The sequence below is a fragment of the Trabulsiella odontotermitis genome, from assembly GCF_030053895.1.
GTDB lineage: Bacteria > Pseudomonadota > Gammaproteobacteria > Enterobacterales > Enterobacteriaceae > Trabulsiella > Trabulsiella odontotermitis_C.
Genome location: NZ_CP125781.1, coordinates 1,544,390 through 1,601,898 on the forward strand (window position 1 = coordinate 1,544,390; position 57,509 = coordinate 1,601,898).

The following is a 57,509-nucleotide window of genomic DNA, read 5'->3' on the forward strand; positions in this document are numbered from 1 at the left end:
ATGCCGCCGGTGCCGGCGTTTTATCATCGGCCTGAGACGCTGGATGACGTGATTAACCAGACAGTTAACCGGGTGCTTGACCAGTTTGATATTGATTTGCCAGAGGATTTATTTATCCGCTGGCAGGGTGCATAACGACGCACCAAAGTAGTGCATATTCTTTCGCTTCGCCCTGTCCTGGGGCGATTTTGCAACCACGATCAAATCCTCAACATTTAATTTGTTTTTTTGCGCTGCGCCGCTGCGGTTTATCTGTCATTGCTGTTATCTTTCCATCTGACGACAACATCGCAACCTTTTATTAACATATTTAACGTCGATTTCGTAGTACCCGGCGAATATGGCATAAAAGATGCAAGAATTGTCTGCAACAACAACACACAACACGCAAACGACATAACAAGACACTTACTACATCACGACATTTTAAGGGTAATGTATGAAGAAGACGGTTCTGGCTCTCACGTTGTTATCAGGTATCTGCAGCGCATCCAGCGTATTTGCTGCGTTGCCGCAGACGGTTCGTATTGGCACAGACGCAACTTATGCGCCTTTCTCATCGAAAGACGCGAAAGGGGATTTCGTCGGGTTTGATATCGATTTGGGCAATGAGATGTGCAAACGCATGCAGGTGAAATGTACCTGGGTGGGCAGCGACTTTGACTCTCTGATCCCTTCGCTGAAAGCGAAAAAGATCGATGCCATCATTTCTTCGCTCTCCATTACAGAGAAACGTCAGCAGGAAATCGCTTTCTCAGACAAACTCTATGCCGCGGACTCCCGCTTAATTGCCGCGAAAGGGTCGTCGGTGAAACCGGATCTGGATGTGCTGAAAGGCAAACACGTTGGTGTGCTTCAGGGGTCGACTCAGGAAGCCTATGCCAATGAAAAATGGCGCACAAAAGGCGTTGATGTTGTTGCCTATCAGAATCAGGATTTGATTTACTCCGATCTCGCCGCAGGTCGTCTGGATGCCGCCTTCCAGGACGAAGTGGCCGCCAGTGAAGGTTTCCTCAAACAGCCTGCCGGTAAAGCGTTCGACTTTGCTGGTCCTTCCGTGAAAGACAAAAAATACTTCGGTGACGGCACCGGCGTGGGTCTGCGTAAAGACGACGCTGAGCTGAAAGCCGCCTTCGACAAAGCGCTGGGCGATCTGCGAAAAGATGGCACTTACGACAAGATGGCGAAGAAGTATTTTAACTTTAACGTTTACGGCGAATAAGTTGCATACCGCAGACCATCCAGACTAACGGAGTGTAATGCATCAAAATGATGACTCGTTTTGGTGCATTACCCTAATGAATGCTTGAGATGCGCGCCTGATATGCTGATTTGAGGCTTATCAGTGCATATTTAAGCATTTGCGATGCAAAAAAGCGTGTCGACTTACCTCAAAAAATGGCACGATAACCTGTACCGTACTTTTGCTTAACCCCGTTAGAATGACAGTCTGTTGAGGATAGATATGAAAAAACTGGCGTTGTCTCTCTCATTAATGCTGGCGCTTTCCAGCATATCCACCGTTTATGCAGCCATCCCGCAAAAAATTCGTATCGGCACCGATCCCACTTATGCCCCGTTCGAATCGAAAAATGCCCAGGGTGAACTGGTGGGTTTTGACATCGATCTGGCGAAAGAACTCTGCCAGCGCTTAAAAACACAATGTACCTTCATTGAAAGCCCGCTGGATGCGCTGATCCCCTCTCTGAAAGCGAAGAAAATCGATGCGATCATGTCGTCGCTGTCGATCACCGAAAAACGTCAACAGGAAATTGCCTTCACCGACAAACTCTATGCGGCGGATTCTCGTCTGGTGGTGAAGAAGGGCAGCAATATCACGCCTGATCTCGCGACACTGAAAGGCAAACGCGTTGGCGTGCTACAGGGCACCACCCAGGAAACCTACGGCAACGAGCACTGGGCGGCGAAAGGGGTCGAAATTGTCTCTTATCAGGGGCAGGACAACATCTACGCTGACCTGACGGCAGGGCGCATCGATGCCGCATTCCAGGACGAAGTCGCTGCCAGCGAAGGTTTCCTCAAGCAACCGGTGGGAAGTGATTATGAGTTCGGTGGTCCGTCAATCAAGGACCTCAAGCTGTTCGGCGTCGGCACTGGTATGGGCCTGCGAAAAGAAGATAACGAACTGCGTGAAGCGCTGAACAAAGCGTTTGCTGAAATGCGTGCCGATGGTACCTACGAAAAATTAGCGAAAAAGTACTTCGATTTTAATGTGTATGGTGACTAACCAGCACGTATGAGCCTTCGCGCCTTCTGGCGCGAAGGTGTTACACAGACGGGACAGGCGCAATGCTGTACGGGTTTTCACAAGTTATTTTTCATGGCGCCATCGTGACGCTGGAACTGGCTATCAGTTCCGTGCTGTTAGCCGTGGTGATCGGGCTTGCCGGGGCAGGCGCGAAATTGTCGAACAATCGCCCGCTGGCGTTGTTGTTCGAAGCCTATACCACGCTTATTCGCGGGGTACCGGATCTGGTGCTGATGCTGCTGATTTTTTATGGTTTGCAGATAGCGCTCAATACCATTACAGACACCTTAGGCTTGTCGCAGTTTGATATCGATCCGATGGTCGCGGGGATCATTACGCTGGGCTACATCTATGGCGCCTATTTTACCGAAACCTTTCGCGGCGCCTATCTGGCAGTGCCGAAAGGGCATCTGGAAGCGGCAACGGCGTTTGGCTTTACCCGCCGCCAGACCTTCCGCCGCATTATGTTTCCGGCGATGATGCGCTTCGCCCTGCCGGGCATCGGCAACAACTGGCAGGTCATTCTGAAAGCCACCGCGCTGGTGTCGCTGCTCGGACTGGAGGACGTGGTTAAAGCCACGCAACTCGCCGGGAAAAGCACCTGGGAGCCGTTCTACTTTGCTGTCGTATGCGGGGTGATTTATCTGGTGTTTACCACGGTCTCCAACGGTGTGCTGCTGTTGCTGGAGCGTCGCTATACCGTGGGTGTGAAGAGGGCTGACCTGTGATCGAAATTATTCAGGAATACTGGAAGGCTCTGCTGTGGACCGACGGCTATCGCTTTACCGGGGTGGCTATTACGCTCTGGCTGCTGATTTTATCTGTGGTGATGGGCGGCATGATGGCGGTGCTGCTGGCGATTGGACGCGTTTCCAGCAATAAATTTATCAGCATGCCCATCTGGCTTTTCACCTATATTTTTCGTGGTACGCCGCTTTACGTTCAACTGCTGGTGTTTTACTCGGGGATGTATACGCTGGAAGTGGTGAAGGGCACGGAACTGCTGAACGCGTTTTTCCGCAGCGGCCTGAACTGTACTGTGCTGGCGCTGACCCTGAATACCTGTGCGTACACCACGGAGATTTTCGCCGGGGCCATCCGCTCAGTGCCGCACGGTGAAATTGAAGCGGCGCGCGCGTACGGCTTCTCCAGCGGCAAAATGTACCGCTGTATCATTTTGCCGTCGGCGTTACGCATCGCTTTACCGGCCTACAGTAACGAAGTGATCCTGATGCTGCATTCGACCGCGCTGGCCTTTACCGCGACGGTGCCGGATCTGCTGAAAGTCGCCCGTGATATCAACTCGGCGACCTATCAGCCCTTTACCGCATTCGGGATTGCCGCCGTACTGTATCTGATCATTTCGTATGTGTTGATCAGCCTGTTCCGCCGTGCGGAAAAGCGCTGGATGCAGCATTTATCACCTTCTTCAACGCATTGAGAACATCATGGCTGAGAACAAACTAAACGTCATCGATTTGCATAAGCGCTACGGCGAGCATGAAGTATTGAAAGGTGTCACGCTGAAGGCGAATGCCGGGGATGTTATCTCGATCATCGGTTCATCAGGCTCCGGGAAAAGTACTTTCCTGCGCTGCATTAACTTCCTCGAAAAGCCGAGTGAAGGCTCGATTGTAGTGAACGGCCAGAATATCGGTCTGGTGCGTGACAAAGACGGTCAACTGAAGGTCGCGGACAAAAACCAGCTCCGTCTGCTGCGTACACGCCTGACGATGGTGTTTCAGCACTTCAACCTGTGGAATCACATGACTGTGCTGGAAAACGTAATGGAAGCGCCAGTTCAGGTTCTCGGGCTGAGCAAACAGGAAGCCCGCGAGCGGGCGGAAAAATACCTGGCGAAAGTCGGTATCGACGAGCGTCAGCAGACGAAATACCCGGTACATCTCTCCGGCGGTCAGCAACAACGCGTGTCCATTGCCCGGGCGCTGGCGATGGAGCCGGAGGTGCTGCTATTTGACGAACCGACGTCTGCGCTTGATCCTGAGCTGGTGGGCGAAGTGTTGCGCATCATGCAGAAACTGGCCGAAGAAGGGAAAACGATGGTCGTGGTAACGCACGAAATGGGATTTGCCCGCCACGTCTCCTCCCACGTGATTTTCCTGCATCAGGGGAAAATCGAAGAGGAAGGGCACCCGGACGATCTGTTTGGCAACCCGCAAAGCCCGCGCCTGCAGCAGTTCCTGAAAGGCTCACTGAAATAACACACGATAGCCCGCAGGTCGGGCTATTCTTTCTGAGTGCGGGAGCGGTTTCGTTCGAGTTGCTTAACGTAATGCAGGATGCTTTGCGCTTCCATTGACGAGCGTAGCTGTAACGCCAGATTAAGGCTGTCGAGTACGCGAGCATTCGCTACCAGCGGTGAGTCTTCCGCGATACGGTTTTCGCTTACCAGCCATTCCACCACTTTACGCCAGCTCCAGAGCGGCGAATTGCCCTTCACGCGCTGTACCGGAGCGGGAAACTGACCGCGACCTCGTGCGCCGTCTTTCAGTAATGCGACAGCCTGACGGGAAAGCCCGGTTCGTTCAGCGATGTCGCTGAGCCCGACCAGGGTTGAATCCACCGACTCCACACGAGCAGCAATACCCGCCGTTTCAATGTTATGGACAGCAGACAGGATGGCGCTGCTTAATGTTTCACTTTCGCGATCAAACTCCAGATACACTGAAGTGCCGTAAAAGCACACCAGGGCATCGTCGCAGCCATTCGCGAACAGCGTATCTTCCAGCCCTGGCGTGCTGGCGGTCACGCCGGAAAGTGTCAGGGTGAAGTTAAACAATGGCATAACGGGTTACTCCTTTAAAATGGATAAGCCTGATGACCGGTGTACGCCGGAGAGCAACGATCCACCATGCGGATGATTTGCCTGGCATGGTTGACGCAATTTCCCGGTGTAGACCAGACGCTCATCATATGTTCCTTGTGCTGCGGTATGCCGCAGCGTAGACGTCCAAAACAGTGGGCGCTTTTTCCGCCGGGGTGGAAAACCCAGCCGCGAAAAATCGCATAATCAATTGCCGCCCGAATATGTTTATCTGGATGTTCCTTCATCATTTTGTTTCCTGCGCAGTGTGAAGTGAGTGTTGACGAATGTCAACGGTATTAATGCAATTAATCACGCGAGGAACATTTATCGCTAAAGATTTTTAGCGTTCCGGAAACGACTTCACATTTGATCAGAAACGGCGGGAGTAATTTTGCGTTTTGCGAGCCGCATTCCACGCGTTATCTCAGGAATACGGCGACAGTCATGAAGGGATTAAAATGCAGATTTTTCCAGACGATAGGCCCAGTCGTCATAGTGTACGCCGTCAATCTCGTATGCTTTTTCCAGCATTTGTGTCCGCACGAAGCCGCACTTCTCCAGTACGCGCACCGAACCGGTATTGTCGGCCAGCACCCAGGCATTCAGCGCTTTGACACCCGCCTGCGTAAAGGCATATTCGCAGAGCGCGCGCACCGCTTCGCTGGCAATGCCTTTCCCCTGAGCCTGTGGGATAAACATATAGCCAATATCCGCCTCTTCACGATACTGCGGGCTGATTTTCAGGCCTATATCGCCCAGCGCGGTCGGGTCGTCATGGGTACGTACCACAAAGGTATGCGGGGCATTCAGGCGGGTGGCGAACAGCAGACGGTTATCTTTTTCAGGGGCGATGCTGGCGATATAGCGCATCACTGACGGGTCTTCACGCAGAACGCGAAAAAAGTTCCAGTCAGTAGTCTGGAAGGGAGAAAGGATAAGCCGGGTGGTGGTGATTGTCGCCATAACGTCGCCATTCAGATGAGTTGGCCTTTCACTGTATCATGAGCCTGTTGCGCGCAATCAACCTACCACATCTGACAGGGCTTCTTCTAAGTCATACCAGCGGAATGCGAAACCGGCCTCTTCCAGCCGTTTTGGCAGTGCGCGTTGACCGCCGAGCACCAGCACCGAGGATTCCCCCATCATCAGGCGTATCGCGGTGGCAGGTGCGCGCAGCACGGCCGCGCGGTGCAGCACATGGCCGAGCGTGTGGGCGAACTGCTCGTTACGCACCGGGTAGGGCGAGACCATGTTAAACGGGCCGCGCAGGTCGTTGTCGAGCAGCCAGAGAATGCCGTTCACCATGTCATCGATGTGGATCCACGCCAGATATTGTCTGCCGTTGCCCATCGGCCCGCCAAGGCCGAGCCGGAAAAGTGGCAGCATTTTAGCGAGGATCCCGCCTTTCGGGGCCAGCACCACGCCGGTACGCAGCAGACAAACACGGGTATGATCGCTCTGCGCGCCACTGGCGATTTGCTCCCAGCGGGCACAGAGTTTGTGGGTAAATTCGTTATGTGGCGGTTCTTCTTCCGTCACCACCACTTCGCCGAGATCGCCATAATAACCCGCAGCTGAACCACTGATCAGCACCGCCGGTGGCGTTTCGCTGGCATGAAACAGGTCGACCAGCTTTTGGGTGATGTTCCAGCGGCTGTTGCAGAGCCGCTGCTTCTGTTCGTCAGTCCAGCGCTTATCAGCAATGGGTTCACCGGCGAGATTGATCACCGCATCGATACCGTCCAGATCCTGGCGATCACCGAGCCCTTTCCACAGTGAAACGCGATCACCCAATAGCTTGTGCGCCTTTTCGGGGTTTCGGGTGACCACCGCGACATCATGCCCCAGCGCGAACAGCCGGGGGATCAGATGACGTCCAATGAGCCCTGTACCGCCGGTTATCAGAATTTTCATGCAACCTCCCGGTTGCGCTTAACGTCGCCAGCTCATCGTCATGGATACCGAGTCGGCGTACCGCAGCGCATGAAGTTTGTCGATCTCTACTTCAGCATAAGTGACCCAGTGATGTTCGCGTGCGATGTCGAGCACATCCTGAGTTAATTTTTCCAGCAATGAGAAACGGTTATCTTCAATGTGCCGGATGATGCTTTTGGTGATCGTGCGATAATTCAGCGCATCGTTAATGTCTTCGCTGTTACGTGCCTTATCGGCAGGGTAGTGGATCACGACGTTCACTATCACATCCTGACGATTGGCGATCTCCTCTTCCTTGATGCCGATAAAAGTACGCAGGCGCAGGTTTTTAATTCGAATCATGGCGTCTGGCTGAGACATTGCTGGCTTCCTCTGTATCGTGGTTGCCGCCATGATACATCATCTTATCCGGCTTGCGCTTTTTGCAACGCCCGGACGGTTGCTGGTCGGGTCCGGATGCGCTCAAACCAGTTTTTTACTGCCGGAAAGTTTTCCAGATCAACACGCTGGCGCTCATGGGCATTCACCCACGGCCAGCAGGCGATATCGGCAATGCTGTAGTCTTCACCCCCCATCCACGGCGAGGTTTCGAGCCGTTTGTTAAGCACGTTGTACAGGCGCTGCGTCTCGACCTGAAAACGTTCAATGGCATAAGGCACCGGTTGCGGCGCGAAGTGGTTAAAGTGGTGATTCTGCCCCAGCATAGGCCCCAGACCACCCACCTGCCAGAATAGCCACTGCAGGGTCGTAAACCGTGCGCGTGGCTCCTGGCTGAGCAATTTGCCCGTTTTTTCCGCCAGATAGACCAGAATCGCGCCCGACTCGAACAGACTCAGCGGCGCGCTGCCATCGACTGGCTCGTGATCGACAATCGCCGGGATCTTATTATTGGGCGACACCTCAAGAAACGCCGGACGAAACTGCTCGCCTTTGCTGATATCCACCCGAATCAGGCGGTAAGCCAGTTCGGCTTCTTCGAGGAACAGGGCAATTTTGTGTCCGTTGGGGGTTGGCGCGTAATACAAGTCAATCATCATCACTCCCGTGAATAAGCCGACGTGTTGAAACAAGGAGTATAGAAGCTCATTGAGGAGTGTGAGTTTTGATCAAGTGACAGCGTGCGAAAGAGGCGATATGGTGAAAGAAAACCCGATAGCCCGTTGAGGATACTATGAGCAAACCCGTCATTACGCTGTGGTCTGATGCCAGTTTTTTCTCGCCGTATGTCATGTCCGTCTACGTTGCCTTACAGGAGAAGGGCTTACCGTTTACTCTGAAAACAGTTGATCTGTCCCGCGGTGAGCATTTACAGGCGCAATGGAAAGGTTTTTCCGTCACCCGTCGCGTTCCGTTGCTGGAAGTGGATGCCTTTGAGCTGAGCGAATCGTCGGCCATTGCCGAATATCTTGATGAGCGCTTTGCGCCACCACAGTGGGAACGCCTCTATCCTCATGATCTTGAAAAGCGCGCCCGCGCGCGGCAGATTCAGGCGTGGCTGCGCAGCGATCTGATGCCCATTCGCGAAGAGCGCTCAACCGAGGTCATTTTCGGCGGTGTGAAGAAGCCGGCACTGAGCGCGGCAGGGCAGAAAAGTGCAGAGAAATTATTCCGTACTGCCGGTGAGTTGTTGGCTCATGGTAATCCCAATCTGTTCGGCGAGTGGTGTATCGCCGATGCCGATCTGGCGTTGATGCTCAACCGTCTGGTGCTTAACGGCGACGAGGTGCCAGAACGTCTGGCGGATTACGCCACCTTTCAGTGGCAACGCGCTTCGATACAACGCTGGGTGGCGCTTTCCGCCAAACGCGCGGGCTGATCGGCTACAAAAAATCCGTTAAAATAGCGCGGTTTTTGTGGAGGAAAGGCGTATGAAACTGATGTTTGCCTCGGACATTCACGGTTCGTTGCCCGCAACGGAACGCATGCTCGAACGCTTTGCGCAAAGTGGCGCGCAGTGGCTGATAGTGCTCGGTGATCTGCTGTATCACGGGCCGCGCAATGCCCTGCCGGAAGGCTACGCGCCAGCAGCGGTCGCTGAAGCACTGAACGCGCAGGCATCACGCATCATTGCTGTCCGCGGCAATTGCGACAGCGAAGTGGATCAGATGCTGCTGAAATTCCCTATTACCGCCCCCTGGCAACAGGTGCTGACCGGGTATCAGCGCCTGTTTCTGACTCACGGTCATCTCTTTGGCCCGGATAACCTGCCCGCACTTGCCGCTGGCGATGTGCTGGTTTCCGGTCATACTCATATTCCGGTCGCGGAAAAACGCGGCGAGGTCATCTATTTTAATCCTGGCTCGGTCAGCATTCCGAAAGGCGATTTTGTCGCCAGCTACGGGATGCTGGAGGATGATTATTTGCGGGTTTTAGCACTCAATGACCAACAGGTTATTGCACAGGTAGCGATTAACCCGTAACTTACCCGCAACCGTAAAACGCGCCGTGAGAGCGCTTTGACAGAAGGTTTCCCGATGGTGGATCAGAGTTCTTTGGCAAGCACAGAATGGGTGGATATCGTGAGTGAAGACAATGAGGTGATCGCGCAGGCCAGCCGCGCACAGATGCGCGCGCAGTGCTTACGCCATCGCGCCACCTACATTGTGGTTCATGACGGCATGGGGAAAATTCTGGTGCAGCGCCGCACCGAAATTAAAGATTTTATGCCTGGCATGCTCGATGCCACCGCTGGCGGCGTGGTGCAGGCCGATGAACAACTGCTGGAATCCGCGCGTCGTGAAGCGGAAGAAGAGCTCGGCATTGCCGGGGTGCCATTCGCAGACCATGGTCAGTTCTATTTTGAAGACAAGAACTGCCGCGTGTGGGGCAGCCTCTTTAGTTGCGTGTCGCATGGGCCTTTTGCCCTGCAGGAGGAAGAAGTCAGTGAAGTCTGCTGGATGACGCCGGAAGAGATCACCGCCCGCTGTGATGAGTTTACCCCTGATTCACTGAAAGCGCTGGCGCTCTGGATGAGCCGCAACGCCAGCAATGAAACGGCGAAGGCCGAAGAAGCGGAGTAACCGTCAGCAGCTATCGCGCAGACACAGTTTTGACGCGATAGGTGCACGTTGCGTCCAGTTCCCGTCATTCAGGCGCGCCAGCAGGGCGCGTCCGGCTTCGACGCCAATTTTGCGGTGCGGCACCGCCATGGTGGTCAGCGGCGGCTGGCACACCCGGCTGACATCGCTGTCGCCAAATCCCACAATCGCTAAGTCGTCCGGCACTTTGATACGCCGACGCTGGCATTCGTAAAGCGCCCCGCACGCCAGTTCGTCCGACACGCAGACCAGCGCATCCAGCTCCGGCCAGGCCAGAATAAATTCCGGTAACTGCGCCGCGCCCGTGGAGAAGGTCGGCGGCGCGGCGGCGTTGATCACCCGGTTCGGCGACATATGGTGGCGCATCATGGCTTTGTACCAGCCCTGAAGATGTTGCTGAAAAATCCACTGTTCCTGATTGGCGCACAGCAGACCGATGTTCTGATAGCCGCGCTGAATAACGGTTTGCGTCAGTTCAAACATAGCGGCGACGTTGTCGATGCCGATGTTCATATCGATAGGATCGGTGCGGGTCGCACCCATTTCAATCACCGGGATCGAGGCGTTTTTCAGCCACTGGCGCACTGTATCGCTGTGTTCAACGCTCAGCAGCACCGCGGCGGCAATGTTGGACGCCAGAAGTGTCTCCAGCAGTTTTTCTTCCTGTTCGACACGATGACGCGACTCTGCCAGCATGATCTGATACCCGGCGGGCTGTAGCACTTCCTGCAACCCGGCGAACATTTCCGAACAGCCTGATTCGCCCAGGTTCGGCACCACCATCGCAATCGTCCATGACGAGGCGGAGGCGAGGGCGCTGGCGGCGAGATTGGGCATATAGCCCAGCGTCTCGACCGCCGCTTCAATTTTTTCTCGTAGCTTGTCGGAGACCTGTTCAGGCGTGCGCAGCGCTCGGGACACCGTCATCGTTCCCACACCGGCAAGTTGCGCGACATCCGCAAGAGTGACTTTGCCAGTACTACGACGTTTTCGGGTAAGTGACATGCTTCATCCTGACTGAAATCACAACATAAAGTGCAAGCAGTATACGCCGGAAATCCCTCTTTTTGCTGCGTAATTGCGCAATGATTGTATTTTGATAGCGCTATCACAAATTTACTGTGTGGTTTTTTGGTAGCGCTATCTTTGTGATTATCATCACGGTTAGTCGCCTCACCCTTGCATAAAGTTTGTTCACCTTGTTAGCGAAAGGAGAACGGAATGCTAAGTCAGTGGATCCATGACGGAACGATTTTACTTGAGGAGACGGTCGCTGACTGGAAGCAGGCGGTCGAACTCTGTGCCCGTCCGTTGTTGGATAGCGGAACGATCACACCCGACTACGTGACCGCGATCATCACGCAGCATCAGAAACTCGGGCCGTATTACGTGCTGGCGCCGGGGCTGGCGATGCCGCATGCGCGTCCCGAAGAAGGCGCTAAAGGTATGGGGTTGTCCCTGCTGAAGCTGAAACAGGGAGTGTCGTTCGGGGCGGGTGAATTTGATCCCGTCGACGTCATTGTGATGCTGGCGGCGCCCGACAGCCACAGCCATATCGAAATGATCTCAGCGCTCGCCGCGTTATTCTCAAGCGAGGAAGATTTACTGCAATTACATCAGGCAAAAAGCCAGGAGGAAATAAAAACAATTATTTCACGCTTCTGATTCAGACCCGTACCCGACAATGATTTCATGACGCGTTACCGCGTCGTGCGCTCGTACTCTACCCAAAAAAGGTGACAATAATGAAAATCATGGCGATATGCGGCTCCGGCCTGGGCAGCAGTTTCATGGTCGAAATGAATATTAAAAAAGTCCTCAAGAAAATAAATATTGAGGCTGAGGTAGAACACTCTGATCTCTCCTCTGCCACCCCCGGTGCGGCCGACTTGTTTGTGATGGCAAAGGATATTGCCGCCAGCGCCAGCGTCCCGGACCATCAACTGGTGGTGCTCAATAACATTATCGATATCAACGAGCTCGAAGCAAAACTGAGCGATTATTTTAACAAACAATAACGTTAATAAGCGAGGCGGATATGTTTATCCTTGAAACGCTGAATTTTGTTGTTGATATTTTAAAGGTGCCCTCGGTACTGGTAGGGTTAATTGCGTTAATTGGTCTCGTTGCGCAAAAGAAATCATTTTCTGACGTCATTAAAGGCACCATTAAAACCATTCTTGGGTTTATTGTACTGGGGGGCGGCGCCTCCGTATTAGTCGGTTCGTTAAATCCGTTAGGCGGCATGTTTGAACACGCGTTTAATATTCAGGGCATCATCCCGAATAATGAAGCGATCGTGTCTATTGCGCTGGAAAAATACGGGGCGTCGACGGCGCTTATTATGGCCTTCGGGATGGTGGCAAACATCATCGTCGCCCGTTTTACGCGGTTGAAATACATCTTCCTCACCGGACATCACACTTTTTATATGGCGTGCATGATTGGTGTGATCCTGACGGTAGCCGGCTTTGAAGGGGTGGGGCTGGTGTTTACCGGTTCGCTGATCCTCGGTCTGGTGATGGCGTTTTTCCCGGCGCTGGCGCAGCGTTATATGAAGCGCATTACCGGCAATGATGACATTGCGTTCGGGCACTTCGGTACCCTCGGCTACGTGCTTTCCGGCTGGATTGGCAGCCTGTGCGGCAAGGGTTCCCGCTCCACCGAAGAGATGAACCTGCCGAAAAACCTCAGCTTCCTGCGCGACAGTTCCATCTCCATTTCACTCACCATGATGATTATCTATTTGATCATGGCGGTGAGTGCCGGACGTGAGTACGTTGAAGGCCAGCTCAGCGCCGGTCAGAACTACCTGGTTTACGCCATCATCATGGCGATCACCTTTGCTGCTGGTGTGTTCATTATCCTGCAGGGCGTGCGGTTGATTCTCGCGGAAATCGTCCCGGCGTTTACCGGTTTTTCCGAAAAACTGGTGCCCAACGCCCGTCCGGCGCTGGATTGCCCGGTGGTTTATCCGTATGCGCCTAACGCGGTGTTGATCGGCTTTCTGTTCAGCTTCCTTGGCGGGTTGGTGGGGCTTTTCCTGCTGGGGCAGATGAAACTGGTGCTGATCCTGCCGGGTGTGGTGCCGCACTTCTTTACAGGTGCGACTGCGGGCGTGTTTGGCAACGCCACCGGCGGTCGTCGTGGCGCGATGCTGGGTGCGTTTGCCAACGGTCTGCTGATCACCTTCCTGCCGGTTCTGCTGTTGCCGGTGCTTGGCGCGCTGGGCTTCGCCAATACCACCTTCTCTGACGCAGATTTCGGTGCTGTCGGGATCCTGCTGGGTAATCTGGCGCGCTATCTCTCGCCGCTGGCGATTACCGGGCTTGTCGTCGCGCTGTTCGTCATTCTGGTGATTTACAACGTGGTGAAAGGTAAATCTGCGGGCAACGGCGCCCGACAAGACACAGGAGCGAAATCATAATGTCTGCTGAACTTACTCGACTGGCCCGGGACATCCGCGTGGCGACGCTGAAATCGCTGACGCAGCTCGGTTTTGGCCACTACGGTGGCAGCATGTCGGTTATCGAAACGCTGGCGGTGCTTTACGGCGACGTGATGCGCATCGACCCCGCCGATCCTGACTGGCCGGAGCGCGACTATTTTGTCCTGTCGAAAGGGCATGCCGGCCCGGCGCTTTACAGTACGCTGGCGATCAAAGGTTATTTCCCGGTGGAAGAGCTGAGCACGCTCAACCAGAACGGCACGCGATTACCGAGCCACCCGGACAGGCTGAAAACCCGTGGCGTTGATGCCACCACCGGCTCGCTTGGTCAGGGTATCTCCATTGCCGCCGGAATGGCGTTGTCGCACAAGCTCGCCAGGCGGCCTAACCGCGTTTTCTGTATCGTGGGCGATGGTGAGCTGAATGAAGGGCAGTGCTGGGAAGCATTTCAGTTTATCGCCCATCACAAGCTCAACAACCTGCTGGTGTTTGTCGACTGGAACAAACAGCAACTGGACGGCGAGCTGGATGCGATCATCAACCCGTTCGATCTGGAAGGGAAATTTCACGCCTTTGGCTTTGATGTACACACCGTAAAAGGCGATGACATTCCGGCATTGCAGGCGATTGCTAAACCGGTGCTGGCGGCGGATGCGCGGCCGCGACTGGTGATCCTCGACAGCATCAAAGGGCAGGGCGTGCCGTATCTGGAGCAGCTAAGCAATTCTCACCATCTGCGTCTTACCGAGGAATCGCGAAAGGCGCTTAACGAGACCATTGAGCAACTGGAGGCCACGCATGATTAAGGTCGCCCCGGTCGGGGGGAAAGATGTCACCGAAATGCGCAAAGTGTACGCCGGGTTTGTCACTGAGCAGATCAAAGCAGAGAGCGGCATTATCGCACTGGAAGCGGATCTAATGAGCTCGATGGCGATGGATGGCGTGCAGCGCCAGTTCCCGGATCACGTGATTAACTGCGGGATCATGGAAGCGAACGTGATAGGTACTGCGGCAGGGCTTTCGTTAACCGGACGGAGACCGTTTGTGCATACTTTCACCGCCTTTGCCAGCCGCCGCTGTTTTGATCAGCTGTTTATGGCGCTGGATTATCAGCGTAATAACGTTAAAGTCATCGCCTCGGATGCGGGGGTGACCGCCTGCCATAACGGCGGTACGCATATGTCGTTCGAGGACATGGGTATCGTGCGCGGTCTGGCGCATTCGGTGGTGATCGAGGTGACGGATGCGGTGATGTTTAAAGACATCCTCAATCAACTGATTACCCTCGAAGGCTTTTACTGGGTACGCACCATCCGCAAACAGGCGCCAACCGTTTATGAGGAAGGCTCCAGTTTTACCATCGGCAAGGGCAATGTCCTGCGCGAAGGCGACGATATCACGCTCATCGCCAACGGCATTATGGTGGCCGAGGCGCAGGAAGCGGCACGGCGACTGGAGCGCGACGGTATCAGCGCGGCGGTCATCGATATGTTCACCCTCAAACCCATTGACCGTATGCTGGTGAAAAATTACGCCGAGAAAACCGGGCGTATTGTCACCTGCGAAAACCACAGCATTCACAACGGGCTGGGGTCGGCGGTGGCGGAAGTGCTGGTGGAAACCTGTCCGGTGCCGATGCGGCGCGTGGGCGTGAAGGAACGCTACGGACAGGTCGGCACGCAGGAGTTTCTCCAGCATGAGTATGGCCTGACGGCGGATGACATTGTGAAGGCGGCGAGGGAGCTGCTGTAAATAAAAAAGGCTAGCAGAGAGTTCCGGCTGATCACTATAAAGTTGGTCAGCCGTTTTTATATATCAATTTCCATTGTTGGTTATGGATAAACAAGTCGCTGGTATCGCCCACCAAAGAGGTGGGCAAGTAATGGTATAAATCTAATTATTTTATATAATATACCCCGGATCAATGATAGCATCAGTTACAATTGCTGTATGAGTAATTGAGAGGCCAGAACTCTGACATGTGAGACTTACTGCTTTTCCCTGTGCAGAGTCATATGCTGATTGACCAATTTCAGTTATTGCAAACGCAAATCTTCCTATGTCGTCTATGTTTTTTAATTTGTAATTATATAGTTCTAATGGAACTACAAACCATATAGTATTCAGCGGGTAAATATATGGGGTCCATCTTCCTCGTAACCCAATCGTGCCTGAGTAATATATTGTCTCGTAGTATCCTTGAAAAAGAACTGGCTATGACACATAATTTTATACTCACAATGCAAACACATTAATCCAGAGAATCATACCTATAGCTTTTTAACTTCCATCTCTTGTTTTCCATTTCAAATGTGAATATTTCCTGAACAAATCTCTTTGAGTACTTAGAATAATACACAAAAGATACCTCATTGTTCGAAAACAAACTGCGGGTGATTTTTTCTTGTCTAAGATTAGATTTAATAAATGAGCCAAGATCATTTTCTTTGGCACTTACCATAAAACCAATAAAATCCTTTTCTAATGTGGTTTTTTGAAGGTTGGACGAAGTTAGATCATATACTTTAGAGTAATCCCCTCTCTGATATAATTCATGGAAGGTATTTACGCTTTGTCTTGCTGGTTCTATATTTATAGGTGAACAGCCACATAGTAATAAAGACAGAACCAAAATAACATATCTCATCCTGCATTCCCTGTTAATTTATCAGGCATTCCTGCCATGTTTTACAAGCAAGAGCCATAGCCGAAGCATCAACACCAATACCAGCCCCCACAGATTCTGTTGAAGATTCAGGGTGGTCTATATCAACAGCGTAAGTATACGCAAGATGTCCAATTATCCCACCCCCAGTTGTCGTGCCGATAGATTTACTTACTCCTGACGAAGGCAGAGAGTTAGATTCAGAGTATGTAATCGCCGCGCTAAGCCCCCCACCAATTCCAGCGTGGCCACATGCCGTAGCATAGGCACAAATATCAGAAAGTATTTCCCCTTTCTTTTTGGCGAAAGCAACACCAACTCCAACATGGCCACCTAATGATACCAGGTCACCACCACCAGAAATATCAATAGATGAAGTGCCAGATGAATCATCATGCCACACGTCATATATCAATTGATATAGGTTGTACAACCCCAAAGGATCAACTTGTAGTATGGGGTTATTTGTGTACATATAAGGATTCCACCCACCTCTTAACCCAATCGGATCCTGAGTAATATACCGTCCCTGCTCCGGGTCGTAGTATCGATGACGGTTATAGTACAGCCCCGTCTCTTTATCATACTGCTGTCCCGGCAGCCGGATAAGTTGTTGCAGATTGTCGGGGTTATCCTCACGCAGCATATTCCCCCACTCATCAAACTCTGCACTCCACGCAATCTCCCCGTGAGCGTCAAACAGCGCCAGCGGCAGACCACGGTGGTCGCAGTGATACAGGTGGATTCTCCGTTGCGGACTGTACTCTGGCTCCATCTGCTTTTTCATCTGCTCCGGCGTCAGCCCGCACTGCGTCAGCCACTGCCGGCTTTGCCCGCTGACCTGGTTCGTCTTCAGTTCCCGCTCCAGATTATCCAGCAGCGTCACCAGTTCCGGTACAAAAGCCATCCCCGCATCCTGCTGGAGTTTTTCCGCCAGCGTGCGGCAGCGGGCTTTCGTCAGCTCTCCGGTTGCGGTTTCAATGCGGACTAACGGTGTAAAACTGCCCGGCAGATATACCGTCTGGATACGGGTGGTGTCTGTCTGCGTGGTGGTCAGTCGGTCGCCGTCCCAGCCGTACCATACGGTTTCCTTCAGTTCTGGCTTTGTACACGAACCATCGTCGCAGACCGTATATTTCCATATCCGCTTACCCGTGCGGCGGCCCGTCGGGTCATAGATATACCGGCTTTCCGTCAGCAGGTTGCCGTGCTGCATCTGGCGGTAATGCGCCAGCCGGTGCTGGTTATCATAGCCATAATGATGAGAAAGGCTGCCACGCGGACGGGGGCGACGCTCACCCTTTTCAGTGAGTCTGCCGTGTGCATCGTAATGGTAGAAATTATTCGCATCCTGACCGGTGCGGTTATTCCTGACGTTATCCGGCAGCATCGGGTATTCATCCCGCTCCGCTATCCGGTTGCCCGCCGGGTCAGTCAGGGTCCACTGCGTCAGGTCATGATGTGCTGATTTAATATGCGTACTGCGCAGCCGACCGGCGGAACCGTACTGATAATCACGCTGTTCATTCAGCCCGCTGATGCGGACAAGCTGTCCGCCGGCGTTCCATGTATAGTCACGGTTAAACCGGGGAATGTTCAGCTGGTGGCTCTGCAACTGGCCGCCTGGCGTGTATGCCGTGGTCAGTTCGTAATCGCCAAAGTTGCGCTGCGTCTCGCGGTGCAGGCGGTCACGGGTAAAGTCGAGAAGTGGTTCATCACCGAGCTTCATGCCCGCCAGATAACCGCTGCCATACGTCAGCCATTCCAGCGGAGGCAGGTTATCCGGTGTGACGCGGTTCAGCAGTGCGCTGTCGCTGTAATCGTGACGGGTGTCATGCTGCCATAACAATTCATCCGTGTCCGGGTGATGTACTGTCTGGCACTCGTGGACAGTACGGCCCCGGTCATCGTGCCCGTACTGCACAGTGACGCGGTACCCGTCACTGACGTGGCTGATTTCAGACAACCAGCCGCGCTCACTGTAACGCCACTGCTCCGCCGGTTTGTCATTCACCGTGCGGTGTGTCAGGCGGTCTGATGCGTCGTAGTGCCAGTGGGTGATGAGGCTTTCATCCTCACTGCGGATAAGCAGACCGGTGGTGCTGTACCCGTAACGCTGCGTCCTGCCGTCAAAACCGGTTTCCTGCGTCAGTCTGTCCAGCACATCATAAGTGAATGTTGTGTGGCTGCCGTTCTCATTCGTGAGTTGTGTGACCCGGCCTGCAGCGTCATATTGCATCCGCCGTGTCAGCCCGTCCTGTGTGCTGCTGAGGGTGTGACCCCAGGCGTCATGCGTGGTTTCGCGGCGACTGCCGTCCGGGGCTACCACTGCTGTCAGGTCGCCTGCGATATTGTATTCATAACGCGTTTCGCGACCCTGTGCATCCTGCCGGCTGACCAGCTGGCCCCGCCTGTCATACCTGAAATACCGGCTGACACCTTCCTCGTGATGCACTGCCGTCAGTTGCCCGAAGCGGTCATATTCATGGCGGGTTTCATAGCCGGAGCAGTCGGTAAAGGTGAGTAACTGACCGTAACGGCTCCAGGTCATCTGCTTCCGGTTGCCGGTGGCCTCTTCGGTGGAGGAAGGATATTCGCTGCGCGGATTATCATAAAAAAAACGGGTTGTACTGCCGTTGCGCAGGGTTTCAGCTGTCAGTCTGCCGTGCTCATCATACTCCTGCCGGCTCTGCAGCCCGTCAGGGTGGACTGTGCTGGTCAGCTGACGCTGAGCGTTGTAGCAAAACTCCGTGAGCCTGCCGTCCGGTGTGACGAGCGCCGTCAGTTGTCCGGAGGCGGGGCTGTGCCGGTATTCGGTTTTACGGCCCGCTGCATCCGTCTGCGCGAGCAGTCTGCCCGCGATGTCAATGTCGCTGCGGGTGATGCTGCTGTCGGCGTGCTCCTTTTTCACCACCCGTTTCATCCCGCCGTCGCCGTCGGTATGCAGTACCTCCCGGCGGCCCAGACTGTCGGTGACAGTGACGCTATTGAATCCATAAGCATAGGAATAACTTAAACCTTCCGGATTATGCTGCGCCGTCACGCGCCCGGCAACGTCATAGTGGTAGGATATCTCAGGCCTGCCCGCATAGCGGTGTGCCACCATCCGTCCCGGATGCTGCGTGTCATAAGTCAGGTCATGGACCGCCGTACCGCTGCGGTCATACACTCTCGCCAGTTCACCCCGGGAGGAATATTCATAACGCGCCAGGGGGGCGGCGGGCAGGTTATCCGGGTATTCCGGGTCGCGGGAAAGCCATACTTCGGCGAGGCGGACGCCACTGTCTGTGCCATAACCCGTGGCGGGGGGCGTGTCCCGACAGGAGGTCAGAACCAGCCGGAAGTGGCGGCCTGCGCCGTCTGTCACGGCGGTAATGTTCCCGGAAAATGCGCCGGATGCGGCACGGTGAAAAGTCATTGTCCGCCCGAAACTGTCCGCCAGGCCGGTCAGCACCCGGTACGGTGGCAACGGGGCGGGCAGCGCTTCATCCGGCCCGGGAACGCGCTCAGACCAGCCCAGGATCCACCAGGGCCCCTGAAGGCTGCTGGTTGCAAGGTAGATATGCGGGCTGACACGAATATCCTGCGGAAGCCGCTGCCAGAGTGCATACAGCGGATTACTTTCATGAAGCGCCAGTACACCGCCCCGGGCCAGCCAGAAAGACTCGCTGCGGCTGAAGGCCGTTTCCCCCGGAAACAGCGGGTGAAAATGAATACTGCGCCCGCCGTTGTCGTTGAGTATCAGTTCCGCATCATGTATCTGCAGGTGGATATCAGAGGGCGCTTTCCAGCCGGGGCCAAATATACCCACCGGGGCAGGCGTTCTGGTCTGGTAGCTGCTGTAGGTACGCGAGAGTACAAACGGCAGCGGGCCGGGCAGGGCAATATCGGTTTCGCCGGGCAATACCTTTGCGCCCAGCAGCGGATTGACCGGGTTGCCGGAGGTCATGCCGCCCGGACAGACCGAACAGGCCACGCCGGTCGGTGCGCCAATCATCACCCCCGCCGAGCCCTGGATTATTGGGCCACCTGTCATGGTGCCGTCACCCTGACGTGCTGCCGGTTTTCCGATCATTGTGCTTCCCTTCTGACATTCCTGAATGTGGTGCGTATCATTTCGTTATCACGCCCACGGTTTCTGTGACAGAAGTCGACATTTGTGAGGAAAGGCCAAAGAAAGTATGAAATTAGTGCTTATTTATCAAGTAATTAATTTGTTATATCAATGGTGAATATGAATTCATTTGCTCCGGGAATTAGATACCCCACAGCCCCACAGCCCCACAGCCCCACAGCCCCACAGCCCCACAGCCTCATAGCGTTCAAGACAGGAAATTTTACGCGAAACGATTCTGGAAAAAGTACTGGCCGCTCTGGGCGGCCAGTATTAACAAAGATAGATTTTCCTGGTGGCGCGAGCGCCACCAGGCTTTTTAACTTACTGCTGTGAAGACTGAATCGCGGTCAGTGCGATGGTGTAGACGATATCATCTACCAGCGCGCCACGGGACAGATCGTTAACCGGCTTGCGCATACCCTGCAGCATTGGCCCGATGGAGATCAGGTCAGCAGAACGCTGTACCGCTTTGTAAGTGGTGTTACCGGTGTTCAGATCCGGGAAGATGAACACGGTAGCGCGACCCGCAACCGGTGAGTTCGGCGCTTTGGATTTCGCCACGTCAGCCATGACTGCCGCATCATATTGCAGCGGACCGTCGATCATCAGGTCAGGACGTTTTTCCTGCGCCAGACGTGTGGCTTCACGCACTTTCTCTACATCGCTGCCCGCACCAGAAGTGCCGGTGGAGTAGGAGAGCATTGCCACGCGCGGTTCGATACCGAAGGCAATCGCCGAGTCAGCAGACTGAATCGCGATTTCGGCCAGCTGTTCTGCGGTCGGGTCCGGGTTAATCGCACAGTCGCCGTAAACGTAAACCTGCTCCGGCAGCAGCATGAAGAAAACGGAGGAAACCAGTGAACTGCCCGGCGCGGTTTTGATCAACTGCAGCGGCGGACGGATGGTGTTCGCGGTGGTGTGAACGGCACCGGAAACCAGACCGTCAACTTCGTCCTGCTCAAGCATCAGCGTGCCGAGCACCACGTTGTCTTCCAGTTGCTCACGGGCAACCGCTTCGGTCATGCCTTTGCTCTTACGCAGCTCAACCAGACGTGCGACGTAGCTTTCACGTACCACATCCGGATCAACGATTTCGATGCCCGTGCCCAGTTCAACGCCCTGGTCAGCCGCAACCCGATTGATGGCTTCCGGGTTACCCAGCAGCACGCAGGTTGCGATACCACGTTCAGCACAGATAGCCGCAGCTTTCACGGTACGCGGTTCGTCGCCTTCCGGCAGCACAACGCGTTTGCCCGCTTTACGCGCCAGCTCAGTCAGCTGGTAGCGGAACGCTGGCGGAGAGAGGCGACGGCTGCGCTCGGAGGTCGCAGACAGGGAATCAATCCATTCAGCGTTGATGTAATCAGCAACGTATTCCTGCACTTTCTCGATACGCGCGGTGTCGTCCACCGGCACTTCGAGGTTGAAACTCTGCAGGCTCAGCGACGTCTGCCAGGTGTTGGTGTTTACCATGAATACCGGCAGGCCAGTCGCGAACGCGCGTTCGCACAGTTTGGCAATCGGCGCATCCATGTCGTAGCCGCCAGTCAGCAGCAGCGCACCAATCTCAACGCCGTTCATCGCGGCGAGGCAGGCGGCAACCAGCACGTCAGGGCGATCGGCAGAAGTCACCAGCAGCGAGCCCGGACGGAAGTGTTCCAGCATATGCGGAATGCTGCGCGCACAGAAGGTCACGGATTTCACGCGGCGGGTAGCGATGTCACCTTCGTTAATGATGGTGGCATCCAGGTGGCGAGCCATGTCGATTGCGCGGGTAGCGATCAGATCAAAGCTCCACGGCACCACGCCGAGGATCGGCAGCGGGCTGGAATCTTTCAATTGTGCCGGATCGATCTTCACGACCTTCGCTTTCGACGAATCGTCAAAAATCTCGGACAGATCAGGGCGGGTACGGCCCAGCTCATCAACCGGCGCGTTCAGTTTGTTGATAATCACGCCAGTAATGTTGCTGTTTTTAGAACCGCCGAAGCTGCTGCGGGTCAGTTCGATACGCTCTTTCAGCTGTTCCGGGGTATCAGTACCCTGAGACATCACGAAGATGATTTCCGCGTTCAGCGTTTTCGCGATTTCGTAGTTCAGGGACTGCGCAAACTGGTGTTTGCGGGTCGGAACCAGACCTTCAACCAGAACCACTTCCGCGTCTTTGGTGTTCGCGTGGTAGTTTGCGATGATCTCTTCCATCAGCACATCTTTCTGATTGCTGGAGAGCAGAGATTCAACGTGGCTCATTTTCAGCGGTTCAGCCGCAGGCAGGTTAGATTTTGCCCGCACGATGGTGGTGGTCTGGTCAGGCGCATCGCCACCGGCACGCGGTTGAGCGATCGGCTTAAACACGCTCAGGCGTACGCCTTTACGTTCCATTGCACGGATAACACCGAGGCTGACGCTGGTCAGGCCGACGCTGGTTCCGGTTGGGATGAGCATAATAATACGGGACACGATTTATCCTCTTTCGTTACCGCCGACACGTTTCGGCGGGCTACAAAACAGCACCGCCAGCATTGGCTGGCGGTGTGGAATCAGGCGGTAAGACGGCTGGCGTCTTGCGCGATAACCAGTTCTTCGTTGGTCGGAATGACCACAGCCGGACGGGTGCCTTCTTTGTTGATGAAACCAGACTTGCCGAAACGGGCAGCCAGGTTACGTTCATGATCAACTTCAAAGCCAAGCACGCCCAGTTTGCCCAGGGACAGCTCGCGTACCATCGCCGCGTTTTCACCGATACCACCGGTGAAGACGACCGCATCCAGACGACCGTCCATCAGCGCCGTGTAGGAACCGATGTACTTCGCCAGACGGTGGCAATACACGTCCATTGCACGTTTTGCGTCTTCTTTGCTCGTGTAGTTGTCTTCAACATAACGGCAGTCGCTGGTGACTTCAGTCAGGCCCAGCAGGCCGGATTCTTTGGTCAGCAGCTTGTTGATTTGATCAACGCTCATGCCCAGGGTGTCGTGCAGGTGGAACACAATAGCCGGATCGATATCACCGGAGCGGGTTCCCATCACCAGACCTTCCAGCGGAGTCAGACCCATCGACGTATCAACGCATTTGCCATTGCGAATCGCGCTAACAGAACCACCATTGCCGAGGTGGCAGGTGATGATGTTCAGTTCATCAACAGGCTTGTTCAGTACTTTTGCGGCTTCCTGAGTCACATAGAAATGGCTGGTGCCGTGCGCGCCGTAGCGACGAATGCCGTGCTCTTTATACAGGCTGTACGGCAGGGCGTACAGGTAGGATTCTTCCGGCATGGTCTGATGGAACGCGGTGTCAAACACAGCAACGTTCTTTTCTCTCAGCTGCGGGAAAGATTTAAAGGCTTCAGCGATACCGATCAGGTGAGCTGGGTTATGCAGAGGTGCGAAAGAGGCCGCATCTTTGATACCCTGAACGACGGTATCGTCGATCACCACGGAACGGGTGTATTTTTCGCCGCCGTGAACAATACGGTGACCAATTGCCGTCAGCTGTGCGGACAGTTCTGGTTTTTGTGCCAGAATAGTGTTAACGATAAAGTTCAGCGCTTCACTGTGAGCGGCGCCTGCACCTAAAGCCGCCTCTTGTTTGCTGCCGTCCATTTTCCATTTAATACGGGCTTCAGGAAGATGGAAACACTCGGCTAAACCAGAGAGGTACTCGTCACCGTTAAGCGCATCGATGATAGCGAATTTCAGTGAGGAGCTACCGCAGTTCAGAACCAGTACTAACTTACTCGACATGGAAGTACCTTTTGATACGTGGCTAAAAAAACGTCAAAGAGTCACAAAGCGTAGCGCAGGATGACACCGACATTTATGATTAACATCATGCCTTGGTCGTTTTGAGGCATGAGGGAAATAATACTTATTGATTCTACGTCATTTTGCACAATTTTCAGCCAGCGGCAGAATGTGCGATAATTTGACAAACCTGATGCGTGGGTCTACGCCCATCTCAGGCTGGCACAGGATACCCGATTGCAGGGGACAATGACAAAATCTTTTGAACGTTGTCATGCACAGTTGTGAGTTTGCACATTTTTTTTAATATTTGTTCGTGAAGTTGAGGTAATGCCATGTCGACACCAGACAATCGCCCGGTAAATTTTTTCAGTTTGTTCCGACGGGGACAACACTATGCGAAGACGTGGCCAATGGAAAAACGCCTCGCCCCGGTTTTCGTGGAAAATCGCGCCATTCGGGCCACGACATACGCCACTCGCCTCATGCCGCCTGTCGCGGTCTTCACCCTTTGCTGGCAAATCGCCCTTGGCGGGCAGTTAGGCCCGGCGGTCGCGACGGCGCTGTTCGCATTGAGCCTGCCGATGCAGGGCCTGTGGTGGTTAGGGAAGCGTTCTGTCACACCGCTTCCGCCCACCATTTTGCACTGGTTTTATGAAGTGCGCGGCAAATTGCAGGAAGCCGGGCAGGCGCTCGCGCCGGTAGAAGGAAAACCGGATTACCAGGCTTTAGCTGACACGCTTAAGCGCGCCTTCAAACAACTGGACAAAACTTTCCTTGATGATTTGTAATTGAAGCGAAAAAACGCATATAAAGAAGACACAGAATATGTGTCTTTTTTTATGCCCTACGCGCAACAGGAGTCAAAAAATGGAAATGACCAACGCTCAACGCCTTATCTTGTCGAATCAATACAAGATGATGACGATGCTCGATCCAGACAATGCAGAAAAGTATCGTCGTTTGCAGACGATCATTGAGCGCGGCTATGGGTTGCAGATGCGGGAGCTGGATCGCGAATTCGGCCAGCTGACAGAAGATACCTGCCGCACGATCATCGATATCATGGAGATGTACCACGCGCTGCATGTCTCCTGGGCTAATCTGAAAGATCCCAGCATCATTGATGAGCGTCGCGTGACGTTTCTCGGTTTTGACGCGGCCACAGAAGCACGCTACCTCAGCTACGTGCGTTTTATGGTGAATACCGAAGGCCGTTATACCCATTTCGATGCCGGGACGCACGGTTTCAACTCACAGACGTCTATGTGGGAAAAATATCAGCGCATGCTGGCGGCCTGGCACGCCTGCCCGCGCCAGTATCATCTGAGCAGCAATGAAATCGACCAGATTATTAATTCCTGATGGAGGCGTGTGTGCACTGTAAAGGTTTTCTGTTTGATCTGGATGGCACGCTGGTAGATTCTCTGCCCATCGTTGAGCGGTCATGGTGTCACTGGGCGGATCGTCATGGTCTTGCGCATGATGAAGTCCTGAATTTTATCCATGGTAAACAGGCTGTCACGTCATTACGTCATTTCTTACCGGGTAAAAGCGAGGCGGAGATCCAGGCCGAATTCGCGTACTTAGAAAACATCGAAGCCACCGACACCGACGGAATTGTTCCGCTGCCTGGCGCGCTGGCGCTGCTGAATCAGCTCAATGAAGCCGGTATACCGTGGGCTATCGTCACCTCCGGCACGCGTCCCGTAGCGCATGCGCGTCATAAAGCCGCCGGGCTGCCAACGCCGGAAGTGTTCGTTACCGCCGAGCGCGTGAAGCGCGGTAAGCCGGAACCAGACGCGTATCTGTTAGGGGCCGAACTGTTGGGTTTGTCGCCGCAGGACTGTGTGGTGGTGGAAGATGCGGGGGCGGGCGTACTGTCCGGCCTCGCCGCCGGGTGCCACGTTATTGCCGTTAATGTTCCTGCCAGCGCCCCTCGCCTGCAGGAAGCAGACTTTATCCTGACGTCGCTGGAACAACTGATTATCACCAAAAACGCTGACGGGCAGGTAAACGTGGCATTAAAAGCATAATCCTATGATATAGCCCCGGATTGGCGGGGCTTTTTTATGGCACTATTTCTTCACTTTCATCCCGACATCTGACAAGGACACGTTGTGAACGGTGAACTTATTTGGGTGCTGTGCCTGCTGGCGGTTGCCGTGGTGTTATTTGCCACTGGCAAAGTGCGCATGGATGCGGTGGCATTGCTGGTGATTGTCGCGTTTGTCCTGAGCGACACACTGACCCTGAGCGAAGCTTTTTCTGGCTTCAGCGATCCGAACATTATTCTTATTGCGGCGCTGTTTATCATCGGCGACGGCCTCGTGCGCACCGGTGTTGCCACCAATATGGGGGCCTGGCTGGTCAAAGTGGCCGGTAACAGCGAAACCAAAATGCTGGTCTGCCTGATGCTGACCGTCGCCGGACTGGGCGCGTTTATGAGCTCGACCGGCGTGGTTGCTATTTTTATCCCCGTCGTGTTGAGTGTCTCGATGCGCATGGAAATTTCCCCATCCCGCCTGATGATGCCGTTAAGTTTTGCCGGGCTTATCAGCGGTATGATGACGTTAGTCGCGACACCGCCCAACCTCGTTATTCACAGTGAACTGATCCGCGAAGGGTACGACGGGTTCCGCTTCTTCAGCGTAACGCCACTGGGGCTGGTGGTTCTGCTGATGGGGATTGTCTACATGCTGCTGACGCGCTTTATGCTCAAAAGCGAAAAGCAGGACACCGCGGGCGATGGCTGGAAACGCCCGTCGTTTCGCGATCTTATCCGTGAATATCGTCTGACCGGTCGCGCCCGGCGTCTGGCGATCCGCCCCGGCTCGCCGATGATTGGCCAGCGGCTTGATGATCTGCGTCTGCGCGAACGCTACGGCGCCAACGTTATCGGTGTGGAACGCTGGCGACGCTTTCGGCGGGTGATCGTTAACGTGAACGGTGTGTCTGAATTCCGCGCCCGCGATGTGTTACTGATTGATATGTCTGCCGCTGATGTCGACCTGCGTCAGTTTTGCAGTGAGCAACTGCTGGAGCCGATGGTGTTGCGCGGTGAATATTTCTCCGACCAGTCGCTGGACGTAGGGATGGCGGAAGTGTCGTTGATCCCGGACTCCGAGCTGTTGGGTAAAACCGTCCGCGAAATCGCTTTTCGTACCCGCTACGGCCTGAATATTGTCGGCCTCAAGCGCGGCGGGCAGGCGATGGACGGTGTGGTAGTGGACGAACCACTGCAACTGGGCGATATCATGCTGGTGGTGGGAAACTGGAAACTGATTAGCCTGCTGGCGCAAAACGGGCGCGATTTTGTCGTGCTCAATATGCCCATCGAAGAAAGCGAAGCCTCTCCGGCGCACAGCCAGGCGCCGCACGCCATTTTCTGCCTGGTGCTGATGGTGGCACTAATGCTCACCGACGAAATTCCCAATCCGATCGCGGCGATTGTGGCCTGTCTGCTGATGGGGCGCTTTCGCTGTATTGACGCTGAAAGCGCCTACAAAGCCATTCACTGGCCGAGCATCATTCTTATTGTCGGCATGATGCCATTCGCCCATGCGCTGCAAAAGACTGGCGGCGTCGATTTGATCGTCCGTGGATTGATGGATATCGGCGGTCAGCAGGGGCCGTATCTGATGCTGGGCTGTCTGTTTGTGATGTGCGCGGTGATCGGCCTGTTCATTTCTAATACCGCCACGGCGGTGCTGATGGCGCCGATTGCGCTGGCGGCGGCAAAAACGATGGGCGTGTCGCCTTATCCGTTTGCGATGGTGGTGGCGATGGCGGCCTCGGCGGCCTTTATGACGCCGGTTTCGTCACCGGTTAACACGCTGGTGCTTGGTCCGGGAAATTATACCTTCAGCGATTTTATGAAGCTGGGCATTCCGTTCACGGTGCTGGTGATGGTGGCCTGCGTGCTGCTGATCCCGGTGCTGTTCCCCTTCTGAGATGGCTGCCGGGCAGGGCGCCCGGCAGTCAGTTAAAGCGGCGAATCCTGACTGATTTCATCCAGCGAAAGGTGGAAGCTCGGCACGAAAACCTGCATGAAATAATCCATTTCTTCGCTGCGTCGCGATTCCAGCGTTTTCTCCAGACGCGCTTTGGCGAGCAAAAACTCATTGTTGCCCGCAGACAACTCTTCCAGACATTTCAGATAAGCGCAGAGCGCATCCGCCTGCTTCACGATGGATTTCTCTTCCGCGCTGTACTGCCGGTCATCTATCAGCGGTTCGAAGATATCACGCAGCTCTGCCGGGACCATATCGACCAGCTTTTGCTGCGCAATTTTTTCGATGGCTTTATATTCCTGGGCGATTTGCGAGTTGAAATACTTCACTGGCGTTGGTAAATCACCGGTCAGTACTTCTGAGGCGTCGTGATACATCGCCAGCAACGCAATGCGATCGGCATTGACCTGACCACCGAATTTACGGTTTTTGATTGCCGCCAGCGCGTGTGCCACCATAGCGACCTGCAGACTATGCTCGGAGACGTTCTCCGTGCGGACGTTCCGCATCAGCGGCCAACGATTGATTAACTTCAGGCGTGAAAGATGGGCAAAGAAGTGACTCTGGCTCATAGCGATCCTTAATCAATAACAGCGTTCGGAATATTGTGCGCAGAGATGACCGCCGGATGCAAACGCCGGCGGTCAGGACGATTACGACTGATGATACCCGGAGAGGAAGCGACCGAAGCGGGTGATAGACATTTCCAGCTCGTCAAGGCGGGGCAGGGTCACGATACGAACGTGATCCGGCCACGGCCAGTTAAACGCCGTGCCCTGAACCAGCAGCACTTTTTCCTGTAACAGGAAATCGAGCACCAGTTTCTGGTCGTCGTGAATATTGAAGCGTTTGGCATCAATTTTCGGGAACATATAGAGTGCACCTTTCGGCTTCATGCACGAAACGCCAGGGATTTCGTTAATCAGTTCCCACGCGCGGTTACGCTGTTCGTACAACCGACCGCCAGGCATGATGAACTCACTGATGCTCTGGTAACCGCCGAGCGCTGTCTGAATGGCGTGCTGCGCCGGAACGTTGGCGCACAGGCGCATCGAGGCCAGCATTTCCAGCCCTTCGATATACCCTTTGGCGTGTTTTTTCGGCCCGTTGAGCACCATCCAGCCCTGGCGGAAACCAGCAACGCGGTAAGTTTTCGACAGGCCGTTAAAGGTGATGGTCAGCAGATCCGGCGCCATCGCCGCAATCGAATGATGCTCGGCATCATCGTAAAGAATTTTGTCGTAAATCTCGTCGGCGAAAATAATCAGATTATGCTGGCGGGCGATTTCAACAATCTCCATCAGCAGCTCTTTGGAATAGACGGCACCGGTCGGGTTATTCGGGTTGATGATGACAATCCCGCGGGTGCGTGGCGTGATTTTGGCGCGAATATCGTCGAGATCGGGAAACCAGTCGGACGACTCATCACAAAGATAATGTACCGCTTTGCCGCTGGAGAGCGATACGGCGGCGGTCCACAGCGGATAGTCTGGCGCCGGTACCAGCATCTCGTCGCCGCTGTTCAGCAGCGCCTGCATTGCCTGGACGATCAGCTCAGAAACGCCGTTGCCGATGTAGATATCCTCAACGGTCACATCACGCATACCACGCGCCTGATAATGCTGCATGATGGCTTTACGGGCAGAATAGAGACCTTTTGAATCGCAATAGCCCTGCGCCGTAGGCAGGTTACGAATCACATCAACCAGAATTTCATCGGGGGCGTCGAAACCGAAAGGCGCCGGGTTACCGATATTCAGTTTGAGAACTTTATTGCCTTCTTCTTCTAGACGTTTTGCTTCCTTCAGAACCGGGCCGCGGATGTCGTAACAGACATTATCAAGTTTGCTGGATTTTTCGATGAGGGACATGAATCGTTGACCTTTTAGCTATTATTGTGACTCCCTGCCGTGGAAGTCAGCACGGAATAATGTACTCCCCGCACCGGGCTTTTTGAAGGGTCAACAGACGAAGATTTTGTGAATAGTGGACAATTATTCCGCTCTGTTTTGCTGTTATGACAAACGGAAGTGGCGTTATCTTGCGTGTTTTTGCCTTGTTAGTGGCATGACATGCTTTTATATGATGGTTTTTATGGATTATGTGCTGAGCAAAAAATATGACGTCTATCAGACTCTGTGCCAGGATAGGGAAACGAAGCCGTGAACTGAAAAAGGGAATTATTGCCTTTTTAGTTATTTTCTCTTTTTGAGGTGAAACATTGTCTGTGAAAGCAATGTTAAGTGATGTTAATGATTAAATAATTAAACAATTAATCATCATTTATTAAATTCACAATTTGTCCGTTGGTCAGATTATTTAGGGAAGGTGCGAACAAGTTCCTGATATGAGATCATCATATTCATCCGGAGCGCATCCCAGAGGGACATCATGAGCCATCAACTCACCTTCGCCGATAGTGAATTCAGCACTAAGCGCCGTCAGACCCGAAAAGAGATTTTCCTCTCCCGCATGGAGCAGATTCTGCCATGGCAAAACATGGTGGAAGTCATCGAGCCGTTTTATCCCAAGGCGGGCAATGGCCGACGGCCCTATCCGCTGGAGACCATGCTGCGTATTCACTGCATGCAGCATTGGTACAACCTGAGCGACGGTGCCATGGAAGATGCCCTGTACGAAATCGCCTCCATGCGCCTGTTTGCCCGATTATCCCTGGATAGCGCCCTGCCGGATCGCACCACCATCATGAATTTCCGCCACCTGCTCGAGCAGCATCAACTGGCCCGTCAATTGTTCAAGACCATCAATCGCTGGCTGGCCGAAGCAGGCGTCATGATGACCCAAGGCACTTTGGTGGATGCCACCATCATTGAGGCACCCAGCTCTACCAAGAACAAAGAGCAGCAACGCGATCCGGAGATGCATCAGACCAAGAAAGGCAATCAGTGGCACTTTGGCATGAAGGCCCACATTGGTGTCGATGCCAAGAGTGGCCTGACCCACAGCCTAGTCACCACCGCGGCCAACGAGCATGACCTCAATCAGCTGGGTAATCTGCTTCATGGAGAGGAGCAATTTGTCTCAGCCGATGCCGGCTACCAAGGAGCGCCACAGCGCGAGGAGCTGGCCGAGGTGGATGTGGACTGGCTGATCGCCGAGCGTCCCGGCAAGGTAAAAACCTTGAAGCAGCATCCGCGCAAGAACAAAACGGCCATCAACATCGAATACATGAAAGCCAGCATCCGTGCCAGGGTGGAGCACCCGTTTCGCATCATCAAGCGGCAGTTCGGCTTCGTGAAAGCCAGATACAAAGGGCTGCTGAAAAACGATAACCAACTGGCGATGTTATTCACCCTGGCCAACCTGTTTCGGGTGGACCAAATGATACGTCAGTGGGAGAGATCTCAGTAAAAACCGGAAATAACGCCAGAAATGGTGGAAAAAATAGCCTAAATAGGCTGATTCGATGTGTTTGCGGGAAAAAAATCGGCCCAGATCCGCGAAATTTTAATCAGCGAGTCAGCTTGGGAAGAAATGACCTGCTTATTCGCACCTTCCTTAGGGAAGGTGCGAACAAGTTCCTGATATGAGATCATCATATTCATCCGGAGCGCATCCCAGAGGGACATCATGAGCCATCAACTCACCTTCGCCGATAGTGAATTCAGCACTAAGCGCCGTCAGACCCGAAAAGAGATTTTCCTCTCCCGCATGGAGCAGATTCTGCCATGGCAAAACATGGTGGAAGTCATCGAGCCGTTTTATCCCAAGGCGGGCAATGGCCGACGGCCCTATCCGCTGGAGACCATGCTGCGTATTCACTGCATGCAGCATTGGTACAACCTGAGCGACGGTGCCATGGAAGATGCCCTGTACGAAATCGCCTCCATGCGCCTGTTTGCCCGATTATCCCTGGATAGCGCCCTGCCGGATCGCACCACCATCATGAATTTCCGCCACCTGCTCGAGCAGCATCAACTGGCCCGTCAATTGTTCAAGACCATCAATCGCTGGCTGGCCGAAGCAGGCGTCATGATGACCCAAGGCACTTTGGTGGATGCCACCATCATTGAGGCACCCAGCTCTACCAAGAACAAAGAGCAGCAACGCGATCCGGAGATGCATCAGACCAAGAAAGGCAATCAGTGGCACTTTGGCATGAAGGCCCACATTGGTGTCGATGCCAAGAGTGGCCTGACCCACAGCCTAGTCACCACCGCGGCCAACGAGCATGACCTCAATCAGCTGGGTAATCTGCTTCATGGAGAGGAGCAATTTGTCTCAGCCGATGCCGGCTACCAAGGAGCGCCACAGCGCGAGGAGCTGGCCGAGGTGGATGTGGACTGGCTGATCGCCGAGCGTCCCGGCAAGGTAAAAACCTTGAAGCAGCATCCGCGCAAGAACAAAACGGCCATCAACATCGAATACATGAAAGCCAGCATCCGTGCCAGGGTGGAGCACCCGTTTCGCATCATCAAGCGGCAGTTCGGCTTCGTGAAAGCCAGATACAAAGGGCTGCTGAAAAACGATAACCAACTGGCGATGTTATTCACCCTGGCCAACCTGTTTCGGGTGGACCAAATGATACGTCAGTGGGAGAGATCTCAGTAAAAACCGGAAATAACGCCAGAAATGGTGGAAAAAATAGCCTAAATAGGCTGATTCGATGTGTTTGCGGGAAAAAAATCGGCCCAGATCCGCGAAATTTTAATCAGCGAGTCAGCTTGGGAAGAAATGACCTGCTTATTCGCACCTTCCTTAGATTAAAGCACTTTGAAAACACTAAGAAAATTTGTGTGAGTTTCTTCTCATTAACACTTATAAATATAGTGGTTTTAGGTTAGGATACGGATGTTAATTATTCAGTCTGCTGGCATCTCGCCGCGCGTAAACTGAAAGCTAACGCGAATAACTATATGTTATTGCTGATATTTTGTTTATTTGATGCTGGAGTTTAGTTCTTTTCTTTTTATCGCATGCTACCTGGATTTTTTGCGAAACCTGCATGTTTACTAAAAGGCGAATGCAATTAAGAAGGAACTGAATAACGCCAAAAATCAAGGATAAACAAAAATATGGCTAAGGGGTCTGTTCATACTCGAGCAGGCAGGCGTATTCAATGCAATAACGCTCTTTCAGGCGGTCATCTGGTGAGCTTCAACGGCCAGCGACGCGATTCAAATGGAATTGCCTGAAGATTTGAGCACAGCATTAACCGGGCAGGTCAGCACGAGCAACCTGTATGTGAAGAATCATGATAACTGCAAATCGTCCGATACTGAATCTCGACCTCGATCTGCTGAGAACGTTTGTTGCGGTCGCTGATCTGAATACTTTCGCTGCGGCAGCGTCCGCAGTAGGTCGTACCCAGTCCGCCGTCAGCCAGCAGATGCAGCGCCTGGAGCAACTTGTGGGGAAGGAGCTTTTCGCCCGACACGGGCGTAATAAGCTGCTGACGGAACATGGCATTCAGCTTCTGGGATACGCGAGGAAGATCCTTCGCTTTAACGATGAAGCATGCACATCGTTAATGTTTAGCAACTTACAAGGCACGTTGACGATTGGCGCATCTGATGAGTCAGCCGATACGATCCTGCCGTTTTTACTTAATCGAATCAGTTCGGTATATCCCAAGCTGGCGCTTGATGTTCGCGTAAAGCGCCACGCGGAAATGGCAGATATGCTGCGTAATAACGATGTGGATTTGGCATTGACGTCGCACTGCCTGGTGCCGTTCGACAGCCATATTCTGCGTACGTCGCCGACGTTGTGGTATTGCGCTGCTGAATATGTTATGCAAACCGGTGAGCCCGTGCCGCTGGTGCTGCTTGACGATCCGAGTCCGTTTCGCGATCTCATCCTTGAGGCGCTGGATGCGGCGCACATTCCCTGGCGTCTGGCTTACGTGGCCTCCACGCTCGCGGCGGTGCGCGCTGCGGTGAAAGCCGGACTGGGCGTCACTGCGCGTCCGGTGGAAATGATGAGCCCTGAACTGCGCGTATTAGGTAAAACCGATGGGCTTCCTGTCTTACCGGATACCGAATATTTGCTGAGCCGTAATTTGCACAGCGCGAATGAGCTGGTGGACATCATTTTTCAGTCCATGAGCCAGCAGCATAATCCGTGGTATCGCTACGGATCGTATACTCCGGAAGGAGGAGACGATACCCGCGAGCTTGAGCCCGGTTTTGAGTAGACGTTTGGCTTAATTCTGGTAACAAATTGTAATTCCAGAACCGCGCCACAGTTTTGCATTTTTTGCACTGTGGCCAATTTTTTGCATGGCATTCCTGCCACTTCCCCGTGTTTTGGCGTTTTGTCAATGTGTTTCAGCGAGTTAACCCCCCGCCTCCATACTTTACGTTTCTTTATTTCACCCTCACCGTTTGAGCTGCTAATGTTAAAAAAACGGTAGGATTGTTGCTGTTTTTATTAGGCAATTAACAAAACCGTGTCACAGATCAAAAAAATACTCCTCATTAGGGGGAGGAATCAGGGAGAAATCCTGTCAAAATAGGACGGTAATTCTCGTTTACACATGGGACGGACACGATTCAACAACAGTAAATTCTGATAGCGATTCTGGCTTTTTACACAAAATCGCATTAAATGTTAATGAAATGGGTCTCGTGTAAATTAATGTGAGGATACTTTTGTTAAAGTTGACAAAAGGTTATAGAAAGGAGTAAAAAACCCCAGCGTTTAGCGGCCTGAGAATCACTGCAGGCATCTTACTTGGGTTTTTTGTTCCTCCCCATGAATCGATGTGGCGCTCATCTGCCAGCAAGAGCAGCGTTTTTGACGTCACCACTTTGGTTAAGCAATGCGTATGTCAACATCCACTGAAGTCATCGCTCATCACTGGGCATTCGCTATATTTCTCATCATCGCCATTGGCCTTTGTTGCTTCATGCTGATTGGTGGTTGGTATCTTGGTGGTCGCGCACGCGCGCGTAGTAAAAACACCCCCTTTGAATCGGGTATCGACTCTGTAGGTTCTGCCCGCTTACGCCTCTCCGCGAAGTTCTACCTCGTTGCCATGTTCTTCGTCATCTTCGATGTTGAAGCCCTGTATCTGTACGCATGGTCAACCTCCATCCGCGAGAGCGGCTGGGTAGGCTTTGTTGAAGCCGCCATTTTCATTTTAGTGCTGCTGGCTGGTCTGGTTTACCTCGTTCGTATTGGCGCGCTGGACTGGACGCCTGCACGTTCACGCCGCACGCTGGTAAATCCGGAAACAGAAAGCGCCACTAACCGTCATACGCAGTAAAAGCGAGGCAATAAGATGGATTATACGCTCACCCGCATAGATCCTAACGGTGAGAACGACCGTTATCCCCTGCAAAAACAGGAGATCGTAACCGACCCCCTGGAGCAAGAAGTCAACAAGAGCGTGTACATGGGGAAACTCGAACACGCGCTGCACGACATGGTTAACTGGGGCCGCAAGAACTCAATCTGGCCGTATAACTTTGGCCTGTCCTGCTGCTACGTTGAAATGGTGACGTCATTCACTGCGGTGCATGACGTTGCGCGTTTTGGCGCCGAGGTACTGCGTGCATCTCCGCGCCAGGCTGACCTGATGGTCGTCGCCGGGACCTGCTTCACCAAAATGGCCCCGGTTATTCAACGCCTGTATGACCAGATGCTGGAGCCGAAATGGGTGATTTCCATGGGCGCCTGCGCAAACTCAGGCGGTATGTACGATATCTACTCTGTTGTGCAGGGCGTTGACAAGTTTATCCCGGTTGATGTGTACATTCCTGGCTGCCCGCCACGCCCGGAAGCCTACATGCAAGCGCTGATGCTGCTGCAGGAATCCATCGGCAAAGAGCGTCGTCCGCTCTCATGGGTGGTGGGCGATCAGGGGGTTTATCGCGCAAATATGCAGTCCGAACGCGAGCGTAAACGCGGCGAACGCATTGCTGTCACGAATCTGCGCACACCCGACGAGATTTAACTTGCGCCTGCGGGCTGTGGATTTCCCCTTCGCAGATCACAATAAATAACGCGAAGCCACGCCCGACAGTCACCACGGACCTTTTGCAATGGTGAACAATATGACCGATTTAACCGCGCATGACGCCGCCAGCTGGCAAACACAGGATCACCTTGACGATCCTGTTATTGGCGAACTGCGCAACCGTTTTGGGCCGGATGCCTTTACTGTTCAGCCAACCCGCACCGGGGTACCCGTTGTTTGGGTGAAACGCGAACAGTTGCTGGAAGTGGGCGATTTCCTCAGGAAACTGCCGAAACCTTACGTCATGCTGTTTGACTTACACGGCATGGACGAACGTCTGCGTACCCACCGCGAAGGTTTACCTGCCGCGGATTTCTCCGTTTTCTATCATCTGATTTCAGTAGACCGCAACCGCGACATCATGCTCAAGGTCGCGCTGTCTGAAAACGATCTCCATCTGCCCACCTTTACCAAACTTTTCCCGAACGCCAACTGGTACGAGCGGGAAACCTGGGAGATGTTCGGCATCACCTTTGAAGGCCACCCGAATCTGCGCCGCATCATGATGCCGCTGACCTGGGAAGGGCATCCGCTGCGTAAAGATTACCCGGCGCGCGCCACTGAATTCGATCCGTTTGAGCTGACCAAAGCCAAGCAGGATCTCGAGATGGAAGCCCTGACTTTCAAACCGGAAGAGTGGGGCATGAAGCGCGGTACCGAAAACGAGGACTTCATGTTCCTCAACCTCGGCCCGAACCACCCGTCTGCGCACGGTGCGTTCCGTATCATTCTGCAGCTTGATGGCGAAGAGATTGTCGACTGCGTCCCGGACATCGGTTATCACCACCGTGGTGCTGAGAAGATGGGCGAACGTCAGTCCTGGCACAGCTATATTCCGTACACCGACCGTATCGAATACCTCGGCGGTTGCGTGAACGAAATGCCTTACGTGCTGGCGGTTGAAAAACTGGCGGGCATCACTGTTCCGGCTCGCGTTGACGTTATCCGCGTCATGCTTTCTGAGCTGTTCCGTATCAACAGCCACCTGCTGTATATCTCCACGTTCATTCAGGACGTCGGGGCGATGACACCCGTATTCTTCGCCTTTACCGATCGTCAGAAGATCTACGATCTGGTCGAAGCGATCACCGGTTTCCGTATGCACCCGGCATGGTTCCGCATTGGCGGTGTCGCGCACGATCTGCCGCGTGGCTGGGATCGCCTGCTGCGTGAGTTCCTTGAATGGATGCCGAAGCGTCTGGATTCCTACGAGAAAGCGGCGCTGCGCAACACCATCCTTAAGGGCCGTTCTCAGGGCGTTGCCGCGTATAACGCGAAAGAAGCGCTGGAGTGGGGCACTACCGGGGCTGGCCTGCGCGCGACCGGTATCGGTTTCGACGTGCGTAAATGGCGTCCATACTCAGGTTACGAAAATTTCGACTTTGAAGTTCCGGTGGGCGGCGGGGTTTCTGACTGCTATACCCGTGTGATGCTGAAAGTCGAAGAGCTGCGCCAGAGCCTGCGCATTCTGCAACAGTGCCTCGATAACATGCCGGAAGGCCCGTTCAAAGCGGATCACCCGCTAACGACGCCGCCGCCGAAAGAGCGCACGTTGCAACATATCGAAACCCTGATTACTCACTTCCTGCAGGTTTCCTGGGGCCCGGTGATGCCGGCCAACGAATCCTTCCAGATGGTTGAGGCAACCAAGGGAATTAACAGTTACTACCTGACCAGCGACGGCAGCACCATGAGCTACCGCACCCGTATTCGTACGCCAAGTTTTGCGCACCTGCAGCAAATTCCGGCGGCGATCCGCGGCAGTCTGGTGTCTGACTTAATTGTCTATCTGGGTAGTATCGATTTTGTTATGTCAGATGTGGACCGCTAATTATGCACGAGAATCAACAACCACAAACCGAGGCTTTTGAGCTGAGTGCGGCAGAGCGTGAGGCCATTGAGCACGAGAAGCACCACTACGAAGACCCGCGTGCGGCGTCCATTGAAGCGCTGAAAATCGTTCAGAAACAGCGTGGTTGGGTGCCAGACGGCGCTATCTACGCAATTGCTGACGTGCTGGATATTCCGGCCAGCGACGTAGAAGGCGTTGCGACGTTCTATAGCCAGATCTTCCGCCAGCCGGTCGGTCGCCACGTGATCCGCTATTGCGACAGCGTGGTGTGCCACATCACGGGCTATCAGGGCATTCAGTCTGCCATCGAACGCTACCTGAAGATAGCCCCGGGCCAGACCACCTTTGATGGCCGCTTTACCCTGCTGCCAACCTGCTGCCTGGGTAACTGCGACAAAGGGCCGACCATGATGATTGACGACGACACGCACAGTCATCTGACGCCGGATGCCATCCCTGACCTGCTGGAGCGGTATAAATAATGAAAAACATTATTTTGACTCCTGAAACGCATCCGCTGACCTGGCGTCTGCGCGGTGACAAACAGCCGGTATGGCTGGATGAGTATCAGAGCAAAAACGGCTATGCCGGTGCGCGTAAAGCGCTCGGGGGCATGGCGCCGGACGAGATCGTCAACGCAGTAAAAGACGCGGGCCTGAAAGGGCGTGGCGGCGCAGGGTTCTCCACTGGTCTTAAATGGAGCCTGATGCCGAAAGACGAATCCATGAACATCCGTTATCTGCTGTGTAACGCCGATGAAATGGAACCGGGCACCTATAAAGACCGTCTGCTGATGGAACAACTGCCGCACCTGCTGGTGGAAGGCATGTTGATCTCCGCGTTTGCGCTGAAAGCGTACCGTGGTTACATCTTCCTGCGCGGTGAGTACATCGAAGCGGCGGCAAATCTGCGTCGTGCAATTGCCGAAGCCACCGAAGCGGGCCTGCTCGGAAAAAACATTCTTGGCACCGGGTTCGACTTCGAACTGTTTGTGCACACCGGGGCAGGGCGTTACATCTGCGGTGAAGAGACCGCGCTGATTAACTCCCTCGAAGGTCGCCGCGCGAACCCGCGTTCTAAGCCGCCATTCCCGGCCAGCTCCGGCGTATGGGGCAAGCCGACCTGCGTCAACAACGTTGAAACCCTGTGTAACGTCCCGGCGATTCTGGAAAACGGCGTCGAATGGTACCAGAACATCTCGAAGAGCAAAGATACTGGCACCAAGCTGATGGGTTTCTCCGGTCGCGTGAAGAATCCGGGCGTCTGGGAACTGCCGTTTGGCACCACCGCGCGTGAAATTCTCGAAGATTACGCGGGCGGTATGCGTGACGGCCTGAAATTTAAAGCCTGGCAGCCGGGTGGCGCGGGAACGGACTTCCTGACCGACGCACACCTCGACCTGCCGATGGAATTTGAAAGCATTGGTAAAGCGGGCAGCCGTCTGGGTACGGCGCTGGCGATGGCCGTTGACCACGAGATCAACATGGTGTCGCTGGTGCGTAACCTGGAAGAGTTTTTCGCACGCGAGTCCTGTGGCTGGTGTACGCCGTGCCGTGATGGCCTGCCGTGGAGCGTGAAGATCCTGCGCGCTATCGAACGTGGCGAAGGCCAGCCGGGCGATATCGAAACGCTTGAGCAGCTGTGCCGCTTCCTCGGCCCGGGCAAAACCTTCTGTGCGCATGCGCCAGGTGCGGTTGAGCCGCTGCAGAGTGCGATCAAATATTTCCGTGACGAATTCGAAGCAGGCATCAAGCAGCAGTTCAGCAATACTCATCTGATTGATGGGATCCAGCCGAACCTGCTGAAGACGCGCTGGTAATCAAAGCTTTATTAATTTTGGAAGCATGCTAATGGCTACGATCCATGTAGACGGCAAAGAATACGAGGTGAACGGGGCGGACAACCTGCTACAGGCTTGTCTCTCGCTTGGCCTTGATATTCCTTACTTTTGCTGGCATCCGGCGCTGGGAAGCGTTGGGGCTTGCCGCCAGTGTGCGGTGAAGCAATATCAAAACGCGGAAGACACGCGTGGCCGCCTGGTGATGTCCTGTATGACACCGGCATCTGACGGCACCTTTATCTCTATTGATGACGACGAAGCGAAACAGTTCCGCGAGAGCGTGGTCGAGTGGCTGATGACTAACCACCCGCACGATTGCCCGGTCTGTGAAGAGGGCGGCAACTGCCACCTGCAGGATATGACCGTCATGACCGGTCACAGCTTCCGTCGCTACCGTTTCACCAAACGTACCCATCGCAATCAGGATCTGGGGCCGTTCATCTCGCACGAAATGAACCGCTGCATCGCCTGTTACCGTTGTGTGCGTTACTACAAAGATTACGCGGACGGCAGTGATCTGGGCGTTTATGGCGCGCATGACAACGTCTACTTTGGCCGCCCGGAAGACGGTACGCTGGAAAGCGAGTTCTCCGGCAACCTGGTGGAAATCTGCCCGACCGGCGTCTTCACCGACAAAACGCACTCCGAGCGTTACAACCGTAAATGGGACATGCAGTTTGCGCCAAGCATCTGCCAGCAGTGCTCCATCGGCTGTAACACCAGCCCGGGTGAACGTTACGGTGAACTGCGTCGTATCGAAAACCGTTACAACGGTACCGTTAACCACTACTTCCTCTGCGACCGGGGTCGTTTTGGCTACGGCTATGTGAACCTGAAAGACCGTCCGCGTCAGCCGGTTCAGCGCCGTGGCGATGATCTGATCACCCTCAACGCCGAACAGGCGATGCAGGGCGCGGCAGATATCTTGCGTCAGTCGAAGAAAGTGATCGGTATCGGCTCTCCGCGCGCCAGCATCGAAAGCAACTTCGCGCTGCGTGAACTGGTGGGCGCGGAAAACTTCTACACCGGTATCGCCAAAGGCGAGCAGGCACGTCTGCAACTGATGCTGAAAGTGCTGCGCGAATCGGGCGTTCATACGCCGTCCCTGCGTGACATCGAATCTTACGATGCGGTGCTGGTGCTTGGCGAAGACATCACCCAGACTGGCGCACGCGTTGCGCTGGCGGTGCGTCAGGCGGTGAAAGGCAAAGCGCGCGACATGGCGGCGGCACAGAAAGTGGTGGACTGGCAGATTGCGGCCATCCTTAACATCGGTCAGCGTGCGAAACACCCGCTGTTCGTCACCAACGTCGATAACACCCGTCTGGACGACATCGCCGCGTGGACGTATCGCGCGCCGGTGGAAGATCAGGCGCGCTTAGGTTTCGCTATCGCCCACGCTCTGGATAACAGCGCCCCGGCGGTCGACGGTCTGAGCAATGATCTGAAAGGCAAAGTTGACGTTATCGTTCAGGCGCTGGCTGGCGCGAAAAAACCGCTGATTATTTCCGGAACTAACGCCGGAAGTGCGGAAATGCTTCAGGCTGCAGCGAACGTTGCCAAAGCGCTGAAAGGCCGTGGCGCCGATGTCGGTATTACGATGGTTGCCCGTGCGGTTAACAGCGTCGGTCTTGGCATGATGGACGGTGGTTCGCTGGAAGCCGCGCTCGATGAACTGGAAAGCGGCGCTGCCGATGCAGTCATCGTGCTGGAAAACGATCTTCACCGCCACGCATCTGCCGCGCGCGTTGACGCTGCGCTGGCAAAAGCGCCGCTGGTGATGGTGGTTGACCATCAACGCACCGCGATCATGGAAAAAGCCCATCTGGTACTTTCCGCCGCAAGCTTTGCCGAAAGTGACGGCACGGTCATCAACAACGAAGGCCGCGCACAGCGTTTCTTCCAGGTCTATGACCCGGCGTACTACGACAACAGCAACGTGATGCTGGAAAGCTGGCGCTGGTTGCATTCGCTGCACAGCACCGTGGAAAACCGCGAAGTCGACTGGACGCAGCTTGACCACGTGATCGACGCGGTCATTGAAAAACTGCCGCAGTTCGCCGGGATCAAAGACGCCGCGCCGGACGCGACCTTCCGTATTCGCGGCCAGAAACTGGCGCGTGAACCGCATCGTTACAGCGGTCGTACGGCGATGCGCGCGAACATCAACGTTCACGAGCCGCGTCAGCCGCAGGATAAAGACACCATGTTCGCCTTCTCAATGGAAGGGAATAACCAGCCCTCCGCGCCGCGTTCGCAAATTCCGTTCGCCTGGGCGCCGGGCTGGAACTCCCCGCAGGCCTGGAACAAATTCCAGGACGAAGTGGGCGGTAAACTGCGCCATGGCGATCCGGGCGTGCGTCTGATTGAAGCCTCCGAAAGCGGTCTTGAGTACTTCACCACCGTACCGGCAGGCTTCCAGGCGGAAGAAGGTAAATGGCGTATCGCGCCGTACTACCATCTGTTCGGCAGCGATGAACTGTCGCAGCGTTCGCCGGTCTTCCAGAGCCGCATGCCGCAGCCGTACATCAAGCTCAACCCGGCTGATGCCGCGAAACTGGGCGTGAATGCGGGCGCGACGGTGGCCTTCAGTTACGAAGGTCAGACACTCCGTTTGCCGGTCATTCTTTCTGAAGGGCTGACGGCAGGGCAGGTAGGATTACCGATGGGCATGCCGGGCATTGCGCCGGTACTGACCGGGGCGCGAATTGATAATCTGCAGGAGGCCAAAGCATGAGTTGGTTAACACCGGATGTTATCGACATTCTGTTAAGCGTCCTGAAAGCGGTTGTCATTCTGCTGGTGGTGGTCACCTGCGGCGCGTTCATGAGCTTCGGCGAGCGTCGTCTGCTCGGCCTGTTCCAGAACCGTTATGGACCGAACCGTGTGGGCTGGGGTGGTTCACTCCAGCTGGTTGCGGACATGATCAAGATGTTCTTCAAAGAGGACTGGACGCCGCGTTTCTCGGACCGCGTGATCTTCACGCTGGCGCCGATGATTGCCTTCACCTCGCTGCTGCTGGCCTTTGCGATTGTTCCGGTCAGCCCGAGCTGGGTGGTGGCTGATCTCAACATCGGTATCCTGTTCTTCCTGATGATGGCAGGCCTGGCGGTGTACGCCGTGCTGTTTGCCGGCTGGTCGAGTAACAACAAATACTCGTTGCTGGGTGCGATGCGTGCTTCTGCGCAGACGCTGAGCTACGAAGTGTTCCTCGGTCTGTCATTGATGGGCGTGGTGGCGCAGGCGGGGTCATTCAATATGACCGATATCGTCAACAACCAGGCGCACCTGTGGAACATCATCCCGCAGTTCTTTGGCTTTGTGACTTTCGCTATCGCGGGCGTGGCAGTGTGCCACCGTCACCCGTTTGACCAGCCGGAAGCCGAGCAGGAACTGGCGGACGGCTACCACATTGAATATTCCGGCATGAAGTTCGGTCTGTTCTTCGTGGGTGAATATATCGGCATTGTCACCGTGTCCGCGCTGATCGTCACGCTGTTCTTTGGCGGCTGGAATGGTCCGTTCTTACCTCCGTTCATCTGGTTTGCGCTGAAAACCGCATTCTTCATGATGATGTTCATTTTGATCCGCGCCTCATTGCCGCGTCCGCGTTATGACCAGGTAATGTCCTTCGGCTGGAAAGTCTGCCTGCCGCTGACGCTGATCAACTTGTTGGTAACGGCGGCTGTCATTCTCTGGCAGGCGCAATAAGGGGTGAAAAGACCATGACCTTAAAAGAATTATTGGTAGGCTTCGGCACCCAGGTTCGCAGTATCTGGATGATCGGCCTGCATGCGTTCGCCAAACGCGAAACGCGCATGTATCCCGAGGAGCCGGTTTATCTGGCACCACGCTATCGCGGACGCATTGTCCTGACGCGCGACCCGGACGGTTCCGAGCGCTGCGTCGCCTGTAACCTGTGTGCGGTAGCGTGCCCGGTAGGCTGTATTTCTCTGCAAAAAGCCGAGACCAAAGACGGCCGCTGGTATCCGGAATTTTTCCGCATCAACTTCTCACGCTGCATTTTCTGCGGTCTGTGCGAAGAAGCGTGCCCGACCACGGCGATTCAGTTAACCCCGGACTTCGAGCTGGGCGAGTACAAGCGTCAGGATCTGGTGTACGAAAAAGAGGATCTGCTGATTTCCGGTCCGGGCAAATACCCGGAATATAACTTCTACCGGATGGCGGGTATGGCAATCGACGGCAAAGATAAAGGCGAGGCGGAAAACGAAGCCAAACCTATCGACGTCAAGAGCCTGTTACCGTAAGGAGAGGGGCAATGGAATTCGCTTTTTATATCTGTGGCCTTATCGCCATCCTGGCCACCCTGAGGGTCATTACCCACACTAATCCGGTGCATGCTTTGCTGTACCTGATTATTTCGCTGCTGGCGATCTCCGGGGTGTTCTTTTCGCTGGGCGCTTACTTCGCCGGTGCGCTGGAGATCATCGTCTACGCCGGGGCCATCATGGTGCTGTTCGTCTTCGTGGTGATGATGCTCAACCTGGGCGGTTCTGAAATCGACCAGGAACGCAAATGGCTGCAGCCGCAAATCTGGATTGGTCCGGCCATTCTGTCAGCGGTACTGCTGGCGGTGATCGTATACGCCATTCTCGGCCTTAATGATCAGGGCATCGATGGCAACGCCATCAGCGCGAAAGCCGTCGGCATTACGCTGTTCGGGCCGTACGTCCTGGCGGTTGAACTGGCGTCCATGCTGCTGCTGGCGGGCCTGGTGGTTGCCTTCCACGTCGGGCGTGAAGATCGTGCCGGTGAAGTGCTGAGCAACCGCACTGATGATCGCGCGAAAAGAAAAACGGAGGAACACGCATGATCCCCTTAACACATGGACTGATCCTCGCCGCGATCTTATTCGTTCTCGGTCTTACTGGTCTGGTTATCCGCCGCAATCTGCTGTTTATGCTGATTAGCCTGGAAATCATGATCAACGCCGCCGCGCTGGCGTTCGTGGTTGCCGGCAGCTACTGGGGCCAGACCGACGGTCAGGTGATGTATATCCTCGCGATTAGCCTTGCGGCTGCGGAAGCGAGTATTGGCCTGGCGCTGCTGCTGCAGCTCCATCGTCGCCGCCAGAATCTGAACATCGATTCAGTAAGTGAGTTGCGTGGATGAACATGCTTGCCTTAACCATAATTCTGCCATTGATTGGCTTTGTACTGTTGGCCTTCTCCCGTGGCCGCTGGTCGGAAAACTTGTCCGCCACGGTTGGCGTGGGTTCGATTGGCCTGGCGGCGCTGGTCACCGCGTTGGTTGGCGTTGATTTCTTCAATAATGGCCAGCAGGCGTTCAGCGTTCCGCTGTGGACCTGGATGTCAGTCGGCGACTTCAACATCGGCTTCAATCTTGTGCTGGACGGTCTGTCGCTGACCATGCTTTCCGTGGTCACCGGCGTGGGCTTCCTGATCCACATGTTCGCCTCCTGGTATATGCGTGGTGAAGAGGGTTACTCCCGCTTCTTCGCTTACACCAACCTGTTCATTGCCAGCATGGTGGTTCTGGTTCTCGCCGACAACCTGTTGCTGATGTATCTCGGCTGGGAAGGCGTGGGCCTGTGCTCTTACCTGCTGATCGGTTTCTACTACACTGATCCGAAAAACGGTGCGGCGGCAATTAAAGCGTTCGTTGTGACCCGTGTCGGCGACGTGTTCCTCGCGTTCGCGCTGTTCATTCTCTACAACGAACTGGGCACCCTGAACTTCCGCGAGATGGTAGAACTGGCCCCGGCGCACTTTGCCAACGGCAACAACATGTTGATGTGGGCAACGCTGATGCTGCTCGGCGGTGCAGTTGGTAAATCCGCACAATTACCGTTGCAGACCTGGCTTGCTGACGCGATGGCGGGCCCGACGCCGGTCTCCGCGCTGATCCACGCCGCGACCATGGTGACCGCGGGCGTCTACCTGATTGCACGTACGCATGGCCTGTTCCTGATGACGCCGGAAATTCTGCATCTGGTCGGTATCGTTGGTGCGGTCACGCTGGTGCTGGCAGGTTTTGCGGCGCTGGTGCAAACCGATATCAAACGTGTGCTGGCCTATTCCACCATGAGCCAGATTGGCTACATGTTCCTGGCGCTGGGTGTGCAGGCGTGGGATGCGGCGATTTTCCACCTGATGACCCACGCGTTCTTCAAAGCGCTGCTGTTCCTGTCGTCAGGCTCGGTGATCCTCGCCTGCCATCACGAACAGAACATCTTCAAAATGGGTGGCCTGCGTAAGTCGATTCCGCTGGTGTATGTCTGTTTCCTGGTGGGGGGCGCCGCGCTGTCTGCGCTGCCGCTTATCACCGCGGGCTTCTTCAGTAAGGACGAAATCCTTGCCGGTGCGATGGCGAACGGTCATATCAATCTGATGATCGCAGGTCTGGTGGGGGCGTTTATGACCTCGCTCTACACCTTCCGTATGATTTTCATCGTATTCCACGGCAAAGAGCAGATCCACGCGCACGCAGGGAAGGGAATTACCCATCATCTGCCACTGATTGTTCTGCTGATCCTCTCCACCTTCGTTGGCGCCATGATTGTGCCGCCGCTGGCGGGCGTGCTGCCGCAGACGACGGAACTGGAACATGGCCGCGTAATGACCCTGGAAATCACCTCCGGCGTGGTCGCGATTGCAGGCATTCTGATCGCTGCCTGGCTGTGGCTGGGTCAACGCACTCTGGTTACCGCGGTGGCCAACAGCGGTCCTGGCCGCCTGCTGGGCACCTGGTGGTTCAATGCGTGGGGCTTCGACTGGCTGTATGACAAAGTCTTTGTGAAGCCATTCCTCGGCATTGCATGGCTGCTCAAGCGCGATCCGCTGAATGCGCTGATGAACATTCCGGCAATTCTGTCTCGCTTTGCAGGCAAAGGTCTGCTGTTCAGCGAGAACGGGTATCTGCGCTGGTATGTGGCATCCATGAGCATCGGCGCCGTGGTGGTATTAGCGCTGTTGATGGTATTGCGTTGATTTCAAGTACTGAATTTAGAATATAAGGGACATACGCAGCTATGTTATTACCTTGGTTAATTTTAATCCCGTTTATCGGCGGCTTCCTTTGCTGGCAGACCGAACGCTTCGGTGTGAAGGTGCCACGCTGGATCGCGCTGATCACAATGGGACTGACGCTGGCGCTTGGCCTGCAACTGTGGTTGCAGGGCGGCTACTCTCTGACGCAATCCACCGGTATTCCTCAGTGGCAGTCTGAATATATCCTGCCGTGGATCCCGCGCTTCGGCATCAACATTCATCTGGCTATCGACGGCCTGTCGCTGCTGATGGTGGTGCTGACCGGCCTGCTCGGTGTGCTGGCGGTGCTCTGTTCCTGGCGTGAAATCGAGAAATATCAGGGCTTTTTCCACCTCAACCTGATGTGGATCCTGGGCGGCGTTATCGGCGTGTTCCTTGCCATCGACATGTTCCTGTTCTTCTTCTTCTGGGAAATGATGCTGGTGCCGATGTACTTCCTGATTGCACTGTGGGGTCACAAAGCGTCAGACGGTAAAACGCGTATCACGGCGGCGACCAAGTTCTTCATCTACACCCAGGCGAGCGGTCTGGTGATGCTGATTGCCATCCTGGCGCTGGTGTTTGTGCATTACAACGCGACCGGCATCTGGACGTTCAGCTACGAAGACCTGCTGAAAACCCCGATGTCCCACGGCGTGGAATATCTGCTGATGCTCGGCTTCTTCATCGCTTTCGCGGTGAAAATGCCAGTGGTGCCGCTGCACGGCTGGCTGCCTGATGCGCACTCTCAGGCACCGACCGCGGGTTCTGTTGACCTCGCGGGGATTTTGCTGAAAACCGCGGCCTACGGTCTGCTGCGTTTCTCGCTGCCGCTGTTCCCGAACGCTTCTGCGGAGTTTGCGCCGATTGCCATGTGGCTGGGCGTGATTGGCATCTTCTACGGCGCGTGGATGGCCTTCGCACAGACGGACATCAAGCGTCTGATTGCTTACACCTCCGTATCGCACATGGGCTTCGTGCTGATTGCTATCTACACCGGCAGCCAGCTGGCGTATCAGGGTGCGGTGATCCAGATGATTGCGCATGGTCTGTCCGCAGCGGGTCTGTTCATTATCTGTGGTCAGCTGTATGAACGTCTGCACACGCGCGACATGCGCATGATGGGCGGTCTGTGGAGCAAAATTAAATGGCTGCCAGCGCTGTCACTGTTCTTTGCCGTGGCGACGCTGGGTATGCCGGGTACCGGGAACTTCGTGGGCGAATTCATGATCCTGTTCGGCAGCTTCCATGTAGTGCCGGGCATTACCGTGATTTCAACGTTCGGTCTGGTCTTTGCGTCCGTTTACTCACTGGCGATGCTGCATCGCGCTTACTTCGGTAAAGCAAAAAGTGAGATTGCGGCGCAGGAACTGCCGGGGATGTCGCTGCGTGAGCTGTTTATCATCCTGTTGCTGGTCGTGCTGCTGGTGCTGTTGGGCTTCTACCCGCAGCCGATTCTGGATACTTCGCACTCTGCAATGGGCAATATCCAGCAGTGGTTTGTTAATTCTGTTTCTACTACAAGGCCGTAAATCGCCATGACAATAACTCCACAACAACTGATTGCGCTGCTACCGCTGCTGATCGTCGGCTTGACGGTGGTGGTTGTGATGCTCTCCATTGCGTGGCGACGCAACCATTTTCTCAATGCCACGCTGTCGGTCATTGGGCTGAACGTCGCACTCGTATCGCTCTGGTTTGTTGGCCAGGCTGGCGCGATGGATGTCACGCCGCTGATGCGCGTAGACGGCTATGCCATGCTCTACACCGGTCTGGTGCTGCTGGCGAGCCTCGCCACCTGTACTTTTGCCTATCCGTGGCTTGAGGGCTACACCGACAACAAAGAAGAGTTCTACCTGCTGGTGCTGATCGCAGCGCTGGGTGGGATCCTGCTGGCGAACGCGAACCATCTGGCAGCGCTGTTCCTCGGTATCGAACTGATCTCTCTGCCGCTGTTCGGCCTGATTGGCTACGCGTTCCGTCAGAAACGTTCTCTGGAAGCGAGCATCAAATACACCATCCTCTCTGCTGCAGCGTCGTCATTCCTGCTGTTCGGTATGGCACTGGTGTATGCGAACTCCGGCAACCTGTCGTTCGTGGCGCTCGGTAAGAGCCTGGCGGACAACGCCCTGCACGAACCGCTGCTGCTGGCGGGACTGGGTATGATGATCGTCGGCCTTGGCTTCAAACTGTCGCTGGTGCCGTTCCATCTGTGGACGCCAGATGTATATCAGGGGGCGCCTGCGCCGGTCTCCACCTTCCTGGCGACTGCCAGCAAAATCGCCATTTTTGGCGTGGTGATGCGTCTGTTCCTGTATATGCCGGTCGGCGACAGCGAAGCAGTACGCGTGGTGCTGGGGCTTATCGCCTTCGCCTCTATCATCTTCGGTAACCTGATGGCGCTGAGCCAGACTAACATTAAGCGTCTGCTCGGTTACTCCTCCATCTCTCATCTCGGCTACCTGCTGGTGGCGCTGATTGCCCTGCACAGTGGCGAGATGTCGATGGAAACCGTCGGCGTTTACCTGGCCGGTTACCTGTTCAGCAGCCTCGGCGCCTTCGGCGTGGTGAGCCTGATGTCCAGCCCGTACCGCGGTCCGGACGCAGATTCCCTGTTCTCCTACCGTGGTCTGTTCTGGCACCGTCCGATCCTCTCAGCTGTCATGACGGTGATGATGCTGTCACTGGCGGGTATCCCGATGACGCTCGGCTTTATCGGTAAATTCTATGTACTGGCAGTGGGTGTGAATGCGCACCTGTGGTGGCTGACAGCGGCGGTGGTGATTGGTTCTGCCATCGGTCTCTACTACTACCTGCGTGTCGCAGTGAGCCTGTACCTGAGCGCGCCGCAGCAACTGAATCGCGATGCACCGACCAACTGGCAGTATAGCGCCGGGGGTATCGTGGTGCTGATCTCCGCGTTGCTGGTGCTGATCTTAGGCGTCTGGCCGCAGCCGCTTATCAGCATTGTCCAGTTGGCGATGCCGATGCTGTAAAAGAACTTTATTATTGAGAAACCGCTGGCATTGTCCGGCGGTTTTTTTTGTGATGAGCAAAATTGCGTAACGCTGCGCATAATTGAAACGGTAATGACATAGCTCTATGTTTACGCTGTAATATGCTGATAGTTGGCGTGATATGAGGGATTAACGATGCAGCAGGTGTATCGGTTAGAAAGTGTTACCTTAAAAGGTATTGGTGTCTTTGAGCACACCCACATTGATTTTCCACCGATTAAGCATGAAGGGCAGGACGCCAGAAAAGCGGAAATCCATATCTTCACCGGGCCAAATGGCTGCGGAAAGAGCACGATGCTGTATGCGCTGGCAAGCATCTTAGATTTCGGTCGAGAGGCGTATGCATTAATTCAAAAGCGCTACCATAGTAAAGAAAGTTGTGTTTGTTTTCAATTTGCTGGAATAAAGGGAATGAACCTGATTGCGCATCAGCCCTTACCTTCTGGTTATAAAAAAATCCTCTCTTCAACAGGATATCAAATAGTCATAGAACAGAACGCGGTTGATAATCTTGTTAAAAATCAGCCGTATCTTAATGTTAACGATAGTTTGAATATCAAGAGTTTTGATTTTGCTGCCTTTGCTTATTCAGGTAGTCGAAACCAGGTATCGAATTTTGAAGTGACTGCAATTCAGGAGGTTAAGCAATCTCCTTTTGAACATGCTCTTTCGTTTTCCAATACAGTACGGCCACAAATTCTTACCCAGTGGATTGCGAATAATCGAACCAAAGCGGCGCTGGCACGGGCAGAAGAATCAGAAGACGAAGCACTTTCTTATGACAGCGCATTAGAGCGAATCTCACAATTTATTCAGGACGTATGTGGTATTGAGGCTGTATTTCAGTTGAAACGCAACCCCCTGACCGTTGTGATAAATGTCGAAGGGGAATCCATTGCCTTTGACACCTTGCCGGAAGGATTAAAATCGATAATAACCTGGGTTGCGGATCTCGCTTTGCGACTGGAAGGGATCCCCTGGAAAGAAAAAAAGGATATTTTCTCTCAGCCGATTATTTTATTCCTGGATGAAGTCGATATCCATCTTCACCCTAAATGGCAAAGACGGATCCTGCCCGCAATACAAAAGCTATTACCTAATGCGCAAGTTTTTGTTTCAACCCACTCACCCTTCGTGGTGGGATCGGTAGAAGATGCATTTGTTTATCGATTACCAGAACCACAGCATAACGTTTGTCGGGATCCATCGGTGCCAGATATTGTGTCTGCAATTGATTCCAAAGCAGGGAAAAGTTACCAACTTATACTGTCTGATGTTTTTGGTATCGATGAAGAATTTGATGTTGAAACTGAGGAACAATTAGCAGCATTCAAAGCGCACATCCGCGAGCATTTAGTGACAGGGCAGCATAATGAAGTTATAAATTCGCTTGCGAAAACGCTGAGTGATAAAGGTGAAGAGCTTTCCGAAATAGTTCGGCTCGAATTACGGCAGATGCAACGGCAACTGAGCAAAAAACAAGGATAAGTTATGTATTCCTTTGAAAGGACGCCATGCCCGGATTACCTTGCCGAGTGTTGGGAAGCTTTAGGGGCTCAATTTGATACTGCTAAACAGCAAAATCCAGCGTATCAGTTTTATTGGTATGCCGCATTTCGCTACGAAGATACTCGAAAATTACTCAACCAAATGACGGCTGGTCACTGTGCGTTCTGTGATGGTGGTGACCTTGGGGCACTCAGTCGTGAGACCATTGAGCATTTTCGTCCTAAAAGCCGATCCGAATTCAGAAGGATCGCTTTCCAGTGGGAAAACCTGTATCCGTGCTGCGATCAGTGCCAGAGTGTGAAACGCGAGGATTTTGACGATCGCCTTCTTGTGGCCGATGCACAGGGGTATCGGTTCGAGGATTATTTCATTGTTGATTATCAAACGGGCGAAATACAGCCAAATCCGCTCGCTTCAGCGGATAATCAAGATAGAGCTGCGCTCACACTCGATTTTTATGGCCTTAACATCGCAGTACGGAAACACTGCCGCAAGAAAGAACTCAAACGGTACCATCAACGTGATCCGGAAGAAGATGTGATCGACGATTTTAGTTATCGCTATTTCCTGATGGATGCCTGAATCAGGCATCCATCAATCAATATTACGCGATTTGCCGACGGCTGATCAGCGGTCCGCCGGTTTTCTGGTCGGCACGCTCCAGCACTTCTCCAATCACTGATGACAGCTCGTTGATTTCAAATTTCGCTACGTAGCCATCGGCGCGCACTTTGCGGATATGGTCTTCGTTAGCATTGCCTGACAACGACGAGTGGATCACTACCGGAATATGCTTCAGCCGCTCATCCGTTTTGATTTTGCGCGTTAAAGTAAAACCGTCCATTTCCGGCATTTCGAGGTCAGTAAGCACCAGCGCGATTTTATCGGAGATCGGCACGCCCGCGGCCTGGGCTTCTTCTGCCAGCTTCTCGATTTTTTCCCACGCTTCTTTGCCGGTCACATGCATCTGCGCCGGGATATCCATCGCCTTCAGCCCCTTTTCGAGCATCGCGCGCGCTACTTTAGAATCTTCAGCGACAATCGCCGTCGCGCCCGGTTTGATCTTCAGCTTTGGTGCCTCAAGGTGCGTCGCGTGGAGATCGTGGTCAGCAGGGACGATGTCATACAGGATCTGTTCCACGTCGATCACCATCGCCAGGTTATTGCTGTCCTTGTCATCATCCAGACAGGCGATGCTGGTGATGTACTGACCGTTAACCGCTTTTTCCGCCGTGTGGATCTGCGTCCAGTCGAGGCGAATAATGTTTTCAACTGACTCCACAGCAAATGCCTGCACGCTGCGCGCATATTCGGTAATCAGCAGAATGTTGAGTCCGTTAACCGGCTTGCAGCCAGCGACCGACGGCAGGTCGATGACCGGAATGATTTGATCGCGGATGTTGACCATGCCCAGCACGGGATGCTTAATACCGGCAGGTCTGGTGTAGGCGGGCATAGGGACGATTTCGCGCAGCTTGAAAACGTTGATGCCAAACAGTTCTGATTTTTCACCCTGCACAGTTTCACCAAGACGAAACAGCAACAGCTCAAAGCGGTTAGACAGGGTGAGATTCGCCCTGTCATCAATATCTTTCTGGAAATTATCCATCGTGCCCTCAGAAGAAAGGAAAATGCTCTACTCCTGAGTTATCGGCATACCCGGACAAAAGTGCAGCGTCTTTTAGCCATTAAAGCGAAATTGTCATAAAGTCCTCCGCCAGCAGCGTGTTAGCGAAGCGCGAGCGGGATTCGTCCAGCAAACGCTGGCATCCTTCGGCGTCGTAACGCGAACTGACGTGAGTGATGACCAGCCGTTTGACGCCTGCCGCTTGCGCCACTGCGGCGGCCTGAAGCGAGGAAGAGTGCCCGCGACTGTTGGCTTTTTCCTCCATTGCCGCTTCGAGCGTCGCCTCATGCACCATCAGGTCAACCCCGCGCGCTAACTCCAGCGCCGCCGGGCAGGGGGCGGTATCGCCAAAAATCGCCAGGCTCCGGCCAGGTGTGGCGGGGCCGAGATAGCGTTTGCCGTCGATAGTGCGGCCATCTTCCAGCGTCACCGCCTGGCCCTGCTTGAGCAACTGGTACAACGGTCCGGGCGGTACGCCGTCCTCCGCCAGCGCTGCGGCGTTCAGCGCGCCGGGTTTGTCATGTTCTTCAATGCGATAGCCGTAACATTCCAGCGGATGGTTAAGCGGGAACGCTGTCACTGTGTAGTGTTGATCGTCAAATACGCGTCCTGAGGAAATTTCTTCGACGGTTAACGGGTAGTCGGTCCACGAACCGCTGAGCCGCAGCGCCACCTCGACAAACTCTTTCAGCCCTTTGGGGCCGTACAGCGTCAACGGCAGTGAGTTTCCCTGCATTGAACGGCTGCACAGCAGGCCGGGCAAACCGAACAGGTGATCGCCGTGCAGGTGCGTGATAAAGATTTTATTCAGCTTGCCAGGATGCAGATCCGTTTTCAGAAACTGATGCTGCGTGCCTTCGCCGCAGTCAAAAAGCCAGGTTTCTGCCAGCGTAGGCTGTTGCAAATTCAGTATTATCGACGTCATATTACGGGTACGGGTCGGCACGCCGGCGGATGTCCCCAGAAAAATCAATTCCAAAACCGTTTCCCCATTACCGCATTCACGAAAGTAAACAGTATAACGGAGCACAACATGATTCAGTGGCAGGATCTTCATCATTCTCAACTTTCCGTTCCGCAACTTTACGCGCTGTTGCAACTGCGCTGTGAAGTGTTTGTCGTGGAGCAAACGTGCCCGTATCAGGACGTCGATGGCGAAGATCTGCTGGGGGAAAACCGACATATTCTTGGCTGGCGCGGTGACCAACTGGTGGCGTATGCGAGGATTCTGAAAAGCGACGACGAGCTGGAGCCGGTGGTCATTGGCCGCGTCATCATCAGCCCGGCGGCGCGCGGTGAAAAACTTGGATATCAGTTGATGGAGAAAACGCTGGCAAGCTGCCGTCAGCACTGGCCGCAGAAGGCGTTGTACCTCGGTGCGCAGGCGCATTTACAGGGATTTTACGCTCACTTTGGCTTTGTGCCGGTAACTGATGTGTATGACGAAGATGGCATTGCGCATATCGGCATGGCGCGCGAGGTTGTCCCTCTTTGACTATAGTTAGCGGACAGGCTCAAAAAAATGGGAGAAAAAGTAATGTCTTATCATTCTTATGATTCACGTATTGATGACGACCTGACCCTGCTAAGTGAAACGCTGGAAGAGGTGTTACGCTCCTCCGGCGACCCGGCTGACCAGAAATATATCGAACTGAAAGCGCGCGCCGAACAGGCGCTGCACGATGTGAAAACCCGCGTCAGCCAGGCCTCGGATACCTACTATTACCGTGCAAAACAGGCGGTTTACCGTGCCGATGATTACGTGCATGATAAACCGTGGCAGGGGATTGGCGTCGGCGCCGCGGCCGGGCTGGTGTTAGGTCTGCTGCTGGCTCGCCGCTGACAGGCGGAACCTCCCTAATTCGGGGTACTGCTCTTTTTCAGTAGTACCCTGTATAGTATGTGGTTTTTAGTTCCGGGGAGGTTCACGTGCAATCCATATCCGCTGCGCTGGAGGATCTGCAGGCCGCATTAGACACCGGTTTTCCGGATTCGCCTGGCCTGCATGTTCTCGACACCGCCTTCCCGCTAAATGATTCCTTCGATCCGCTCTCCTGGTTGTGCAGCCAGCGCTGCTGGCCGCAGTTTTACTGGCAACAGCGTAACGGCGATGATGAAATCGCCGCGCTGGGGGCGGTAAAATCTTTCTCGTCGCTCGCCGATGCCAGCCATTTTCTGCAAGCACCGGAACTCCCCGACGATTTACGTATTTGCGGTATGAATGCGTTTAATCCGCAGCAGGGAGCGTTATTTCTGCCGCGTCTGGAATGGCGACGCAATGCCGGGAATGCTTCGCTACGGCTGGTGCTATACAGCGATCGTTCACTGCGCGATGACGCGGCGCAGGCGCGTGAGTTTTTCGCTTCCCTGAAAGAGGGCAAACTGTTGCCGCCGTTGCAGGTGACTTTGCAGGCGGAGCGGCACCATCCCGAACATCCTCAATGGATACAACTGGTCAGCGACGCTGTCTCGACCATCGCCAGCGGTGCGCTGGACAAAGTCGTGCTCGCCAGAGCCACCGATCTTGAGTTTACCGATACCCTCAACGCCGGGGCGATCATGGCCGCCAGCCGCCGTCTGAACCTGCGTTGCTATCATTTCTATCAGGCTTTTGATGCCGGTCACGCTTTCCTGGGATCTTCGCCCGAGCGGTTGTGGCGTCGCCGTGGCAAACTGCTCCGCACCGAAGCGCTGGCAGGCACGGTGGCGAGCGACCCTGATGAGGCACAGGCGCAATTGCTCGCCGACTGGCTGATGAAGGACGATAAAAACCAGCGTGAAAATATGCTGGTAGTGGAAGACATTTGTCAGCGCTTACAAACAGCGGTGCAGACACTGGAAGTGCTCCCACCGCAAGTGGTCACGCTGCGCAAAGTGCAGCATCTGCGGCGTTGCATCTGGACGGAGCTGGCGCATGCGGATGACGAGCGCTGCCTGCATTTACTGCAACCCACCGCCGCCGTCGCAGGTTTGCCCCGCACTCCGGCTCGCGCGTGGATCGAACAGCATGAGCCCTTCACCCGTGAATGGTATGCCGGGTCGGCGGGTTATCTGTCCCGCCAGCAAAGCGAGTTTTGCGTGGCCCTGCGCTCCGCAAAAGTCGACGGTAAAACGCTGCGCTTATACGCTGGTGCCGGAATAGTAAGCGGTTCTGACCCGGAACAGGAATGGCAGGAAATCGATAATAAAGCGGCAGGTTTGCGGACGTTACTATTTGATTGAATAATCATTGAGACGACTCATATCAAAAACCCATCCTTACGTATTATCTATACTGAGTCGCAATATTGATACCGGACAAACTCATGTCAGTAAGCGCATTTAACCGACGCTGGGCGGCGGTAATTCTGGAAGCATTAACTCGCCACGGCGTGCAGCATGTCTGCATTGCGCCTGGCTCGCGGTCGACGCCGCTGACACTGGCGGCGGCAGAAAACCGCTCACTCATTCATCACACCCATTTTGACGAACGCGGCCTGGGGCATCTGGCGCTCGGGCTGGCGAAAGGCAGCAAACAGCCGGTGGCCGTGATTGTGACCTCCGGCACGGCGGTGGCGAATCTCTATCCGGCGTTGATCGAAGCGGGTCTGACCGGGGAAAAACTGATCCTGCTGACTGCGGATCGACCGCCGGAACTGATTGACTGCGGTGCGAATCAGGCGATTCGTCAGCCGGGCATGTTCGCGTCACACCCAACGCAAACTCTCTCGTTACCGCGTCCGAGCCAGGATATTCCGGCGCGCTGGCTGGTGTCCACCCTTGATAACGCCCTCGCTCAGCAACACGCGGGCGGCGTGCATATTAACTGTCCGTTTGCCGAGCCGCTGTACGGCGAGCTGGATGAAACAGGCCTCGACTGGCAACAGCAACTGGGGGACTGGTGGCAAAGCGACAAACCGTGGCTGCGGGAAGATATCCAACTGGAGAGCCAGCAGCAGCGCGACTGGTTCTTCTGGCGGCAGAAACGCGGCGTCGTTGTCGCCGGGCGAATGAGCGCTGCCGAAGGGAAACTGGTGGCAGAATGGGCGAAAACACTCGGCTGGCCGCTGATTAGCGACGTGCTGTCGCAAACGGGGCAGCCGCTGCCCTGTGCGGATCTCTGGCTCGGCAATGCCCGCGCGGTGGCGGAACTGGCGCAGGCGCAAATCGTGGTGCAGCTTGGCAGCAGCCTGACCGGTAAACGTCTGCTGCAGTGGCAGCAAACCTGTGAACCACAGGAATACTGGCTGGTCGATAACCTGACCGGACGGCTTGATCCGGCGCATCACCGCGGGCGTCGTCTGGTCAACAGCGTTGAACGCTGGCTGGAACTGCATCCGGCAGAAAATCGCACGCCCTGGAGCACCGAAATCCCGCGTCTGTCAGCGCTGGCCTGGGACGCGGTCGTTGCAACACGCGACGTATTCGGCGAAGCACAACTGGCGCACCGCATCAGCAACTATCTGCCGGAGCAAGGGCAACTGTTTGTCGGCAACAGCCTGGTAGTGCGCCTGATAGACGCGCTGGGCCAGCTTCCGGCCGGATACCCGGTTTACAGCAACCGCGGTGCCAGCGGTATCGACGGCCTGATTTCCACCGCGGCAGGCGTTCAGCGCGCCAGCGCCAGACCGACACT

The 57,509-nt window shown here is 54.5% G+C and carries 57 protein-coding genes (2 of these 57 running past the window's edge); 42 read left to right on the forward strand and 15 right to left on the reverse strand.

Translation table 11 applies throughout. The features are described 5' to 3' along the window. The 6 genes from QMG90_RS07430 to hisP all read left to right on the forward strand — a co-directional run. Positions 1-135 carry the end of a UbiX family flavin prenyltransferase gene (locus tag QMG90_RS07430; RefSeq protein ID WP_283283209.1) on the forward strand. Its footprint begins 435 nt before the window's first position, so 135 of the gene's 570 nt are visible here — the last part of the coding sequence; the start codon falls outside the window, past its left edge; its stop codon occupies positions 133-135. Positions 136-439: 304 nt separating this feature from the next. Then, entirely contained in the window at positions 440-1,222 is a 783-nt protein-coding gene (argT, locus tag QMG90_RS07435) for a lysine/arginine/ornithine ABC transporter substrate-binding protein ArgT (RefSeq protein WP_283283210.1), read from the forward strand. Between the two features lie 243 nt (positions 1,223-1,465). Beyond that, complete coding sequence (gene hisJ / locus QMG90_RS07440; RefSeq protein WP_283283211.1) at positions 1,466-2,248, forward strand: histidine ABC transporter substrate-binding protein HisJ; 783 nt, start codon at positions 1,466-1,468, stop codon at positions 2,246-2,248. Positions 2,249-2,310: 62 nt separating this feature from the next. Next, positions 2,311-2,997 (forward strand): histidine ABC transporter permease HisQ, encoded by a 687-nt coding sequence (locus QMG90_RS07445; protein ID WP_283283212.1) that lies wholly within the window; start codon positions 2,311-2,313, stop codon positions 2,995-2,997. Continuing rightward, the gene (locus QMG90_RS07450; RefSeq protein WP_283283213.1) at positions 2,994-3,710 is read left to right on the forward strand and encodes an ABC transporter permease; all 717 of its coding nucleotides are present in this window, start codon (positions 2,994-2,996) and stop codon (positions 3,708-3,710) included. The genes QMG90_RS07445 and QMG90_RS07450 overlap by 4 nt, the downstream gene beginning before the upstream one ends. A gap of 7 nt (positions 3,711-3,717) precedes the next feature. Next, the gene (gene hisP / locus QMG90_RS07455; protein ID WP_038156676.1) at positions 3,718-4,491 is read left to right on the forward strand and encodes a histidine ABC transporter ATP-binding protein HisP; all 774 of its coding nucleotides are present in this window, start codon (positions 3,718-3,720) and stop codon (positions 4,489-4,491) included. 23 nt (positions 4,492-4,514) lie between these two features. On the opposite strand, the gene QMG90_RS07460 is transcribed toward hisP, so the two are convergent. The 6 genes from QMG90_RS07460 to yfcG all read right to left on the reverse strand — a co-directional run bounded on the left by QMG90_RS07460 (position 4,515) and on the right by yfcG (position 8,065). Beyond that, a complete protein-coding gene (locus QMG90_RS07460) occupies positions 4,515-5,075 on the reverse strand; it encodes a helix-turn-helix transcriptional regulator (RefSeq protein ID WP_283283214.1) in 561 nt (186 codons plus the stop codon). A 14-nt stretch (positions 5,076-5,089) separates the two neighbouring features. Further along, positions 5,090-5,341 (reverse strand): hypothetical protein, encoded by a 252-nt coding sequence (locus QMG90_RS07465; protein WP_283283906.1) that lies wholly within the window; start codon positions 5,339-5,341, stop codon positions 5,090-5,092. Between the two features lie 208 nt (positions 5,342-5,549). After that, positions 5,550-6,059: a GNAT family N-acetyltransferase gene (locus QMG90_RS07470; RefSeq protein WP_283283215.1), complete on the reverse strand. Its 510-nt coding sequence runs from the start codon at positions 6,057-6,059 to the stop codon at positions 5,550-5,552. Between the two features lie 57 nt (positions 6,060-6,116). Beyond that, positions 6,117-7,010, reverse strand: coding sequence for a TIGR01777 family oxidoreductase (locus tag QMG90_RS07475; protein WP_283283216.1), 894 nt, complete (start codon positions 7,008-7,010; stop codon positions 6,117-6,119). An 18-nt stretch (positions 7,011-7,028) separates the two neighbouring features. Further along, complete coding sequence (folX, locus tag QMG90_RS07480; protein ID WP_054179301.1) at positions 7,029-7,391, reverse strand: dihydroneopterin triphosphate 2'-epimerase; 363 nt, start codon at positions 7,389-7,391, stop codon at positions 7,029-7,031. Between the two features lie 44 nt (positions 7,392-7,435). After that, positions 7,436-8,065 carry a GSH-dependent disulfide bond oxidoreductase gene (gene yfcG, locus QMG90_RS07485; protein WP_283283907.1) on the reverse strand — a complete coding sequence of 210 codons (630 nt, stop codon included), beginning with the start codon at positions 8,063-8,065 and terminating at the stop codon, positions 7,436-7,438. Positions 8,066-8,202: 137 nt separating this feature from the next. Here yfcG and yfcF point away from each other — a divergent pair, with 137 nt between their 5' ends. Genes yfcF through yfcD form a run of 3 tightly spaced genes read left to right on the forward strand, consistent with a single transcriptional unit; the run spans position 8,203 to position 10,051 of the window. Continuing rightward, the gene (gene yfcF / locus QMG90_RS07490; RefSeq protein WP_283283217.1) at positions 8,203-8,847 is read left to right on the forward strand and encodes a glutathione transferase; all 645 of its coding nucleotides are present in this window, start codon (positions 8,203-8,205) and stop codon (positions 8,845-8,847) included. A gap of 52 nt (positions 8,848-8,899) precedes the next feature. Then, positions 8,900-9,451: a phosphodiesterase gene (gene yfcE, locus QMG90_RS07495; protein ID WP_283283218.1), complete on the forward strand. Its 552-nt coding sequence runs from the start codon at positions 8,900-8,902 to the stop codon at positions 9,449-9,451. Positions 9,452-9,508: 57 nt separating this feature from the next. Further along, positions 9,509-10,051: an NUDIX hydrolase YfcD gene (yfcD, locus tag QMG90_RS07500; RefSeq protein ID WP_283283908.1), complete on the forward strand. Its 543-nt coding sequence runs from the start codon at positions 9,509-9,511 to the stop codon at positions 10,049-10,051. 3 nt (positions 10,052-10,054) lie between these two features. Here the strand turns inward: yfcD and QMG90_RS07505 are convergent, their stop codons facing one another. Beyond that, positions 10,055-11,074, reverse strand: a complete 1,020-nt coding sequence (locus tag QMG90_RS07505; protein WP_283283219.1) for a LacI family DNA-binding transcriptional regulator — start codon at positions 11,072-11,074, stop codon at positions 10,055-10,057. Between the two features lie 216 nt (positions 11,075-11,290). Here QMG90_RS07505 and QMG90_RS07510 point away from each other — a divergent pair, with 216 nt between their 5' ends. The 5 genes from QMG90_RS07510 (at position 11,291) to QMG90_RS07530 (ending at position 15,269) form a co-directional block, all read left to right on the forward strand. Further along, a complete protein-coding gene (locus QMG90_RS07510) occupies positions 11,291-11,734 on the forward strand; it encodes a PTS sugar transporter subunit IIA (protein WP_283283220.1) in 444 nt (147 codons plus the stop codon). Between the two features lie 80 nt (positions 11,735-11,814). Next, complete coding sequence (locus QMG90_RS07515) at positions 11,815-12,087, forward strand: PTS sugar transporter subunit IIB (protein ID WP_038156654.1); 273 nt, start codon at positions 11,815-11,817, stop codon at positions 12,085-12,087. 20 nt (positions 12,088-12,107) lie between these two features. Then, positions 12,108-13,496 (forward strand): PTS ascorbate transporter subunit IIC, encoded by a 1,389-nt coding sequence (locus QMG90_RS07520; RefSeq protein WP_283283221.1) that lies wholly within the window; start codon positions 12,108-12,110, stop codon positions 13,494-13,496. Then, the gene (locus tag QMG90_RS07525; protein ID WP_419096968.1) at positions 13,496-14,323 is read left to right on the forward strand and encodes a transketolase; all 828 of its coding nucleotides are present in this window, start codon (positions 13,496-13,498) and stop codon (positions 14,321-14,323) included. Before QMG90_RS07520 ends, QMG90_RS07525 begins: the two co-directional genes overlap by 1 nt. Beyond that, complete coding sequence (locus QMG90_RS07530; protein ID WP_283283222.1) at positions 14,316-15,269, forward strand: transketolase family protein; 954 nt, start codon at positions 14,316-14,318, stop codon at positions 15,267-15,269. Before QMG90_RS07525 ends, QMG90_RS07530 begins: the two co-directional genes overlap by 8 nt. Before the next feature lie 499 nt (positions 15,270-15,768). Here QMG90_RS07530 and QMG90_RS07535 read toward each other — a convergent pair whose 3' ends face one another. The 4 genes from QMG90_RS07535 to ackA all read right to left on the reverse strand — a co-directional run bounded on the left by QMG90_RS07535 (position 15,769) and on the right by ackA (position 24,042). Beyond that, positions 15,769-16,164 (reverse strand): type IV secretion protein Rhs, encoded by a 396-nt coding sequence (locus QMG90_RS07535; protein WP_283283223.1) that lies wholly within the window; start codon positions 16,162-16,164, stop codon positions 15,769-15,771. A 13-nt stretch (positions 16,165-16,177) separates the two neighbouring features. After that, positions 16,178-20,257 carry an RHS repeat-associated core domain-containing protein gene (locus QMG90_RS07540; RefSeq protein ID WP_283283224.1) on the reverse strand — a complete coding sequence of 1,360 codons (4,080 nt, stop codon included), beginning with the start codon at positions 20,255-20,257 and terminating at the stop codon, positions 16,178-16,180. A 363-nt stretch (positions 20,258-20,620) separates the two neighbouring features. Then, positions 20,621-22,759, reverse strand: a complete 2,139-nt coding sequence (gene pta, locus QMG90_RS07545; protein WP_283283225.1) for a phosphate acetyltransferase — start codon at positions 22,757-22,759, stop codon at positions 20,621-20,623. 80 nt (positions 22,760-22,839) lie between these two features. Next, complete coding sequence (ackA, locus tag QMG90_RS07550) at positions 22,840-24,042, reverse strand: acetate kinase (RefSeq protein WP_283283226.1); 1,203 nt, start codon at positions 24,040-24,042, stop codon at positions 22,840-22,842. A 335-nt stretch (positions 24,043-24,377) separates the two neighbouring features. Between ackA and yfbV the strand changes: the two genes are divergently transcribed. From yfbV to QMG90_RS07570, 4 genes are all read left to right on the forward strand, one after another. Then, positions 24,378-24,833: a terminus macrodomain insulation protein YfbV gene (gene yfbV / locus QMG90_RS07555; RefSeq protein ID WP_283283227.1), complete on the forward strand. Its 456-nt coding sequence runs from the start codon at positions 24,378-24,380 to the stop codon at positions 24,831-24,833. A 79-nt stretch (positions 24,834-24,912) separates the two neighbouring features. Then, complete coding sequence (locus QMG90_RS07560) at positions 24,913-25,407, forward strand: YfbU family protein (protein WP_038156637.1); 495 nt, start codon at positions 24,913-24,915, stop codon at positions 25,405-25,407. Positions 25,408-25,418: 11 nt separating this feature from the next. After that, positions 25,419-26,078, forward strand: coding sequence for a sugar phosphatase (locus QMG90_RS07565; RefSeq protein WP_283283228.1), 660 nt, complete (start codon positions 25,419-25,421; stop codon positions 26,076-26,078). An 84-nt stretch (positions 26,079-26,162) separates the two neighbouring features. Then, positions 26,163-27,995, forward strand: coding sequence for an SLC13 family permease (locus QMG90_RS07570; RefSeq protein ID WP_283283229.1), 1,833 nt, complete (start codon positions 26,163-26,165; stop codon positions 27,993-27,995). A 32-nt stretch (positions 27,996-28,027) separates the two neighbouring features. Here the strand turns inward: QMG90_RS07570 and yfbR are convergent, their stop codons facing one another. Together yfbR and alaA are read right to left on the reverse strand one after the other, a co-directional pair. Further along, the gene (gene yfbR / locus QMG90_RS07575; protein WP_054179287.1) at positions 28,028-28,627 is read right to left on the reverse strand and encodes a 5'-deoxynucleotidase; all 600 of its coding nucleotides are present in this window, start codon (positions 28,625-28,627) and stop codon (positions 28,028-28,030) included. Positions 28,628-28,708: 81 nt separating this feature from the next. Continuing rightward, complete coding sequence (gene alaA, locus QMG90_RS07580) at positions 28,709-29,926, reverse strand: alanine transaminase AlaA (RefSeq protein WP_283283230.1); 1,218 nt, start codon at positions 29,924-29,926, stop codon at positions 28,709-28,711. A 520-nt stretch (positions 29,927-30,446) separates the two neighbouring features. On the opposite strand from alaA, the gene QMG90_RS07585 reads away from it, so the two are divergent. The 20 genes from QMG90_RS07585 to QMG90_RS07670 all read left to right on the forward strand — a co-directional run bounded on the left by QMG90_RS07585 (position 30,447) and on the right by QMG90_RS07670 (position 51,849). Next, positions 30,447-31,427: an IS5-like element ISKpn26 family transposase gene (locus tag QMG90_RS07585; protein WP_000019473.1), complete on the forward strand. Its 981-nt coding sequence runs from the start codon at positions 30,447-30,449 to the stop codon at positions 31,425-31,427. Next, positions 31,409-31,606, forward strand: a complete 198-nt coding sequence (locus tag QMG90_RS22450; protein ID WP_309354868.1) for a hypothetical protein — start codon at positions 31,409-31,411, stop codon at positions 31,604-31,606. The genes QMG90_RS07585 and QMG90_RS22450 overlap by 19 nt, the downstream gene beginning before the upstream one ends. Positions 31,607-31,646: 40 nt before the next feature. After that, positions 31,647-32,627, forward strand: a complete 981-nt coding sequence (locus QMG90_RS07590; RefSeq protein ID WP_000019473.1) for an IS5-like element ISKpn26 family transposase — start codon at positions 31,647-31,649, stop codon at positions 32,625-32,627. Further along, positions 32,609-32,860 (forward strand): hypothetical protein, encoded by a 252-nt coding sequence (locus QMG90_RS22455; RefSeq protein WP_346733139.1) that lies wholly within the window; start codon positions 32,609-32,611, stop codon positions 32,858-32,860. The genes QMG90_RS07590 and QMG90_RS22455 overlap by 19 nt, the downstream gene beginning before the upstream one ends. A 410-nt stretch (positions 32,861-33,270) precedes the next feature. After that, positions 33,271-34,212 carry a transcriptional regulator LrhA gene (lrhA, locus tag QMG90_RS07595; RefSeq protein WP_283283231.1) on the forward strand — a complete coding sequence of 314 codons (942 nt, stop codon included), beginning with the start codon at positions 33,271-33,273 and terminating at the stop codon, positions 34,210-34,212. Between the two features lie 627 nt (positions 34,213-34,839). Next, complete coding sequence (gene nuoA, locus QMG90_RS07600) at positions 34,840-35,286, forward strand: NADH-quinone oxidoreductase subunit NuoA (RefSeq protein WP_038156626.1); 447 nt, start codon at positions 34,840-34,842, stop codon at positions 35,284-35,286. Positions 35,287-35,301: 15 nt separating this feature from the next. Further along, the gene (gene nuoB, locus QMG90_RS07605; RefSeq protein ID WP_002913178.1) at positions 35,302-35,976 is read left to right on the forward strand and encodes an NADH-quinone oxidoreductase subunit NuoB; all 675 of its coding nucleotides are present in this window, start codon (positions 35,302-35,304) and stop codon (positions 35,974-35,976) included. Between the two features lie 88 nt (positions 35,977-36,064). Beyond that, entirely contained in the window at positions 36,065-37,870 is a 1,806-nt protein-coding gene (nuoC, locus tag QMG90_RS07610; RefSeq protein ID WP_283283232.1) for an NADH-quinone oxidoreductase subunit C/D, read from the forward strand. 2 nt (positions 37,871-37,872) lie between these two features. After that, positions 37,873-38,373 (forward strand): NADH-quinone oxidoreductase subunit NuoE, encoded by a 501-nt coding sequence (nuoE, locus tag QMG90_RS07615; RefSeq protein ID WP_283283233.1) that lies wholly within the window; start codon positions 37,873-37,875, stop codon positions 38,371-38,373. Then, complete coding sequence (gene nuoF / locus QMG90_RS07620) at positions 38,373-39,710, forward strand: NADH-quinone oxidoreductase subunit NuoF (RefSeq protein WP_283283234.1); 1,338 nt, start codon at positions 38,373-38,375, stop codon at positions 39,708-39,710. The genes nuoE and nuoF overlap by 1 nt, the downstream gene beginning before the upstream one ends. A gap of 31 nt (positions 39,711-39,741) precedes the next feature. Next, positions 39,742-42,468, forward strand: coding sequence for an NADH-quinone oxidoreductase subunit NuoG (gene nuoG / locus QMG90_RS07625; protein WP_283283235.1), 2,727 nt, complete (start codon positions 39,742-39,744; stop codon positions 42,466-42,468). Beyond that, positions 42,465-43,442, forward strand: coding sequence for an NADH-quinone oxidoreductase subunit NuoH (gene nuoH, locus QMG90_RS07630; RefSeq protein ID WP_038156615.1), 978 nt, complete (start codon positions 42,465-42,467; stop codon positions 43,440-43,442). Before nuoG ends, nuoH begins: the two co-directional genes overlap by 4 nt. Before the next feature lie 14 nt (positions 43,443-43,456). After that, positions 43,457-43,999 carry an NADH-quinone oxidoreductase subunit NuoI gene (gene nuoI, locus QMG90_RS07635; RefSeq protein WP_038156613.1) on the forward strand — a complete coding sequence of 181 codons (543 nt, stop codon included), beginning with the start codon at positions 43,457-43,459 and terminating at the stop codon, positions 43,997-43,999. Positions 44,000-44,010: 11 nt separating this feature from the next. Beyond that, positions 44,011-44,565 (forward strand): NADH-quinone oxidoreductase subunit J, encoded by a 555-nt coding sequence (gene nuoJ / locus QMG90_RS07640; RefSeq protein WP_038156611.1) that lies wholly within the window; start codon positions 44,011-44,013, stop codon positions 44,563-44,565. Then, on the forward strand, positions 44,562-44,864 hold the full coding sequence (gene nuoK / locus QMG90_RS07645; RefSeq protein ID WP_038156609.1) for an NADH-quinone oxidoreductase subunit NuoK: 303 nt from the start codon (positions 44,562-44,564) through the stop codon (positions 44,862-44,864). Before nuoJ ends, nuoK begins: the two co-directional genes overlap by 4 nt. Beyond that, positions 44,861-46,702 carry an NADH-quinone oxidoreductase subunit L gene (nuoL, locus tag QMG90_RS07650; RefSeq protein WP_283283236.1) on the forward strand — a complete coding sequence of 614 codons (1,842 nt, stop codon included), beginning with the start codon at positions 44,861-44,863 and terminating at the stop codon, positions 46,700-46,702. The genes nuoK and nuoL overlap by 4 nt, the downstream gene beginning before the upstream one ends. A 41-nt stretch (positions 46,703-46,743) precedes the next feature. Then, a complete protein-coding gene (gene nuoM / locus QMG90_RS07655; RefSeq protein WP_283283237.1) occupies positions 46,744-48,273 on the forward strand; it encodes an NADH-quinone oxidoreductase subunit M in 1,530 nt (509 codons plus the stop codon). Positions 48,274-48,279: 6 nt separating this feature from the next. Further along, entirely contained in the window at positions 48,280-49,737 is a 1,458-nt protein-coding gene (gene nuoN / locus QMG90_RS07660; protein ID WP_283283238.1) for an NADH-quinone oxidoreductase subunit NuoN, read from the forward strand. Between the two features lie 156 nt (positions 49,738-49,893). Then, positions 49,894-51,246, forward strand: coding sequence for an AAA family ATPase (locus QMG90_RS07665; protein WP_283283239.1), 1,353 nt, complete (start codon positions 49,894-49,896; stop codon positions 51,244-51,246). Positions 51,247-51,249: 3 nt separating this feature from the next. Beyond that, positions 51,250-51,849, forward strand: coding sequence for an HNH endonuclease family protein (locus QMG90_RS07670; protein WP_283283240.1), 600 nt, complete (start codon positions 51,250-51,252; stop codon positions 51,847-51,849). A 22-nt stretch (positions 51,850-51,871) separates the two neighbouring features. Here QMG90_RS07670 and QMG90_RS07675 read toward each other — a convergent pair whose 3' ends face one another. Together QMG90_RS07675 and rnz are read right to left on the reverse strand one after the other, a co-directional pair. Continuing rightward, positions 51,872-52,876 (reverse strand): chemotaxis protein, encoded by a 1,005-nt coding sequence (locus QMG90_RS07675; RefSeq protein WP_283283241.1) that lies wholly within the window; start codon positions 52,874-52,876, stop codon positions 51,872-51,874. A 79-nt stretch (positions 52,877-52,955) separates the two neighbouring features. Then, complete coding sequence (gene rnz / locus QMG90_RS07680; protein WP_283283242.1) at positions 52,956-53,873, reverse strand: ribonuclease Z; 918 nt, start codon at positions 53,871-53,873, stop codon at positions 52,956-52,958. 54 nt (positions 53,874-53,927) lie between these two features. Here rnz and QMG90_RS07685 point away from each other — a divergent pair, with 54 nt between their 5' ends. The 4 genes from QMG90_RS07685 to menD form a co-directional block, all read left to right on the forward strand. Next, complete coding sequence (locus QMG90_RS07685; protein WP_283283243.1) at positions 53,928-54,389, forward strand: GNAT family N-acetyltransferase; 462 nt, start codon at positions 53,928-53,930, stop codon at positions 54,387-54,389. A 42-nt stretch (positions 54,390-54,431) separates the two neighbouring features. Then, complete coding sequence (gene elaB / locus QMG90_RS07690; RefSeq protein ID WP_038156703.1) at positions 54,432-54,737, forward strand: stress response protein ElaB; 306 nt, start codon at positions 54,432-54,434, stop codon at positions 54,735-54,737. A gap of 86 nt (positions 54,738-54,823) precedes the next feature. Continuing rightward, complete coding sequence (menF, locus tag QMG90_RS07695; RefSeq protein WP_283283244.1) at positions 54,824-56,116, forward strand: isochorismate synthase MenF; 1,293 nt, start codon at positions 54,824-54,826, stop codon at positions 56,114-56,116. A gap of 83 nt (positions 56,117-56,199) precedes the next feature. After that, on the forward strand, positions 56,200-57,509 hold the 5' portion of the coding sequence (gene menD, locus QMG90_RS07700) for a 2-succinyl-5-enolpyruvyl-6-hydroxy-3-cyclohexene-1-carboxylic-acid synthase (protein ID WP_283283245.1). The gene runs 361 nt beyond the window's last position; 1,310 of the gene's 1,671 nt are visible here — the first part of the coding sequence; its start codon is at positions 56,200-56,202; its stop codon lies beyond the right edge, outside the window.

Excerpts from the sequence above, each read along its gene's own strand:
- argT (WP_283283210.1), top strand. The coding sequence starts at position 440 with ATGAAGAAGACGGTTCTGGCTCTCACGTTGTTATCAGGTATCTGCAGC.
- hisJ (WP_283283211.1), top strand. The coding sequence starts at position 1,466 with ATGAAAAAACTGGCGTTGTCTCTCTCATTAATGCTGGCGCTTTCCAGC.
- QMG90_RS07445 (WP_283283212.1), top strand. The coding sequence starts at position 2,311 with ATGCTGTACGGGTTTTCACAAGTTATTTTTCATGGCGCCATCGTGACG.
- hisP (WP_038156676.1), top strand. The coding sequence starts at position 3,718 with ATGGCTGAGAACAAACTAAACGTCATCGATTTGCATAAGCGCTACGGC.
- QMG90_RS07460 (WP_283283214.1), bottom strand. The coding sequence starts at position 5,075 with ATGCCATTGTTTAACTTCACCCTGACACTTTCCGGCGTGACCGCCAGC.
- QMG90_RS07465 (WP_283283906.1), bottom strand. The coding sequence starts at position 5,341 with ATGAAGGAACATCCAGATAAACATATTCGGGCGGCAATTGATTATGCG.
- QMG90_RS07470 (WP_283283215.1), bottom strand. The coding sequence starts at position 6,059 with ATGGCGACAATCACCACCACCCGGCTTATCCTTTCTCCCTTCCAGACT.
- QMG90_RS07475 (WP_283283216.1), bottom strand. The coding sequence starts at position 7,010 with ATGAAAATTCTGATAACCGGCGGTACAGGGCTCATTGGACGTCATCTG.
- folX (WP_054179301.1), bottom strand. The coding sequence starts at position 7,391 with ATGTCTCAGCCAGACGCCATGATTCGAATTAAAAACCTGCGCCTGCGT.
- yfcG (WP_283283907.1), bottom strand. The coding sequence starts at position 8,065 with ATGATTGACTTGTATTACGCGCCAACCCCCAACGGACACAAAATTGCC.
- yfcF (WP_283283217.1), top strand. The coding sequence starts at position 8,203 with ATGAGCAAACCCGTCATTACGCTGTGGTCTGATGCCAGTTTTTTCTCG.
- yfcE (WP_283283218.1), top strand. The coding sequence starts at position 8,900 with ATGAAACTGATGTTTGCCTCGGACATTCACGGTTCGTTGCCCGCAACG.
- QMG90_RS07505 (WP_283283219.1), bottom strand. The coding sequence starts at position 11,074 with ATGTCACTTACCCGAAAACGTCGTAGTACTGGCAAAGTCACTCTTGCG.
- QMG90_RS07510 (WP_283283220.1), top strand. The coding sequence starts at position 11,291 with ATGCTAAGTCAGTGGATCCATGACGGAACGATTTTACTTGAGGAGACG.
- QMG90_RS07515 (WP_038156654.1), top strand. The coding sequence starts at position 11,815 with ATGAAAATCATGGCGATATGCGGCTCCGGCCTGGGCAGCAGTTTCATG.
- QMG90_RS07520 (WP_283283221.1), top strand. The coding sequence starts at position 12,108 with ATGTTTATCCTTGAAACGCTGAATTTTGTTGTTGATATTTTAAAGGTG.
- QMG90_RS07525 (WP_419096968.1), top strand. The coding sequence starts at position 13,496 with ATGTCTGCTGAACTTACTCGACTGGCCCGGGACATCCGCGTGGCGACG.
- QMG90_RS07530 (WP_283283222.1), top strand. The coding sequence starts at position 14,316 with ATGATTAAGGTCGCCCCGGTCGGGGGGAAAGATGTCACCGAAATGCGC.
- QMG90_RS07535 (WP_283283223.1), bottom strand. The coding sequence starts at position 16,164 with ATGAGATATGTTATTTTGGTTCTGTCTTTATTACTATGTGGCTGTTCA.
- QMG90_RS07540 (WP_283283224.1), bottom strand. The coding sequence starts at position 20,257 with ATGATCGGAAAACCGGCAGCACGTCAGGGTGACGGCACCATGACAGGT.
- ackA (WP_283283226.1), bottom strand. The coding sequence starts at position 24,042 with ATGTCGAGTAAGTTAGTACTGGTTCTGAACTGCGGTAGCTCCTCACTG.
- yfbV (WP_283283227.1), top strand. The coding sequence starts at position 24,378 with ATGTCGACACCAGACAATCGCCCGGTAAATTTTTTCAGTTTGTTCCGA.
- QMG90_RS07560 (WP_038156637.1), top strand. The coding sequence starts at position 24,913 with ATGGAAATGACCAACGCTCAACGCCTTATCTTGTCGAATCAATACAAG.
- yfbR (WP_054179287.1), bottom strand. The coding sequence starts at position 28,627 with ATGAGCCAGAGTCACTTCTTTGCCCATCTTTCACGCCTGAAGTTAATC.
- alaA (WP_283283230.1), bottom strand. The coding sequence starts at position 29,926 with ATGTCCCTCATCGAAAAATCCAGCAAACTTGATAATGTCTGTTACGAC.
- QMG90_RS07585 (WP_000019473.1), top strand. The coding sequence starts at position 30,447 with ATGAGCCATCAACTCACCTTCGCCGATAGTGAATTCAGCACTAAGCGC.
- QMG90_RS07590 (WP_000019473.1), top strand. The coding sequence starts at position 31,647 with ATGAGCCATCAACTCACCTTCGCCGATAGTGAATTCAGCACTAAGCGC.
- lrhA (WP_283283231.1), top strand. The coding sequence starts at position 33,271 with ATGATAACTGCAAATCGTCCGATACTGAATCTCGACCTCGATCTGCTG.
- nuoA (WP_038156626.1), top strand. The coding sequence starts at position 34,840 with ATGCGTATGTCAACATCCACTGAAGTCATCGCTCATCACTGGGCATTC.
- nuoB (WP_002913178.1), top strand. The coding sequence starts at position 35,302 with ATGGATTATACGCTCACCCGCATAGATCCTAACGGTGAGAACGACCGT.
- nuoC (WP_283283232.1), top strand. The coding sequence starts at position 36,065 with ATGGTGAACAATATGACCGATTTAACCGCGCATGACGCCGCCAGCTGG.
- nuoE (WP_283283233.1), top strand. The coding sequence starts at position 37,873 with ATGCACGAGAATCAACAACCACAAACCGAGGCTTTTGAGCTGAGTGCG.
- nuoF (WP_283283234.1), top strand. The coding sequence starts at position 38,373 with ATGAAAAACATTATTTTGACTCCTGAAACGCATCCGCTGACCTGGCGT.
- nuoG (WP_283283235.1), top strand. The coding sequence starts at position 39,742 with ATGGCTACGATCCATGTAGACGGCAAAGAATACGAGGTGAACGGGGCG.
- nuoH (WP_038156615.1), top strand. The coding sequence starts at position 42,465 with ATGAGTTGGTTAACACCGGATGTTATCGACATTCTGTTAAGCGTCCTG.
- nuoI (WP_038156613.1), top strand. The coding sequence starts at position 43,457 with ATGACCTTAAAAGAATTATTGGTAGGCTTCGGCACCCAGGTTCGCAGT.
- nuoJ (WP_038156611.1), top strand. The coding sequence starts at position 44,011 with ATGGAATTCGCTTTTTATATCTGTGGCCTTATCGCCATCCTGGCCACC.
- nuoK (WP_038156609.1), top strand. The coding sequence starts at position 44,562 with ATGATCCCCTTAACACATGGACTGATCCTCGCCGCGATCTTATTCGTT.
- nuoL (WP_283283236.1), top strand. The coding sequence starts at position 44,861 with ATGAACATGCTTGCCTTAACCATAATTCTGCCATTGATTGGCTTTGTA.
- nuoM (WP_283283237.1), top strand. The coding sequence starts at position 46,744 with ATGTTATTACCTTGGTTAATTTTAATCCCGTTTATCGGCGGCTTCCTT.
- nuoN (WP_283283238.1), top strand. The coding sequence starts at position 48,280 with ATGACAATAACTCCACAACAACTGATTGCGCTGCTACCGCTGCTGATC.
- QMG90_RS07665 (WP_283283239.1), top strand. The coding sequence starts at position 49,894 with ATGCAGCAGGTGTATCGGTTAGAAAGTGTTACCTTAAAAGGTATTGGT.
- QMG90_RS07670 (WP_283283240.1), top strand. The coding sequence starts at position 51,250 with ATGTATTCCTTTGAAAGGACGCCATGCCCGGATTACCTTGCCGAGTGT.
- QMG90_RS07675 (WP_283283241.1), bottom strand. The coding sequence starts at position 52,876 with ATGGATAATTTCCAGAAAGATATTGATGACAGGGCGAATCTCACCCTG.
- QMG90_RS07685 (WP_283283243.1), top strand. The coding sequence starts at position 53,928 with ATGATTCAGTGGCAGGATCTTCATCATTCTCAACTTTCCGTTCCGCAA.
- elaB (WP_038156703.1), top strand. The coding sequence starts at position 54,432 with ATGTCTTATCATTCTTATGATTCACGTATTGATGACGACCTGACCCTG.